Here is a 54701-nt window from a genome sequence, read left to right on the forward strand (position 1 = left end):
GTCGACCGCCCCCTTCGTCCGGTGCCCGGGCTCCCGGCCCACCGGCCTGTCCCCTCCGGCCCACCGACTCATCCGCTCCGGCCCGACGGCACGCCCCCGGGCCCATCCCCTCCGGCCCGCCCTCCCGGCCCGCCGGTCCACCCCTCCGGCACCACCGTCGCCACGATCCGCTCGACCAGGCCATCCGGCACGCTCACGTTGGGCAGTACGCCGTCCAGGACGTCCGGCAGGGTGAGGTGCTCCAGGAGCAGGCCGAGCATTGCGAGGTAGAGCACGGCGACGGTCTCGTCGCCGCCGGGGAGCCCGGCCTCGCGGTGGAACCGCATGCCGTACTCCAGGTCGCCGCGCACCGACTTGGTGAAGGACGCGCGCAGTTGGGGACGGCGGGTGGCTTCCAGGCGCATCTCCAGGAGGGCCAGATAGCCGGTGCGGTCACGGGTCGCGCGGGTCATCAGGTCGTGCATGAAGGCGGCGACCAGCAGGCGGTCCTTCGGTCGCGTCATCAGGTCGGCGAGTTTCCCGGGGTCGGGCGCGAGCCGCTCGTGCAACCGGACGTCGATCTGCCGCAGCAGGTCGTCGCGCCCGGTGAAGTAGTTGGAGGCCGTGCCCACCGGCACGCCGGCCTCCGTGTCCACCGCGCGGAACGTCAGCCCGCGCGCCCCCTCGCGTGCGAGCACCTCGACACCCGCGTCCACGAGCGCGGCCCGGCGCTCCGGGTTACTGGCCATACGGAATGCCCTCTCCCACTTGATCTCGTACGCGGAACCCGCTTGCAACCACTACAAGAGAAGTACTACAACTGAAGTACTTCAAATGAAGTGGTTCATGGCAGCCTACGAAAAGAGACCGGCTTGCGAAAGCTCACGTACTACATCGCCTGCTCCATCGACGGGTTCATCGGAGACCCGGGCGGCGACGCGACGACCATGTACCGCTTCGTGGACGAGGAGTTCGTCGAATTCGTCGGCGCCGAGTATCCGGAGACCGTCCCGACCCCCATCCGCCGGACCATCGGCATCGACGACCGTCCGAACCAGAAGTTCGACACGATCATCCAGGGCCGCGCCAGCTACGACATCGCGCTGAAGGACGGCCTCACCAGTCCGTACGCCCACCTGCGCGAGTACGTGGCCTCGCGCACCCTGAAGGAGTCGCCTGACCCGCACGTCGAGATCATCGCGGACGACCTGGTCGCCGAGATGCGCCGGCTCAAGGCGGAGAACGGCGGACTCGGCATCTACCTGTGCGGCGGCTCGGTGCTCGCGGGCGAACTGCTCGACGAGATCGACGAGCTGGTCATCAAGACGTACCCGGTCGTGCTGGGCGCCGGGATGCCGATGTTCGGGTCCGGCGTCACGGTCACCGACTTCGAGCTCGACGCGGTGCGCACCTTCAAGAACGGGGCGCTCGTGCGGACGTACAACAGGAAGCGCTGACGCCCCTCTCGCCCTACTCTGAGGGCATGGACAGCGACGCACATGCCTGTCCCGCCTGCGGACAGCCCGTCGATACAGTCGTCCGGCGCCACAAGACGCTGGGCGCGTGGGTTCCGGTATGGGTTCCCGGCCCGTGCCGCAACCCGAAGTGCGAGGCATACGTCGACAAGGCCACGGAAGCGGCCGACGAGAAGCACAGGTCCCGCAGCCCCGCCACGGACACCGTCATCACGAAGAAGCCCTGAGCCGAGCCGACCGGAGGAAGAAAAGCCGAGCCGAGTTGTCGAGAACCCCGGACCGGCTCCGACGTCCCCTGTGAGAGCCGCCCACGACGGGTGGCCCGAGGCGAAGACGCCGAAGACGTGAAGGAGTGGACTCATGAAGTACCTGGTCATGGTGCAGGGCACGCAGGCGGACTACGAGGCCATGAGCGGCAAGGGATCCCCCGACTCCCCGGCCTGGAACGCGCAGCAGCTCGAGGCGATGTACGCCTACATGGCTGCGATCAACGACGACCTCTCCGAGACCGGCGAGCTCGTCGACGGACAGGGCCTGGCCGAGCCCGCGCGGGCCCGCACGGTCACCCTCGGCGACGACGGCAAGGCCGTGATCACCGACGGCCCGTACAGCGAGACCAAGGAGCTGATGGCCGGCTACTGGGTTCTGGATTGCGCGAGCCTGGAGCGGGTCACGGAGATCGCCGACCGCGTCACCCGCTGCCCCCAGCCCGACGGGGCACCGAACTACCCGGTGGTGATCCGGCCCATCATGGACGGCGCCGGGGACCTCTGCTGACCCGGCCGTGCGAGCCGACCGCGAGACCGAGGACCTGCTGCGCCGCCACGCGCCGCAGGTCCTCGGCGCGCTGGTCCGGCGGTACGGCCATTTCGACGCCGCCGAGGACGCCGTACAGGAGGCGCTTCTCGCGGCGGCCGGGCAGTGGCCCGCGGAGGGAGTGCCGGACAACCCGCGCGGATGGCTCATCAAGGTGGCCTCGCGGCGGCTGACCGACGCCCTGCGGGCTGAGCAGGCGCGGCGGGCCCGGGAGGAGCGGGCGGCGGCGCTGGCCCCCCGTGACGCGTTCGTCACCGGGAACGGGGACCGGTCGCCCCGGGAGGACGACACCCTCTCCCTCCTCTTCCTGTGCTGCCACCCGGATCTGCCGCCGCCCGCGCAGATCGCGCTGACGCTGCGCGCGGTCGGCGGCCTCACGACGGCCGAGATCGCCCGCGCGTACCTGGTCCCGGAGGCCACCATGGCCCAGCGCATCAGCCGCGCCAAGATGAAGGTGCGAGGCGTGCGCTTCGGGCGGCCGGACAACTGGGCCGAGCGGCTGCCCGCGGTTCTGCAGACCCTCTATCTGATCTTCAACGAGGGTCATACGGCGACCTCCGGACCCGCCCTCCAGCGGCGCGACCTCGCCGCCGAGGCGATCCGCCTCACCCGCACGGTCCACCGCCTGCTCCCCGACGACGGCGAGACGGCCGGTCTGCTGGCCCTGATGCTGCTGACGGACGCCCGCCGCGACGCCCGCACCGGACCGCACGGCGAGCTGGTCCCCCTCGACGAACAGGACCGTGACCGCTGGGACAAGGCCGCGATCGAGGAGGGCGTCGTCCTGGTCACCCACGCGCTGAGCCGCGGCCCCGCCGGGCCCTACCGGGTCCGGGCCGCCATCGCCGCGGTGCACGACGAGGCGCCGACCGCTCAGGCGACCGACTGGCGGGAGATTCTGGGCCTCTACGACGTCCTTGTGCGCCTCGTCCCCGGTCCGGTCGAACGGCTGGGCCGCGCGATCGCTGTCGCCATGGTCCGGGGCCCGCATGCCGGGCTCTCCGAACTGGACGCCTTGGAGGACGAGTTGCGCACGGGCCATCGTCTGGACGCGGTCCGGGGCCACCTTCTCGAGCGCGCCGGCTCGTACGACGACGCCCGCGCCGCCTACGAGTCGGCCGCCGCCAAGACCCTGAGTCTGCCGGAGCGGCGCTATCTGCAGGCGCGGGCGGCCCGTCTGAGGCCGTAACGTCGTTCCATGACCACCTCGACGCCCATCCTTCACCTCACCGAGCGCTCCCTGTGGGAAGCGGCCCGCGCGCGGGGCACGTACGAGCTCTCGACCCGCGGCCGCACCCTCCAGGAGGAGGGCTTCATCCACTGCTCGACGCGTGCGCAACTCCCGCGGGTGGCCGCCTTTCTGTACGGCACCTACGACGGCCCCGACGACCTGGTGGTCCTCGTCGTCGACCCCGAGCGGCTCGACGCGGAGCTGAAGTACGAGGCACCGGAGCCCGGCGCCGAGGAGTTCCCGCACGTGTACGGGCCCATCCCGGTGGAGGCCGTGGTCGACGTGGAGGTGTGGCGCAACAGCTAGGGCCGCGCCGCCAGTCCGCCCGTCTCCGGATCGCGGCCCGTCAGGCAGTACGTGCCGCCCGCCGGGTCGCGCATGACCGTCCAGTGGCGGCCGCGGGAGACGGGTTTTGCCCCGAGCCGCTCGTGCTCGGCAGCCGTCGCCGCGATGTCCGCGCAGGCCAGGTCCAGGTGGGCGGTCAGGGGCCGCTCCTCGTCGAGGCGCTGGAGCAGGACGCGGACCGGCAGCCCGGGCGGCGGCTCGACCACGTGGAACTCGGGGAGCGAGCTGGCCAGGGACTGCCAGGCCGGCAGCAGCGCGCCCCAGAAGGCGACCTCGGCGTCGTACGCGGACGGCGGGACGTCGACACACACCTGGTCGAGCCGGCTGCCCCGCACCACCGGCGGCCGCACCGACTCGCCGTGCCACGCGACGGCACAGAACAGCTGCCCCGCGGGTGACCGCAGTACGGCCCATCCCTCGTGCCCGGCCGCCACGGCCGCCCCGCACCCCACCGCCGACTCCACGAACCCGGCCACGTCGTCCACGGCGAAGTCGAGATGTGCGCCGCCGGCGCCCTCCGCGACGCCCTGGATCTTCACGCAGGCATCGGCCCCGCCCGTCGGCACGAGCGTCGCGAACTCGCCCCGGTCACCCCGGGGTTCGGACAGGCGCGTGTCCGTGACGGCCGTCCAGAACTCCTGGGCCCGGTCGAGGCCCTGGGCGGGCCGGTCGATGAAGGCGTACGTCCAGCGGATGCTCATGCGGCGATCGTAGGCGGGGGAGACCCGGCGCCCGCCCGAATTTCGTTCGGGAAGACAACGTGGCGGCGGGATCCGTCAACTGGGCTTACGGTAGGGCGGGTTGAGGAGGAGCCCGTGCGCTCGTGTGCGCCTCTGCGTGGTTGTGACCACGGTCACCTCGCGTGTGATCGCAACCTGACGATGGATCAGTATGATCAAAACGTGGCAAAACCTCACAAAACAGAGCAAAGCCCTGTCAATTCGGGTGGGCTCGGAGTTGCCCGGCTGGGAGTCAGAGCCGTCCTGTGGGGCCTGGCCCTCGCCCTGGCGGCCGTGACCGCCTGGATCGTCCGGGTGGCGGTGATGTCGGGCGGCGGCCTCACCCTCGCGCTCTGCGTCCTGGCCTTCGCCGCCCCGTGGCCGCTGTTCCACCTCGCCGCCTCCCGGCGGACCCGGTCCTCACGCACCGGCCGCACCAAGGGCATTTCCTGAAACGGTTCGTCGTCAGCCCTCAACTGCCGTTTCCTGAGCGGCGGGTGGAGCTGCGCCCGCCGGGCGAAAGAAGACCGCACCCGGACCGTCAGGGACGCCGTTCTCGGCGGTCTGCGGACCGGGTGCGGACAGGAAGACCAGGCGATCGAAGAAACCGCAGGTCAGTCTGCATGATCGAAGATCAGGCCTTCTTGGTCTCCCAGAAGATCTTGTCGATCTGGGCGATGTAGTCCAGGGCCTTCTGGCCCGTCGCCGGGTCGGTGGAACCCTTGGCGGCCGAGAGGGCCTTCAGGGCGTCGTTGACCAGCTGGTGCAGCTCCGGGTACTTCTCGAAGTGCGGGGGCTTGAAGTAGTCGCTCCACAGCACGGAGACGTGGTGCTTCGCGAGCTCGGCTCGCTGCTCCTTGATGACGGTGGCGCGGGCCTGGAAGTGCGGGTCGTCGTTGCCGGCCATCTTTTCCTGGACAGCCTTGACCGACTCCGCCTCGATGCGGGCCTGGGCCGGGTCGTACACGCCGCAGGGCAGGTCGCAGTGGGCGCTGACCTTGACCTTGGGGGCAAACAGGCGGGAAAGCATGCGCATTCCTTCCTCGTGATCGTCTTCTCAGGTGCGACATTACTCCCCGAGAGAACCGATTTCGCGAGTGCCCCCATGGGCTTAGGACAAAAGTCCGGGGTCAGACTGAGACTGGTGGAGGAACGGACCGGGGAGGTGCCGGGGATGCCGGAGCTGTCGCAGGAGACCGAACGCGGGGGTGCCGTACTGCCGTTTGGGCTGGCCGAGGTGACCGGGCCGTCCATGGTGCCCACGCTCAGCCACGGGGATCAGCTCGTCGTCCAGTGGGGTGCCCGGATCAGGCCGGGCGACGTGGTCGTCCTGCGTCATCCGTTCCAGCAGGACCTGCTCGTCGTCAAGCGGGCCGCGCAGCGGCGTGAGGGGGGCTGGTGGGTGCTCGGGGACAACGCGTACGCCGGCGGCGACAGCACCGACTACGGGACCGTCCCCGACGAGCTGGTGCTCGGCAAGGTCCGTTTCCGCTACCGGCCGCGCAAGCCGGATCAGCGTTCGCCGTTCGCCGCGGTGCGCTGGGCGCTGTCGGCCGCGAGGCCCGTCTTCTCCGACCGGTCGGCCTCCAGGCGCTTGCGGGCGCGGTAGGCCGCCACGTTGGCGCGGGTCGCGCAGCGGTCGGAGCAGTAGCGCCGGGAACGGTTCGTGGACGTGTCGAGGTAGGCGTTGCGGCAGGGGGCCGCCTCGCACAGGCCGAGGCGGTCGACGCCGTACTCGGTGAGATGGAAGGCGAGGCCCATCGCGGCGATGGCCGCGTAGCCCGCGGTCGCGTTCGACGGGTGGTCCGCCAGGTGCATGTGCCACAGCGGGCGGCCCTCGTCGTCCCGGTAGTCGTGGCCGGAGATCTGCGGGCTCACCGGGAACTCCAGCAGCAGCGAGTTCAGCAGGTCCACCGCCAGGGTCTCGTTGCCCGTGTCCGCAGCCTCGAAGACCGCCCGGAGCCGTGCCCGTACTCCCCGGAAGCGGGTGACGTCCGCGTCCGTGGCGCGCCGGGCCACCCCTTCGTTGCCGCCGAAGAGGCCGTGGATTGCCTCGACCGAGGTCAGCGCGTCCTTGCCCCGGGCCGGTTCCTCGCTGTTGACGAGGCGCACGGCGTAATCCGAGTAATAGGCCAGTTCCACTTGTAGTCCTTACGGAGGCGTTCTATGGTCGTGGTGCGGTCGGGTAACAGCCGGTCGTGCATCCAGGGTATTACGTCACGTACGCGACGGAGGGGCTCGATGGCGGACACGGACACCACCACTGCCGGTACCGACTGGCAGGCCTGGCAGCAGAGCTGGGACCGACAGCAGGAGTGGTACATGCCCGACCGGGAGGAACGCTTCCGGATCATGCTCGACATGGTCGAGGCCCTGGTCGGCCCCGCCCCGCGCGTCCTGGACCTCGCGTGCGGCACGGGAAGTATCACGGCCAGGCTCCTCGCCCGGTTCCCCCAGGCCACCAGCACCGGCGTCGACCTCGACCCGGCGCTCCTCGCCATCGCCGAGGGCACCTTCGCGGACGACGAGCGGGTCACCTTCGTCACCGCCGACCTCAAGGACCCCGACTGGCCGGCCAGGCTGCCGTACGACGCGTACGACGCGGTCCTGACCGCCACGGCCCTGCACTGGCTGCACAGCGACCCCCTCGCGGCCCTCTACGGTCAGGTCGCGGAACTCGTCCGCGACGGCGGTGTCTTCATGAACGCGGACCACATGATCGACGACACGACGCCCCGGATCAACGCGGCCGAGCGCGCGCAGCGGCACACGGCCATGGAACAGGCCAGGACCGACGGCGCCCTCGACTGGTCCGAGTGGTGGCAGCTCGCCGCCAAGGACCCCGTCCTCGCCGGTCCCACCGCCCGGCGCTTCGAGATCTACGGCGACCACGCCGACGGCGACATGCCGTCCGCCGCGTGGCACGCGCGCGTGCTGCGCGAGAAGGGCTTCGGGGAGGCGCGTCCGGTGTGGTGCTCACCGTCGGACACGCTGCTGCTCGCGCTGAGGTAACGGACCCTGAGGTAGCACCGGAGCAGACGAAAAAGGGGCGGTACGGAGATCTCCGTACCGCCCCTTTTGGTTCCGACCGCTACAGCACCTTGGACAGGAACGACTGCGTCCGCTCGTGCTGCGGGTTCGCCAGGACGTCCCGCGGGTTGCCGGACTCGACCACCACCCCGTCGTCCATGAAGACCAGGCTGTCGCCGACCTCCCGGGCGAAGCCCATCTCGTGGGTGACGACGATCATCGTCATGCCGGACTCGGCGAGGTCGCGCATGACGTCGAGGACGTCACCGACCAGCTCCGGGTCCAGCGCCGAGGTCGGCTCGTCGAAGAGCATCAGCTTCGGGTCCATCGCCAGCGCGCGGGCGATCGCCACGCGCTGCTGCTGGCCGCCGGAGAGCTGCGAGGGGTAGGTGCCGGCCTTGTCGGCCAGGCCGACACGGTCCAGCAGCTGCTGCGCGCGCTCCCGGGCCTGGGCCCGGCTCACGCCCTTGACCTGGACCGGCGCCTCCATGACGTTCTCGACGGCCGTCATGTGCGGGAACAGGTTGAAGCGCTGGAAGACCATGCCGATGTCCCGGCGCTTGACCGCGACCTCGCTGTCCTTCAGCTCGTACAGCTTGTCGCCCTTCTGGCGGTACCCGACCAGGTCGCCGTCGACGTACAGGCGACCCGCGTTGATCTTCTCCAGGTGGTTGATGCACCTGAGGAAGGTCGACTTGCCGGAGCCGGAGGGGCCGATGAGGCAGAAGACCTCGCCGGACTTCACTTCCAGGTCGATGCCCTTGAGGACCTCGACCAGACCGAAGGACTTGTGGACGCCCTCGGCCTTCACCATGGCGGTCATGCGGTACCTCCCGCCGACTTCGAACGGCTCGACAGGGAGAGCAGGTTCGCCCTGATCTTCTGGAACGGCGTGGCCGGCAGGCTGCGGCTGGAACCGCGGGCGTAGTACCGCTCCAGGTAGTACTGGCCGACGCTGAAGATCGACGTCAGCACCAGGTACCAGGCCGCGGCGAGGAACAGCATCTCGGCCGGGGCGCCGGAGGTCTGGCCGATGTCCTGGGCGACGCGGAGCAGCTCCGAGTACTGGACCACGGACACCAGTGAGGTCGTCTTCAGCATGTTGATGACCTCGTTGCCCGTGGGCGGCACGATCACGCGCATCGCCTGCGGGACGACGATCCGGCGCAGCGTCTTGCCGTGGCTCATGCCCAGCGCGTGCGACGCCTCGGTCTGGCCCTCGTCGACCGAGAGCAGACCGGCACGGCAGATCTCCGCCATGTACGCCGCCTCGTTGAGGCCGAGGCCCAGCAGCGCCGTCAGGAACGGGGTCATGAAGTCCGACCACTCGTTCTTGTAGAACGGCCCGAGGTTGACGTACTCGAAGACCAGGCCCAGGTTGAACCAGACGATCAACTGGACCAGGACCGGGGTGCCGCGGAAGAACCAGATGTAGAACCACGCGATGGACGAGGTGACCGGGTTCTTCGACAGGCGCATCACCGCCAGCAGAATGCCGCCGACGACGCCGATCAGCATGCACAGCACCGTGAGCAAGAGCGTCTTGCCCACACCGCTGAGGATGCGGTCGTTGAAGAAGTAGTCCGGGATCGCCCCCCAGTTGATCCTGCCCTGGGAGAACGCGTAGACGATGCCCGCCAGCACGGCGAGGGCGACCACGGCGGACACGTACCGCCCGTAGTGCCGGACCGGGATGGCCTTGATGGCCTGCGGGCCGGCCGGCGGGGTGTCCGCCGGCCCGCCCGTCTTGTCGATGTCAACAGTCACGGGTGTTGCCTTTCAGTGGCCGCAGACCGCGCGGTCACTTGCCGCCGTTGATGGTGGCTTCCTTGACGGCGCCGTCGGCGACGCCCCACTTCGTGATGATCTTCTCGTACTCGCCGTTCGCGATGATCGCGTCCAGCGCGGCCTTCAGGGCGTCCCGCAGCTGGGTGTTGCCCTTGTCGACCGCGATGCCGTACGGGGCGGCCTCGACCTGCTCGCCGACCAGCTGGAAGTCGTTGCCGCCACCGGAGGTCTTCACGGCGTACGCGGCGACGGGGAAGTCGGAGGAACCGGCGTCCGCGCCGCCCGCGCGCAGGCGGGTCTGGGCCTGCTGGTCGTTGTCGAAGGCCTGGATGGAGATCGTCTTGCCGCCGGTGCACTTCTTCGCCTCGGACTTGGCGAGGTCCTCGGAGACCGTGCCGCGCTGCACCACGATCTTCTTGCCGCACAGGTCGGACCAGGTCTTGATGCCCTGGTCGTCGCCCTTCTTGGTGTAGATCGACACACCGGCCGTGAAGTAGTCCACGAAGTCGACGCCCTCGCCGACCTTCTTGCCGGTGTCCGAGTCGACACCCTCCTGGCGGTCCTTGGTGTCGGTCATCGCGGACATCGCGATGTCGTAGCGGTCGGAGCGCAGACCCGTGATCAGCGTGTCGAACGTGCCGTTCTCGAAGGCGAACGTCACGCCGAGCTGCTTGCCCATGGCGGCGGCCAGGTCGGGGTCGATGCCGACGGTCTTACCGGCGCTGTCCTTGAACTCGACCGGCGCGTAGGCGATGTCGGAACCGACCTTGATGACGCCCGCGTCACGGATCGCCTTCGGGAGCTTGTCGGCCAGCGGGGCCGCGCTCGCCGAGGTGGTGTCGGTGCTGTCCGAGCCGCTGTCCTCGGTCTGGTCACCGCAGCCGGTGAGCAGCAGAGCGCCTGCGACCGCGATCGCACCGACCGCTGCTAGCCGGGAGTGCGCGGCGGTCGTACGACGGGTGGAGCTTGCGGTCATTTTGGGTTCCTCCGGCGGATGGGTGGAGTTGCCGTTGGGGCGGACAACTGCTGATGGGTTCGGCAGATGCCATTGGTCCTGGGTCGACGAGAGCACACGTCTTCGAGTGTCGCGACCTCGTGTGATGACGGCATCTTGCCATTCGGACGGAGGCAATCAGGGGCACACCCATGTCAAAATCGGATAACGGGCGACCCCCGAATCACACCAGGTCAGTACATCCCGCCGCACCATCTACGGGAATGCACCCCTCCGGCCGCAGGATCTTTGGCACATCTCGGGATGCGGACATCGGTCCGATGCAGGTCGGCGGGGTTCGAGCGCCGTTCGAGCGCCCGTCAAGCCGATCTTGAGAGCTTGGGCCGGTATGTCCCATGATTCATGTCACCGGCAACGGGATGATCTCGTTCTGCCATGTGACCTTGCACGTATTGGACTCGTCGGCGGGCGGCCCGTCCGGTAAGAAGGTTCTTTACACCCCTCATCCGGGGCTCAGGGCGCGTGTGCGGCGCGCCCGTCGCGTATGGCCCGTACGTACCCCGTGCGGGCGCAGACCATCAGGGCCGTGCGCGGTGCCCGCCCACTTCTCAACCAGGAGTGGCCACCCTCAAACCATGAAGACCTAAGGGGTAAGACAAAGTGGCAGCGGAGATCGTCAATCCTCGCAGCGACAGCAGTGCGGACCAGGAGGGCGGGGCGGAGCCCTTCGATTCCTTCGATCCGGCGTTCGCGCTGCACCGCGGCGGCAAGATGGCCGTGCAGGCCACCGTGCCGGTCCGCGACAGGGACGACCTGTCCCTCGCGTACACGCCCGGCGTCGCGAAAGTGTGCAGCGCGATCGCCGAGCAGCCCGATCTCGTCCATGACTACACGTGGAAGTCGTCCGTCGTCGCCGTTGTGACGGACGGTACGGCGGTGCTCGGACTCGGTGACATCGGTCCCGAGGCCTCCCTCCCGGTGATGGAGGGCAAGGCGATCCTGTTCAAGCAGTTCGGCGGTGTGGACGCGGTGCCGATCGCTCTCAACTGCACGGCCGTGGACGAGATCGTCGAGACCGTGGTCCGGCTCTCGCCGTCGTTCGGCGGGATCAACCTGGAGGACATCTCGGCGCCGCGGTGCTTCGAGATCGAGCGCAAGCTCCAGGAGCAGCTGGACATCCCGGTGTTCCACGACGACCAGCACGGTACGGCGGTCGTGACGCTGGCGGCGCTCAGGAACGCGGCGAAGCTGACCGGTCGTGGGATCGGCGAGCTGCGGGCCGTCATCTCGGGGGCCGGCGCGGCCGGTGTCGCCATCGCGAAGATGCTGGTCGAGGCCGGTATCGGGGACGTGGCGGTCGCGGACCGCAAGGGGATCGTGTCGGGTGACCGTGACGATCTGACCTCGGTCAAGCGGGAGCTGGCCGGCTTCACGAACAAGGCGGGCCTCAGCGGGTCGCTGGAGGCCGCGCTGGAAGGCGCCGACGTCTTCATCGGGGTTTCCGGCGGTACGGTGCCGGAGCCGGCGGTGGCTTCCATGGCCGAGGGTGCTTTCGTCTTCGCCATGGCCAACCCGAACCCGGAGATCCACCCCGACGTCGCGCACAAGTACGCGGCCGTCGTGGCCACCGGGCGGTCGGACTTCCCGAACCAGATCAACAACGTGCTGGCGTTCCCCGGGATCTTCGCGGGGGCGCTGCAGGTGCGGGCGTCGCGGATCACCGAGGGGATGAAGATCGCGGCCGCTGAGGCGCTGGCCTCGGTGGTCGGTGACGACCTCGCCGCGGACTACGTGATCCCGTCGCCGTTCGACGAGCGGGTGGCGCCTGCGGTGACGGCTGCGGTGGCGGCGGCGGCGCGGGCGGAGGGTGTGGCTCGGCGCTGAGGCGTGTGATGGCCCCGCGCGTTTGGGCGGGGCCATTTTTTTACCTGGGCGCCCGGCCGTTCGGGTGGCTTCGGGGTGGCTTCGGGGTGGTGGTGTGGGGGTGCGGTGTGTGCTGTGCGCCTTGTGGTGGGTGGGTCGGGGCCGTGTCGGGGGGTGTCCGTCCTCGGAACGGCGCGGAATCGGTTGCTCATCGAGGTGCCGGTGTTGACGCGCCAACCGCTGCGGGCGGACACCCCCCGACACGGCCCCTTGCCGCCGTACGCGGGTGCCGGTGCGTACGTCCACCTCTCGACCGACCGAGACGGGTGGGGTGGGCATGGCCCGGGGGTCTGGGGGCGGAGTCCCCAGGGCGTTCGTAAGGGGGGCGGGGGTGTTGACAAGAGGGTGTGTGTCACAGAGCTGAACGGTTCCGTGTGACCGTCTCCGCACCTATCGTCAAGGTCATGTTCGCTGTCTACGCCGCCCGAATCGACCGCGACCAGCCGCTCTCCGGCCTGGAGTCGGGGGAGCGCCCGGCCCCGGACCCACGACCCGGCTGGAGCGTCGTCGACGTCAGGGCCGCCTCCCTCAACCATCACGACCTCTGGTCCCTGCGCGGCGTGGGCCTCGCGGAGGACAAGCTGCCGATGATCCTCGGCTGTGACGCCGCCGGTGTCGACCAGGACGGCAACGAGGTCGTCCTGCACTCCGTCATCGGCCAGACCGGCCACGGCGTCGGCCCGAAGGAGCCCCGCTCCATCCTCACCGAGCGCTACCAGGGCACCTTCGCCGAGCAGGTCGCCGTACCGACGTGGAACCTGCTGCCCAAGCCCAGGGATCTCTCCTTCGAGGAGGCCGCCTGTCTGCCCACGGCATGGCTGACGGCGTACCGGATGCTGTTCACGAACGCCGGTGTGCGTCCCGGTGACTCCGTCCTCGTGCAGGGTGCCGGGGGCGGTGTCGCCACGGCCGCGATCGTGCTCGGGAAGGCGGCGGGGCTGCGGGTCTTCGCGACCAGCCGGGACGAGGCGAAGCGGAAGCGGGCCGTCGAGCTGGGGGCCGTGGAGGCGGTGGAGCCGGGAGCGCGGCTGCCGCAGCGGGTCGACGCCGTGATCGAGACCGTCGGCGCGGCCACCTGGTCGCACTCGGTGAAGTCCCTGCGGCCCGGCGGAACGCTCGTGATCTCCGGTGCGACGAGCGGTGACAGTCCCTCGCGCGCCGAGCTGACCCGGATCTTCTTCCTGGAGCTCAAGGTCGTCGGCTCCACGATGGGCACCAAGGACGAACTGGAGGACCTGCTCTCCTTCTGCGCCGCCACCGGCGTGCGTCCCGTCATCGACGAGACGTTCCCGCTCGACCGGGCCCGCGAGGGCTTCGAGCGGCTGGCGTCCGGGGATCTGTTCGGAAAGATCGTCCTCACGAACGGTTAGCCGTTTTCGCGTCTTCCGACGGCCGGTCCGGGGTTTCGGGCCGGCCGTTCGCTGTGTCCATCTCGTCAACCGTGGTTGACGGGGAACGTGTGTCAACGTAAGTTGACGGCATGACCGAAGCAACGGATCTCGCCGAGCGCGCGGGCGACCGGGACCCACGGGTCGGCCTCAGGGCCGTCGCCGCGCTGCGCAGGCTTTTGGAGCAGCTGGAGGCCGTACAGGTCCGCAGCGCGCGCAATCAGGGCTGGTCGTGGCAGGAGATCGCCGCGGAACTCGGTGTGAGCAGGCAGGCCGTGCACAAGAAGTACGGGAGGCATTGATGTTCGAGCGGTTCACGAAGGACGCCCGGGACGTGGTGCGAGGGGCGGTCGAGCACGCGGAGGGGACGGGCGTGGGGTCCGTGGGGGCGGAGCACGTGCTGCTCGCGCTGCTGGACCGGGAGGCCTCCCGCGCCTCCTTCGGGCTCGCCGCACTCGGGCTCGCCGAGCGCAAGGAGTCCGTACGGCGGGCCCTGACCGAGGCGCGGCGGCGTGCGGGCCTCACCCAGGCAGAGACCGACGCCCTGGCGGGACTGGGCATCGACGTCTCGGAGATCGTCGCCCGGGTGGAGGAGGTGCACGGCGTCGGCGCGATGTCCGGCGACCGCAAGGACAAGGGCTGGTGGTCGGGGCGCCGGACCTTCGGGCGGGATGCCAAGGAGGTTCTTGAGAGGTCTCTCCGCATCGCCGTCGCCCGCCGGGACCGCCACGTCGGCGACGAGCACATCCTGCTGGCCCTGACCGCCCGCCCCGGAGTACCCGCGGAGGTCCTCGCCGATCACGGTGTGACGTACGAGGCGCTGACGCGGGTGCTGTATGGGGGCGGGGGCGGGGAGGAGGCGAAGGCGGGCTGAGGGGGCCGGTCGGGCAACGGCTGCCTCCGGACTGTGCAGGGCCCCGCTGTCACGCCCTCGGTGTCCGCAGCAGCGATCCGATGTGTGCCGCCGCCGTCGAGAGGTGGCGGCGGGCGTCACGGAGCTGGTCCGGTGTGACACCGTGGTCCCGGGCGGCGTCGCGGATGTCGTCCCGGAAGCGGTCGAGCAGGCGGTCCAGGTCGCGGGCCGGATCGCCGGTGGGGTCCTCGTGGGCCCACGCCGGTTCGTAGTCGGCCGGGAAGTCCTTCGGGGTGTGCGAGTACTCGGGGGCGGGCGCCGCCTTCTCCGCACTGCCGTTGCCCCGTCCGAAACCGAAGTCCTTGCCGTACTCCTTCCCGAACTCGCCGAACTCCTTGGCCAGTTCCGTCAGGCCCTCGCGTACTCCCGTCGGCCAGTCGCCGCGGGTGAAGTGGTCCTGCACCTGTTCCTGGACCCGGCGGGCGATGCGCTGCACCTCTTCCTGCGCCTGCTCCCGGGCCCGGTCCTGCGCCTCCTTGGCCTGGCGACGGGCGCGCTGGGCCTCCTCGCGGGCTCGCCGGCTCTCGTCCTTGGCGCGGCGGGCCTGCTCCTTCCACTCCTGCTTGACGCGGCGCATCTCCTCCTTGGCCGCGCGCCACGCCTCCTTGTCGGTGTACTCGCCGAAGTCCCCGGAGGAGCCTTCCTCTTCACCGCCGTCGGCTCCCGTGCCCCGGCGGGCCTCGGAGGCCGCCGCCCGCATCTCGCGCCGCAGGTCGCCCGCCGCACCGCGCACGTCGGCACGGATCTCGGCGGCGAGTTCCGCGACCGAATCGCGGATCTCCAGTTCCAGGTCGGCCAGTTCACCGCTGCGGTCGGCCAGCTCGGCGCGGCCCGCGTCGGTGATGGCGTACACCTTGCGGCCGCCCTCGGTGGTGTGGGTGACCAGGCCCTCGGTCTCCAGCTTGGCCAGACGCGGGTACACGGTGCCCGCGGAAGGCGCGTACAGCCCCTGGAAGCGCTCCTCCAGGAGACGGATCACCTCGTAGCCGTGGCGTGGGGCCTCGTCCAGCAGTTTGAGCAGGTAGAGACGGAGGCGGCCGTGGGCGAAGACGGGGGGCATGTCAGAGCACCTTCTTGTCGGTCGTACCGTCGGCCGGGGCGCTGGTCGAGCCGTCGCCCGGGCCGGAAACGGAATTGTCCCCCTGCTCGCTCCGAGGGCCGTCCCCCGGGTGGTCGGCACCCGGGTCCTTGACGTCGTCCCACGGCTCGTCCTCGCGGGGCGGCCTGCGCAGGAGCGCGATCGAGCCGGAGACGGTCGTGGCGCGCAACTTGCCGTTGCCCGGGCCGAGACGGCCGGTGATCTTGTGGGCGCCCCACTGGCCGTGCACCCGGAGGCCGTCGAAGGCGTTGGAGATCGTGCCGCTCGCCGTGTTGGCCTCGACCTCGGCGTCCGCGGGCTGGGGCAGCCGGATGGCGATCTCGCCCGAGACGCTGGTCAGCCGGACGTCGGTGGGGCCGTCCGGGTCGAGGTCGACGATCATGGAGCCGCTGACCGAGTCGGCCCGCACGGAGGAGCCCGAGCCGTCGACGACGGTGAGGTCGCCGGAGACGGAGTTGAACCGGAGGTCGCCGGTGACGGACTGGGCCTCCAGGTTCCCGGAGACCGTGTCCGCCCGGACCGGGCCCGAGAGCCCGACGAGTGTCGTGTCACCGGTGACGCCCTTGACCACGGACGGCCCGCGCATCCCTGAGACCACGGCCCCGGCGCTCACCACGCCCACCTCGACCTGCGTCCCGGCCGGCACGGCGAGGGAGACGACGGCACTGCGGCGCCACCCCTTGCGGTCGAGCCACTTGAGGAAGCCCTTCCAGGGCAGGTCGTCGTACGCCACCGTGAGCGTGCCGCCCTCATGGGTCACGGCCAGGGGTGGTCCCTCGATCTCGGAGACCTCCAGGCGGGCGGAACCTTCGTCGGTGCCCACCACGTTCACTGTTCCGTCGACGATGCGTACGCGGAGGGTGGTGACGGGATCGTCGAAGGTGAGTTTCGTCGGTTCTGTGAGGGACCACTCGGGCATCGGTGCAGACCTCCGCGTAGCAACGCGCCATATCGCGTCTCCTGTCATCACGATATATCGCGCAAACGGAAAGTCAAGACACATGTCCGGGGGCTGCCTGCTACGTCTGGCCGGCCGACGGCACCCCGGCGGGCGGGGACGAGGCCGGCCCTCGACCGTCTCACCGAACCGGCCTCCGCGACCGACGCACGCGCCCGCCTGTACGCCCCTGCGTGCCGTCCTCACGCGCGCGGGCGACGGCTGGAGCGTCCTCGTCCCCGAGGGCACTCTCTGGTGTGCAGGGCCGTGAACCCGTGGACCGTCCTCACCGGCTGGGCCACCGCCCTGGCGGTCGGCGCCTCCTGGCCCGTACTCGCCCTGTGGGCGGAGACGCGGCCATGGCCATGAACGCCTTCGCCGCCCTGTCTGGGCCTCGACCCGGTCCTCTATGTGCAGAGACCCTCGACCGTCTCACCGAACCGGCCTCCGCGACCGACGCACGCGCCCGCCTGTACGCCCCTGCGCGCCGTCCTCACGCGCGCGGGCGTGCGCGAGCCCGCCCACGCCCAGGCCGACGCCGTCCCGGTCGAGTGGCCCAGCCCGCGCGCCTCAGTCCGCCCGCAGAGCGACGCCGTGGCCCCTCCCCGCCTCGGCCCCTGGCCGCCCTGGTCGCGAGAACCCGGAGCCCGCCTGCCGGCCCTCACCTGATCGCGGCCGGCCTCCCGCTCACCCCGTGGGCGTACCGCGCCGCAGGGCGGGGGTGGATCACGGCTGGCGCCCTGCTCCTGGCGCACGGCGCCCTGAGCACGAAAAAGGGGCGCCACACGGGCGCCCCACCGAAGCGGTCCTACTCGTCGTCCTCGTCCTCGTCGTCCAGTCGCGCCAGCCACGTCGCCAGCCGCTCCACCGGCACCTCGAAGTCCGGGTTCAGATCGACGAACGTCCGCAGCTGCTCGGCGAGCCACTCGAAGGTGACCTCCTCCTCGCCCCGCCGTTTCTCCAGCTCTTCGATGCCACGGTCCGTGAAGTACATGCCTCAAGGATAAGTGGGCGGAAACGGCCGGGCCGCACCCCCGGAGTGGGGGTGCGGCCCGGTCACGTACGGCCTGCGAGAGCGGTTACGCCTCGAACACCTCACGCACCAGCTGCTCCTGCTCGGCCTGGTGCCGCTTCGCGGAACCCACCGCCGGCGAGGAGCCGTGCGGGCGGGAGATGCGGCGCAGGCGCTCCCCGTGGGGGACGTCCGCGCCGACCGCCAGGTCGAGGTGGTCGATGAGGTTGAGGGCGATGAACGGCCAAGCGCCCTGGTTGGCCGGCTCCTCCTGCGTCCAGAGGTACTTCTCGGCGTTCGGGTACTTGGCGATCTCGGCCTGGACCTCGGCACCCGGCAGCGGGTACAGACGCTCGAGGCGGATGATCGCCGTGTCCTTGACGCCGCGCTTCTGACGCTCGGCGTCGAGGTCGTAGTAGACCTTGCCGGCGCAGAAGACGACCTTCTTGACCGCGGCCGGGTCGACCGACGCGTCGCCGATGACCGGGCGGAACTGGCCCGTCGTGAACTCCTCCGCCTTCGAGGCCGCGGCCTTCAGGCGCAGCATCGACTTCGGGGTGAAGACGACCAGCGGCTTGTGGTGCGGGTTGTGCACCTGCCACCGCAGGAGGTGGAAGTAGTTCGACGGGAGCGTGGGCATCGCGACCGTCATGTTGTTCTGCGCGCACATCTGGAGGAAGCGCTCCGGGCGGGCGGACGAGTGGTCCGGGCCCTGGCCCTCGTAGCCGTGCGGGAGCAGCAGCGTGACGCCGGAGGTCTGGCCCCACTTCTGCTCCGCCGACGAGATGAACTCGTCCACGACCGTCTGCGCGCCGTTGACGAAGTCGCCGAACTGCGCCTCCCACAGCACGAGCGCGTCGGGGCGGGCCAGCGAGTAGCCGTACTCGAAGCCCATCGCCGCGTACTCGCTGAGCAGCGAGTTGTAGACGTTGTAACGCGCCTGGTCCTCGGCGAGGTACATCAGCGGCGTGAACTCGTCGCCCGTCGCACGGTCGATCAGCACCGCGTGGCGCTGGCCGAAGGTGCCGCGCTGCGAGTCCTGGCCGGCCAGGCGGACCGGGACGCCCTCGAGGAGGAGCGAGCCGACCGCCAGGGTCTCGCCCATGCCCCAGTCGATGGTGCCTTCCTCGACCATCGTCGCCCGGCGCTGCAGCTGCGGCAGCAGACGCGGGTGGACGGTGATGTGGTCGGGGACGCTGACCTGGGACTCGGCGATCCGCTTGACGACCTCCGTGGAGATCGCGGTGTTCACGGAGACCGGGAACTCCGCCTGCGGGTCGGAGGACTCGGCGGACAGCGGCTGCGAGGTGGCCTCACGGACCTCCGTGAAGACCTTCTCCAGCTGGCCCTGGTAGTCCTGCAGGGCCTGCTCGGCCTCTTCCAGGGTGATGTCGCCGCGACCGATCAGGGACTCGGTGTACAGCTTGCGCACCGAGCGCTTCTTGTCGATCAGGTCGTACATCAGCGGCTGGGTGAAGGCCGGGTTGTCCGACTCGTTGTGACCGCGGCGGCGGTAGCAGATCAGGTCGATCACGACGTCCTTGTTGAACGCCTGGCGGAACTCGAAGGCCAGACGGGCCACGCGGACCACGGCCTCCGGGTCGTCGCCGTTCACGTGGAAGATCGGCGCCTCGATCATGCGGGCCACGTCCGTGGCGTACATGGAGGAGCGGGCCGACTCCGGCGCGGCGGTGAAGCCGACCTGGTTGTTGATGACGATGTGGACCGTGCCGCCGGTGCGGTAACCGCGCAGCTGCGACATGTTCAGGGTCTCCGCGACCACGCCCTGGCCCGCGAAGGCCGCGTCGCCGTGGAGGGCCACCGGCAGGACCGTGAAGTCCGTGCCGCCCTTGTTGATGATGTCCTGCTTGGCGCGGGCGATGCCCTCCAGGACCGGGTCGACCGCCTCCAGGTGGGAGGGGTTGGCGGCCAGCGACACCTTGATCTGCTCGCCGTCGAGACCGGTGAAGGTGCCCTCGGCGCCCAGGTGGTACTTCACGTCGCCGGAGCCGTGCATCGACTTCGGGTCGAGGTTGCCCTCGAACTCGCGGAAGATCTGCGCGTACGACTTGCCGACGATGTTGGCGAGGACGTTCAGGCGGCCGCGGTGGGCCATGCCGATGACGACCTCGTCCAGGCGGGACTCGGCGGCCGAGTCCAGCACCGCGTCGAGCAGCGGGATGACGGACTCGCCGCCCTCCAGGGAGAAGCGCTTCTGGCCGACGTACTTCGTCTGCAGGAAGGTCTCGAAGGCCTCCGCCGCGTTCAGGCGGCGCAGGATGCGCAGCTGCTCCTCGCGCTCCGGCTTGCTGTGCGGGCGCTCGATGCGGTCCTGGATCCACTTGCGCTGCTTCGGGTCCTGGATGTGCATGAACTCGACGCCGGTGGTGCGGCAGTAAGAGTCACGCAGCACGCCCAGGATGTCGCGCAGCTTCATCATCGACTTGCCGGAGAAGCCGCCGACCGCGAACTCGCGCTCCAGGTCCCACAGGGTGAGCCCGTGCTCGGTGATGTCCAGGTCGGGGTGCTTGCGCTGGCGGTACTCCAGCGGGTCGGTGTCGGCCATGACGTGGCCGCGGACCCGGTAGGAGTGGATCAGCTCGAAGACGCGGGCGGCCTTGGTGACGTCGTCGTCGTGCGAGGCGTCGATGTCCTTGAGCCAGCGGACCGGCTCGTAGGGGATGCGCAGCGCCTCGAAGATCTCGTCGTAGAAGCCGTTCTCGCCGAGCAGGTAGTTCGCGACGACGCGCAGGAACTCGCCGGACGCGGCGCCCTGGATCACCCGGTGGTCGTAGGTCGACGTGAGCGTCATGACCTTCGCGATGCCGAGCTTGTTCAGGGTGTCCTGGGAGGTGCCCTGGAACTCCGCCGGGTAGTCCATCGAGCCGACGCCCATGATGACCGACTGGCCGGGCATCAGGCGCGGGACCGAGTGGACGGTGCCGAGGCCGCCGGGGTTGGTCAGGGAGACCGTGACACCGGTGAAGTCGTCCATCGTCAGCTTGCCGTCGCGGGCGCGGCGGACGATGTCCTCGTAGGCCTGCCAGAACTCGAAGAAGTTCAGGGTCTCGGCCTTCTTGATGCCGGCGACGACGAGCTGGCGGTCGCCGTTGGGCTTCACCAGGTCGATGGCCAGGCCGAAGTTGACGTGCGCGGGCTTGACGAGGGTGGGCTTCCCGTCCTTCTCCGCGAAGTGCCAGTTCATCGACGGCATGGCCTTGATGGCCTGCACCATCGCGAAGCCGATCAGGTGCGTGAAGGAGATCTTCCCGCCCCGGGCCCGCTTGAGGTGGTTGTTGATGACGATGCGGTTGTCGAACAGCAGCTTCACCGGGACGGCGCGCACGGACGTGGCCGTGGGCAGTTCCAGCGAGGCGTTCATGTTCTTGGCGACCGCGGCGGCGGGGCCGCGCAGCGTCACGAACTCCGGACCCTCCGCGGACGCGGCGGGAGCCGCGGCCTTCGGCGCGGCGGCAGCGGCGGGCTTCGCGGCCGGAGCCGGAGCCTTGGCCGGTGCGGCGGCCTGCGCGGGCGCCGGAGCGGCGGCCGCCGGCTTCGGGGCCGCGGGGGCCGGAGCGGCCGGAGCCGGAGCCTGCGCCGGTGGGGCGGCCTGCGCGGGTGGGGCCGTGGGGGTGGTCTCTGCGGCCCCCGCGGCCGCAGTACCCGCCGGAGCCGAGGCGGCGGCCGCACCCGGCTTGTAGTCGGCGAAGAAGTCCCACCAGGCGCGGTCTACCGAATTCGGGTCCTGGAGGTACTGCTGATAGATCTCGTCGACGAGCCACTCGTTCGGACCGAAGGCCGCTGCGGGGTTCTTCCCCGCTTGGTCTGCGTCGGTGGAGATGCTCGAGTTACTGGGGGACTGTGGCGACACGGCGGCAACCGCCCTCTTCCGCTTCACAAGGTGATGGACAGCGGGAATAAAGGCTACGCCCCCAAGACCGAGAAGGTCAGGCCGGGTCCGTCCATCGTCGTGTAAGTCACATCGAACAGCGTGTTTCAGGCGTGGAAATGGCGGGAAACAAGCGAGGTTTTGCTTCATCCGGGATGGGCTGAACCGGCCCAGGCGCGACAACGGCGCGGGCCTCTGCCTGATCACACGTGTCTGTCAGCACGGACGCCCGTGGATCTTGTGGCTCCGCTTCGAACTTTACGTCAACTTGGCAAAGATGGAAGTCCCGGAAGGGTGACAAGAATCCGGCAACCCCGCTCGGATTCGGCCACTCCGATCAGCCCGCCGTGCAGATCGACCGCCCAGCGGGCGATCGCCAGACCGAGGCCCGTGCCGCCGTCGCTGCCCGGACCGTGCGGACGGTTGACGCTGCCGCGGTTGAACCGCTCGAAGACCCGGTGCCACTCCGACCGCGGAATGCCGGGGCCCTCGTCGAGAACCTCCAGCTCAAGCGACTCGGGAGCAGCCCCGCGCCGCGCCTTGACCGTGACCCGGCCGTGCGGCGGGCTGTGCTTGACCGCGTTGTCGATGAGATTCGCCACCACCTGGTGGATCCGCTCCGGGTCCGCGTGCGCGGTCAGTTCCGGAGGCGACACGTCGAGGTGCAGATGGACGTCCGTACGCGTGTGGCTGCCGGACCCGGAAGCGATGCCCGCGCGCGCGGAGGCGACCATGTTGGCCTCCTTCAGCACGCCCGACAGGTACGGCCACACCTCGAACCGCCTCCTGCGCAGCGGTACGACCCCGTTGTCCAGCCGGGACAGGTCGAGGAGCGTCTCCACGAGACGGCCCAGCCGCTCGGTCTGCTTCAGCGCGGTCCGCATCGTCTCGGGGTCGGCCTCCGTGAAGCCGTCGACGATGTTCTCCAGAACGGCGCGCAGGCCCGCGATGGGCGTGCGCAGCTCGTGCGACACATTGGCCACGAGCTCCTTGCGCTGCCGCTCCTGGGCCTCCAGGTCGTCCGCCATGCGGTTGATCGTCTGGGCCAGATCACCCAGCTCGTCCCGTCGGTTCTCCCGCACCCGGCGGCTGTAGTCGCCGTGCGAGATCGAGCGGGCCACCGCGTTCATCTCGTCCAGCGGCGAGGTGAGCGAGTGCGCCACGAACTGCGTAATGAGGAGTGTGGCAATCATCGAGAAGACCGTGATGAAGCGCAGCTCCGTCTTGGTCTGCACCGCGATCATCAGCAGACCAGTGGTGATCAGCACCGAGATGACGACCAGTGCGCCCAGCTTGGTCTTGATCGAGAACGGGCGTACGCCGCCCCAGGACTCCCCGGGGCGTCTTGGTGCGGCCGGCCCGTCGCTCATGGCGTCGGCGTCTCCAGGGCGTAGCCCACGCCGTGCACCGTGCGGATCCGCTCGGCACCGATCTTCCGCCGCAGCGCCTTGATGTGGCTGTCGACGGTCCGGGTGCCGGAGGCGTCCGCCCAGTCCCAGACCTCCGCCAGCAGCTGCTCACGGGAGAGGACCGCGCGCGGGGTGTTGGCCAGGCAGACCAGGAGGTCGAACTCCGTGGGCGTCAGGTGGACGTCCTCGGAACGCACCCGCACCCGGCGCTGCGCGTGGTCGATCTCCAGTTCGCCGAGCCGCAGGATCCCGCTGCGCGGGGTCGACGCGGCGATCGCGGCCCGCTCCACGCGGCGCAGCAGGACGTGCACGCGCGCGGCCAGCTCCCGCATGGAGAACGGCTTGGTCATGTAGTCGTCGGCGCCGACGCCGAGTCCGACCAGCATGTCGGTCTCGTCGTCCCGCGCGGTGAGCATCATCACCGGCACCGGCCGGGAGGCCTGCACGCGACGGCAGACCTCCAGACCGTCGAAGCCGGGCAGCATGATGTCGAGGATCAGCAGGTCGGGCTGCCAGGCCTCGGCGGTGTCGACCGCGGACGGACCGTCGCCCGCCGTTTGCACGAGGAATCCCTCGGCGCGCAGGCGGGTAGCGATGGCGTCCACGATCGTCGGATCGTCTTCGACGACAAGCACCCGTCGCTGTGCGCCCGGGGTCGTCGCCGTGCCGTTGTGGGAGGTGTGTGTCTGCTCCATCGCCCGCCCCTGAGGTGTGCAATTCCGGAACCAGTGGGGTGATCCCTTGTCTGCGCATGACTGCGCTTGACGCTTGAATGATCGGCGTCAGGGAAGCAGAGTACGGGGAGTCACCTCGGCTTTGCTATCCAGGTCGGACGGCAAGGTGCACGACGTCCGGAACGCCCCGGGCAACCGGGATCTCTTCGGTACGCACCTGCCGGAACCCGGCATTCCGTAGGGTTCCTTCAAATTCCGGAGAGGGCTGCGCAGACCATACCGCCAGTACCCCTCCGGGCCTCAACGCCCTTGCGCAGCTTGCCAATCCGGCCGCGGAGTACAGCCCGTCGTTGCCCTCGGTGACCGTCCAGCCGGGCCCGTTGTCGATGTCCAGGCACAGCGCGTCGAACGTGTCGCATGTCTCATTGACGAAAGCGACAAGATCCGTTTCCACAATGTAGGTGCGCGGGTCGGCGAGGGCCTGTTCCGAGAGCGCGGAAAGCGGCCCGGCGCGGTGCCAGTCGATGACGGCGCGTTCCCGCTCGACCACGGTGATCCGGCCCCAGCGGGGATCGGCCGCGGCGTGTGCGAGCGAGAAGCCGACGCCGAGGCCGCCGATGAGCACGCTCGGCTCCGTGCACTCGCCTAAAGCGTCCAGCGCCGCGTCCACGAGCAGCCGCTCCGAGCGGCCGTCGGAAGTGTCCATCAGGAAGCAGCCGTTGGCGATGATCTGCAGCAACTCGCCCTGGCGTCGCAGCACGATCTCGCCGTGCGGACCCTCGCGCCGGTCCAGGACCTGGGGGATGTCGTACGAGGTGGGCATCGGCCCATCATGGCAGGTGGGAGAGGCCGGGTTGAGGGAATTTCCGCGGCGCGGGCCGCCTCGGGCGGTGACCTCGTGGACTGACGAAAATCCAGCAGGCGCAGGATCAACGACTCGATGGCGGCGGGCCGTTGCTCGTACGGCGTCCGCAGGCGCAGGACGGCCTCCAACTCAAGTGGGTTCTGGACCCCGCGGGATTCGACTTGGCCGGCCGCTTGGGTCAGTACGCCGACGGCTGTTGCGGTCCGTCACGACCGCCGGGACCGGGCTGCCCGTGGACGCCTGACGTTCCTTGAGAAGTGGCTGTGAATCGGCGTCGGGGTGGCGCCGGTCACAGACAGCGGCCCTGCGGGGCGCGGAACGTGGGGCGGGACGGAAGGAGCGCCTCGCCGTGGAACGGAAGACGACGGTGGGTACGACGGGTTCGTCGGCGCCCGCGGAGGCGTCTCCGCCTCCGCAAGCGCCCTCTCCTCCGCGCCACGACGCCTGCATGCCCGACCTGTCCGGCTTTCTGGACGGAATGCCGTGCCAGCGGGGGTCGTCGGCGAAGGTGCCGGACGCAGAGGACGCGCCGGACGCGGCGGATGCGCCGACTGTGCCGGTCGCGCCGGTCGAGGCCCCCGCTGCCGAGCCCTCGGAAAGCCGCCGCCGCCTCCGCCCGTGGCGCCTGCTGCCCACGCCCACGTGGACACCGTTCACCTTCGGCTATGCCGCGGTCCTCACCGTCACCTCACTCATCACGACGTACGCCGATCCCGCCCTCGTGCACGCCCTCCACCAGGGCTCCAGCACGGACGTGGCGCACCTGGTGCAGACGCCCGCCCTCGTCCTGACGGCCAGCGCGCTGTGGATCGCGGGCGGGATCCTCTCGCCGTACGCGGTCGGCTTCCTGGTCGTGCTCACCGCGCTGGAGCGCCGCACAGGCTGGGTGTGCACGGCCGGTGTCTTCCTCCTCGGGCACGTCCTGGCCACCCTCGCGACCGAGGTCCCGGTGGGCCTCGCGGTGCTCGCCGGCCACCTGCCCGACAGCTCGCTGCACCGCCTCGACTACGGCGTCAGCTTCGGAGTCGCCGCCGGGCTGGGCGCCCTGGCCGGACTCCTCGCCCCGTGGCTGCGCGGGCTCCTGCTCGCCCTGTTCGGCGGGGTACTGGTTCTGGACCTGCTCGCGTTCACCGACCCGCTGACCAACTGGGGCCACCTGATCGCACTGGCGACCGGCATCGCGACCTGGCCGGTGGTACGGGGCCGGCACCGGGCGCGGGCCGCGTAGGGCGGCGACCACGGCGGCACATGCGAGCACCGCACGTCGTTGCCGCCCTGCCTGGGTCGGCCCGGCCGCCCTTCGGTCGGCCCGCTTCCGCAGTTCCATGACTGTGGGTCAGCCGGCGGGCGGTGACCAGACGTACGGCGTAGTCGTGGTGACCGCGTGGAAGCCCAGGCGCCGGAGGATGGGCGCGCTGTCGTCAGAGGCGTCGACGTGCAGGTAGGTCACGCCCCGGGCGGCGGCGAGCCGGGCCCGCTCGGCCACCAGGGCGCGGTAGATGCCCTTCCTCCGCCAAGCGGCGAGCGTGGAGCCGCCCCACAGGCTCGCGAACCCCGTGCCCGCGCGGAAGGCGAGCCAGGCGGCGCAGACCACCTCCCCGTCGGCCTCGGCGACGTACACGGCGATCTCGTCCGGTGCGGCGGCGACCCGTCCGATCAGGTCCTCGGCGAGCCAGTTCCAGTCGTTGTCCCACACGGCCGACTCCATGGCGGCGATCCGCCGCATGTCCGCGTCCGCCGTGACCCGGCGCAGCGTGACACGCTCCGGGAGGGCCGGTGCGTGTCCGGCCATGTCGGCGGCGCGTCCGACGAGCACCGTCTCCCGCTCCTCGGGCACGAACCCGGCCGCCCGCAGCCGGTCGGTGAGGTCAGCCGGGATGTCGTGCGCCCGAGTCTTCCACTCCACGGCCTCGCCGCGCCCAGCGAAGAAGTCCCGCTGCCGTGCGATCAGCCGGTCCAGCGCGTCGCCGTCCACACCGAGGTCGCGCGGCCCGCTGACGAACCCGCGGAACTGCCCGACGATCCGCAGCAGCGGACCGTCCTGTTCGTACGTCACTCCCGCGGGCGGGGCCGGGGGAGCGCCTCGCATCTCGTCGTCGTAGGCGGCGAGGAGGGTGTGTGCGGCTGTCTCTGTCACCGGATGACGTTCGGGGTAGGGGGCGGGTGTCGGCAACCGGTTTTCCGGGGTGTCGTGGGCCGCGGCCGCCCGCGTCACTCGTCTCACCGCACCGCGCCGCACGCGCGCGTGCAGGTGCCAACCGGTGCCAGGAAGGCCGAGGGCGGGTCCGGTGTTGGAGGAGAGGTGGCCGACGGGGACCGCGGAGGCGTCGGAGCGATCGTCGGCTCGTCAGGACGTGCCTGGTCGGAGGCGGGTTGGCCAGTGATCGCTCACAGCGAACGCGTCCCAGGGAACAATCCGGGGCTCAGGTGCATTGAGTCGGCATAGCTCAACTTGACTGCCGAAGGGGAGATCATGGCTGCTGAGTCCACGGCGTTCACACCGCTCGCCCTGCCCGTGCTGCCGCTCGACGACGAGGTCGTGCTGCCCGGGATGGTGGTTCCGCTGGATCTGAACGACGCCGATGTGCGCGCCGCGGTGGAGGCCGCCCAGGCCGCCGCACGCTCGGAACCCGGTAAGCCCAGGGTTCTGCTGGTGCCACGGATCGACGGAACGTACGCGAGCACCGGAGTGCTCGGCACCGTCGAACAGGTCGGCCGGCTGGCCGACGGCGACCCGGGTGCGCTGATCCGCGGACGTGACCGCGTGAGGATCGGCGCCGGGACCACGGGGCCGGGTGCGGCGCTGTGGGTCGAGGGGACGAAGGTCGACGAAAGCGTGCCCGACCCGCTGCCCGGTCACGTCACCGAACTGGTCAAGGAGTACAAGGCCCTTGCCACGGCCTGGCTGCGCAAGCGCGCCGCCTGGCAGGTCGTCGACCGGGTGCAGGCCATCGACGACGTGTCCGCGCTCGCCGACAACTCCGGTTACTCGCCCTTCCTGACCACCGAACAGAAGGTGGAGCTTCTGGAGACGGCCGACCCGGTCGCCCGCCTGAAGCTCGCCACCCAGCACCTGCGTGACCACCTCGCAGAGCAGGACGTCGCCGAGACCATCGCCAAGGACGTCCAGGAGGGCGTCGACAAGCAGCAGCGCGAGTTCCTGCTGCGGCGCCAGCTGGAAGCCGTCCGCAAGGAACTGCGCGAACTCAACGGCGAGCAGGAGGGCGAGGAGTCCGACGACTACCGTGCCCGCGTCGAGGCCGCCGACCTGCCCGAGAAGGTCCGCGAGGCCGCCCTCAAGGAGGTCGACAAGCTGGAGCGCTCGAGCGACCAGTCGCCCGAGGGATCCTGGATCAGGACCTGGCTCGACACCGTCCTCGAACTGCCGTGGAACGAGCGGACCGAGGACCAGTACGACATCCAGGGCGCCAAGACGATCCTGGACGCCGAGCACGCCGGTCTGCAGGACGTGAAGGAGCGGATCACCGAGTACCTGGCGGTGCGCAAGCGCCGTACCGACCGGGGGCTGGGTGTGATCGGCGGGCGCCGTGGTGGCGCCGTGCTCGCGCTGGTCGGCCCGCCCGGTGTCGGCAAGACCTCGCTCGGCGAGTCCGTCGCGCACGCGATGGGACGGAAGTTCGTGCGGGTCGCCCTCGGTGGCGTCCGGGACGAGGCCGAGATCCGCGGTCACCGGCGTACGTACGTCGGCGCGCTGCCCGGCCGGATCGTCCGGGCCGTCAAGGAGGCCGGGTCGATGAACCCGGTGGTGCTCCTCGACGAGATCGACAAGGTGGGGTCCGACTTCCGGGGCGACCCGGCCGCCGCCCTGCTGGAGGTTCTCGACCCGGCGCAGAACCACACCTTCCGGGACCACTACCTGGAGGTGGAGCTGGACCTGTCGGACGTCGTCTTCCTGGCCACCGCGAACGTGCTGGAGGCCATCCCGGAGGCGCTGCTCGACCGTATGGAGCTGGTCCGCCTCGACGGCTACACCGAGGACGAGAAGGTCGTCATCGCGCGCGACCACCTGCTGCCGCGTCAGCTGGAGCGGGCGGGGCTGGAGAAGGCCGAGGTCACGCTCGACGAGAGCGCGCTGCGCAAGCTCGCCGGCGAGTACACGCGTGAGGCGGGCGTCCGCAACCTGGAGCGGTCCGTCGCACGGCTGCTGCGCAAGATCGCGGCCCAGCACGAACTGGGCGAGCGGAAGCTGCCGTTCACCGTCAGGGACGAGGATCTGCGCGCCCTGATCGGCCGGCCGCACCACGTGCCCGAGTCCGCGCAGGACCCGGCGGAGCGCCGCACCGCGGTGCCGGGCGTGGCGACGGGCCTCGCGGTCACGGGAGCGGGCGGTGACGTCCTGTTCGTCGAGGCGTCACTGGCCGACCCGGAGACCGGCGCGGCGGGGCTGACCCTGACCGGCCAGCTGGGTGACGTGATGAAGGAGTCGGCGCAGATCGCGCTGAGCTTCCTGCGCTCGCACGGCGCCGAGCTCGAACTGCCGGTGGCCGACCTGAAGGACCGGGGCGTGCACATCCACTTCCCGGCGGGCGCGGTGCCCAAGGACGGCCCGAGCGCGGGCGTCACGATGACGACGGCGCTGGCGTCGCTGCTGTCGGGCCGGCTGGTCCGTACGGACGTGGCGATGACCGGTGAGGTCTCGCTGACCGGCCGGGTCCTGCCGATCGGCGGCGTGAAGCAGAAGCTGCTCGCCGCGCACCGGGCAGGGGTGACCACCGTCATCATCCCGAAGCGCAACGAGCCCGACCTGGACGACGTCCCGGCCGAGGTGCTGGACAAGCTGGACGTCCACGCCGTCACGGACGTCCGCCAGGTCCTGGAGCTGGCGCTGTCCCCGGCGACACACGGGGCCGCGCCGGAGGTTCCGGTGGCGGCGTGACGGACGTCGCCGGATGAGGCAGGGCCCGGGTTCTCGTGAGGGAGGCCCGGGCCTTCGCCTGTCCGTTCCGGGGTGTCAGCCGTTGGCGAGAGCCAGGACCCGGTCCAGTGCGCCGTTGAACTTGTCGTGGTCGCCGACGGTCGGGCCGGAGGACGTGTACTGCCACATGGTGTAGCCGCTCCAGCCGGCCGGCAGCGTCCCCGCCGTCGGGGCATAGCGGGCGATCCACAGCGGATGGGCGGCGGCGAAGCCCGCGTGGTCGCCGGTGCACTGCGTCCACCAGCTGGTGGCGGTGTAGATCACGGCGTTCCGGCCCGTGCGCGCCTTGTACTGGTTCAGGAAGTCACGGATCCAGCCGACCATCGCGCTCTGCGTCTTGCCGTAACAGGCGTCGCCGTACGGGTTCCACTCGATGTCGAGCACGCCGGGCAGCGTCCTGCCGTCCTGCGACCAGCCGCCGCCGTGGTCGACGAAGTAGTCGGCCTGGGCCGCGCCGGCCGCGGTGTCCGGGGTGGCGAAGTGGTACGCGCCGCGGATCATGCCGACGTCGTACGAGCCGTTGTACTGCTGGGCGTGGTACGGGTTCGTGTAGTAGGTCCCCTCGGTCGCCTTCGCGTAGGCCCACCTGACCCCGCTGCCCCACAACGTCGGCCAGTCGACGTTGCCCTGGTGGCTGGAGACGTCGACGCCCTCGGTGTGGGCGGCGCGGGTGTCGGCGGGGACGCCGCTCTGGCCGTCGTGGGTGAGGACGCCCATGCCCATGCGGGCGGTGCCGCGGGCGGGGCTGGGGGCGGTCTCCGCGGAGGCCGGGGCGGTGAGGGCGAGTGGCAGGGCGGCGAGCAGGAGGCCGGCGAGGAAGTGGCGCCGGGGATGGAGGGGGCGGAGGGGGCGGAGGGCGCGGAGCACGTCGGGTCTGGGCACATGGTGTCTGAGCACGTACACAGCGTGCCTTCGATGGCTCGGTGGTGCTCGGTGGCAGGGGGAGGCGGGTGACAGGGCACGATCCGCCGTCATCCTGTTGCTGGCGTGGGCATGCCAGTCAGGCCCGGTGAAGCGGGTTGCGCACGCCGGAACACCGGGGCGGAAGGAGGTCCGGACGCTGCCGTTGGTCCAGCCCTGCGAAATACTGGCGGAGCTGCGGCGATGACGGCGTTCGGCGGCGAACTTTCAGGACCGGGAAAATCCGAGGCAGGGGCTGACGTGCACGACAACGGAAACGGCGACGGAGGCGGAGTCGCGTCCGGGGGTCCCCCCTCCGGGGGTGGGTCCGCGAGCGGTGTGGACCAGCCCGCGTTCCTGGCGCTGGAGCGCGAACTGACCGTCCTGCTGCGGCGTGCCCGGGCCAACCAGGGCGAGATGGCCCGCGAGGTCCACCCGGACCTGGAGTCGGCGGCGTACGGCCTCCTCATCCGCCTCGACGAGTGCGGCCGCCAGCGGGCCACGGAGCTCGCCGCGTACATCGGCGTCGGCAAGGCGACCATGTCCCGCCAACTGCGTGCCCTGGAGGAGCTCGGGCTGGTGGCCCGGGAACCCGATCCGGCCGACGGCCGGGCCTGGCTGGTCGCGCTCACCCAGGAGGGCCAGGGCCGGGTACGGCGGGTGCGCGAGGCCCGCCGGGCGCGGTACGCCGGGCGGCTCGCCGACTGGGATCCGCGCGAGGTCGGGGAACTGGCGCGTTTGCTGCAGCAGTTGAACCGGGGGATGGAGAAGTAGGAGCGGGGCCTCGACGGGGGAGTCCGCGTCACAGCTCCACGTACACCACGCTCGCGTCGTCATGCGTCTTGCCGCGGCCGAGGAACTCCCGGCTCTCCGCATCCCCGCGCTCCAGCTCGCGCACCCGCTCCACCAGATCCCCCGCCCCCTCCTTGCGTACGAACGTGAAGCAGTCCCCCCAGTCCCCCTCCCGGAACCGCTCCACCCACCGCGTCGCCCCGTCCGTCAGGGCGGCCAGCGCCCGCACCTCCGAGCGCCGGAGCACGCCCGTCACCGCCCGCTCCGCCACCGACGGATCCGCCGCCGCCGTGAAGAAGCCGCCCTCCTTGTTGCGGACCGTGGAGTCGACCAGGGCGTCCGTCGCGAGGGCGGAGCGAGGGAGGCGGGAGAGGCGGTCGTCCAGCTGAGCGGTCACCGTGCCGTCGGGGGACTCGATCAGCAGTGCCGAGTCCGACAGGACCAGGTACTCCACCGACTCCGGCGACCAGCGGGCCACAACCACCGTTGCCTGCGGGGTGCGTGGGTGAGAAAGATCACAAGTGGTGTGATGGGCCTCGGCTGTTCGAAGAATGGCCCGGGAAAGGACGTCCGGCAGCGTCACATCTCGGCAGGAAAGGGCCAGTTCGGTCAGCGCCCCGCCGAGGCGTGAGGTGAACCAGGGCACCGGATGCAGGCAGCCCGTCGCACCCAGCGGAGGTGTCACGCCGTCCAGGAGCACGAGCACACCGCCCAGCCCGGCAGCCGGTAGGGCGACGCCGGCGAAGTCCTCGTTGGGGCGGGCCGGATCGCCGGGCTCCGAAACAAGTTCCATGCGCATCCGGCCAGTCTGCACGAGCTCTTCACAAGGTGCGCAGAAGTCTGGCATCGGCCGCCGAATTGCCGCAGCCGCGCAGGTCAGGCGCCTGGTTTGGGGTGGAATGGTTCGCTCCGGGCAGACGTGGCGGCGAATCCTGCCACCGCCCGCCGCCGACGTCCAACCGGCCCACCGTGCAAGGGTGCCGCACGAGCCGGAGGAACTTGCCCGCCAACTCTCCTCCGAGGTTCACTCCTTCGGGTGGCGGGTCCAGCGATGCGCGGTCACCGCCCACCGGCACTGGGAGGGTCGGGGACCGTACCGGGCGTACGCAGAGTCGACACCCGGTGACGTTGCGTAACCCGGCCCATGGGTACTCACGAGTCAGGAATGCGAGCACCGGTGCAGAAGACGCGGCCTCGTCGTACAGGCAAGAAGGCGGCCTCCGAAAAAGGCGTGGAGAGCACGCCCGGCACCCCCGTCCCCGGTCCGTCCGGCACCCCCGGCGCCCCGAGCACCCCCGTCGGCAAGGGCCGGGCCACCCACGTCCGCACCCGGCTCATTCTCGCCGTCGCCGTGGTGGCCGCCGCCATCGCCGGGGCCGGCGCGCCCTCCCTGGTCACCGCCTCCGGGGAGCTCAGCGACTCCCAGGACCTGGTGGTCCTCGCCGAGCAGACCCAGGACGCCCTCGCGCTCGCCCACTCGCTCTCCGACGAGCGCGACGAGGTGACGCCGTACATCGCGGCCGGCCGCCCCAAGTCCAAGGCGCCCAGCGAGCAGCGCAGCGCCCGGGTCGACCGGCAGGTGGAGGAGCTGCACGCCGACACCGACCTGCCCGCCGGAGTACGCGGCGACCTCGACGGCATCGCGGCCGTCCGCCGGGCGGCGCTGAGCGGCAAGAGCAGTGCCCTCGAAGCCCACCAGGCGTACTCCGCCGCCATCACCGACCTGCACCGGCTCGCCGAGCACCTGGCCGAACAACTGCCGCCCCGCGCGGGCTCCGGCGGATACGCCCTCGCCGAGCTGGACTCCGCCGTCCAGCAGGCCGCCGCCACCCGCGGGCTGCTCCTGGCGGCCCTCGCCGTGCCGACGACGACGCAGACCGTGATCGACCCGGTCACCGGCCTGCCGTCCACCGAGACCACCTCCTCGAACGCCGACGCCAAGCAGCGCGACGCCCTCGCCGCCGCCGCCCAGCAGGCCCGCCTGCGCTCCGACGCCGCCCTCGCCGACTTCGCCGAGACCGCGCCCGCCGACGCCAAGGCGCGCTACGACGCCACGGTGACCGGCCCCGAGGTCAACTCCGCCGACAAGTACCTCGCCACCCTCACCGACCAGCCGGCCCTGTCCGACGGCGAGCTCGCCACCAGCGCCACCAAGGTCGACGCCGCCCTCTCCGCCCGCATCGACGCGATGCGCGGCGCGGAGGCCGCTCTCTACGACCGCCGGGTCAAGGACCTCGCCCAGCTGCGCGACGACGACGTCACCGCGCTGGAGATCCGCATCGCCGTCCTCGGCGCCCTGATGCTGCTGACCGTCGGCATCGCCACCGCCATGGCCCGCACGCTCACCCGGCCGCTGTCCGTGCTGCGCCGGGGCTCGGCCCGCCTCGCCGGAGCCGAGGACCCGACCGCTGAGGAACCGGTCGCCTTCACCGGCCGCAACGACGAGTTCGCCCAGGTCGTCCGCTCGGTCAACGCCCTGCACGCGCACGCGGCCGCCCTCGTCGAGCGGGTCTCCACCCTGGAGGCCGACCGCAAGCACCTGGTCGGCCAGCGGCAGAAGATGGCCGACGCCCGCGAGCAGCTCAAGGCCGAACTCGCCGAGTCCGCCGCCCAGATGGAGCGGCTGCGCACCAGCATCGGCGCCACCTTCGTCAGCCTCGCGCTGCGCACCCTGGGCCTCGTCGAGCGGCAACTCGCCGTCATCGAGGGCCTGGAGGAGCGCGAGCAGGACCCGGACCGGCTCGCCACGCTGTTCAAGCTCGACCACTTCGCCACGGTCATGCGCCGGCACAGCGAGAACCTCCTCGTCCTCGCCGGAACCGAACACGTCCAGCAGACCGCCGGCCCCGTCCCGCTCGTCGACGTCGTGCGCGCCGCGGTCAGCGAGATCGAGCGCTACGAGCGGGTCCGCATCGCCGCCCTGCCGCCGCACGCCCACATCGCCGGGTTCGCCGCGGACGACCTCTCCCACCTGCTGGCCGAACTCATGGAGAACGCCACCTCGTTCTCCCCGCCCGACCTGCCCGTCGAGGTCTCCGCCTGGCTCCTGGAGAGCGGCGAGGTCATGCTGTCCGTCCAGGACGAGGGCATCGGCATGACCGGCGACCGCCTGACCCAGCTCAACGCCCGCCTCGCCGACTTCGCCCCCGAGACGACGTACGACTCCTACGACCAGGGCGACGAGGAAGGCCTCGGTCTCGGCCTGTACGTCGTCGCCCGCCTCGCCCACCGGCACGGCGTCCGCGTGCGGTTGCGCGAGCAGAAGCAGGGCGGCATCGCGGCCGTCGTCGTCCTGCCGAAGACCCTGCTGGCGCCCGCGCCGACCGCCGCCGTCCCTTCCGCGTCCTCGCACACGGCCGGCGGCGGCACCCACGGCTTCTCCCTGCCGGGCGCGGACGCGGAGGTCAACTCCAACATCCTTTACGGCCGTTCGGAGCACGACGACCCGCTGGTCGCGCTCGCGGAGACGGCCGTACGGCAGCGGGAGGGGGAGGCGCCCGTCGAGACCACGATGGAGCTCCTGATCCCCGAACCCGCCGCGGCCGGCGACGACAGCGCCACGGCCGGTGCGGGCCGGGCCGAACCTCTCGACGGCGGGACCGAATCCCCCGACGCCGAGGACGGATCCCTCGGCAGCGAGGCCGGATCCCTCGGGGCCGAGGCCGAGACGGAACACGAGCGAGTCCCCGACGAACCGGAGGAGCTCGTCACAGACAAGGGTCTGCCCAAGCGCACCCCGAAGATCACCGCACCTGCCCCAGCGCAGCGGCAACGCGGTGGATCCGTGGACGCCGAAGCGCTCCGCCGCCGCCTGGGCGGCTTCCGCCGGGGGGCGGAGGCCGGCTACCGAGACGTAGAGACGGAGATCTCCGAACAGACGGGCCAACACAAGGCACCCGTCAGGGAATCCGCAGCATCCGAAGAAGCCACGGGGGGCACAGCCGAGGAGGCAAGCAGTTGACCGCGCCCAGTACCTTCGGACTGAGCCGTGAGGCCCGCAATCTTCATTTCCTGCTGACCAATCTCGTCGAGGAGGTGCCCGGCATCCGGTCGGTCGCCGTCGTCTCCTCCGACGGCCTGCTCCTGCTCTCCTCCGACCCCGGCCGCAACGCCGAGGCGCGAGAGACCCGAGCGGACAAGCCCACCGGCCCGCGCGGCTCCTCCGCCGACCTGGCCACCATCGTGTCCGGCGTCGGCAGCCTCACCATCGGCGCCGCCAGGCTGATGGACTCCGGCCCGGTGAAGCACACCATGGTCGCGATGGACGAGGGCAGCCTGTTCGTCATGTCGATCAGCGACGGTTCGCTGCTCGGTGTGCACGGTGCCGCCGACTGCGACATGAGTGTCGTGGCGTACCACATGGCGTTGTTCGTGGGCCGGGCCGGCCACGTCCTGACGCCCGAACTCCGCAGCGAGCTGCGGCAATCCCTGGAGCACGAGTCGACGCCGACGGGGAGTACCCGATGAGCAGTACGCCGAAGAGGCTCCCCGTGCGCGGTTCCGACCGCAAGCCGGCGCGGGTGCGCCCTTACTCGCTCACCGGCGGCCGTACCCGCTTCGGGCACGTTCTCCTCGTGGAGACGTTCGTGGCCACCACCGCCGCGATCGAGGCCGCCGAGGAGCGCAGGGAACTGACGAACGGTTCGCTCAACACCCGGGTCATGCCGGAGATGCGGGCCATCGTCGAACTGTGCCGCCGTATGCGCACGGTGGCGGAGATCGCCGCGCTGCTGAAGATGCCGCTCGGCGTGGTCCGGGTGCTCCTCAGCGACCTCGCGGACCAGGGAAGGATCCGGGTGTACGGAACAGGAACCGGTCACGGCACGGGGCGGCCGGACCGGGCTCTGCTGGAAAGGGTGCTGAGTGGACTCCGTCGTCTCTGACGCCGTTGGCGTCTCCCCGCTTCTCGAGGACGAGGGGCCCGTACAGCCCTGGCAGACGGACCGCACCCGCGCCCCGATAGCCACGAAGATAGTCGTGGCGGGCGGGTTCGGCGTCGGCAAGACCACGCTGGTCACCGCCGTGTCGGAGATCACGCCCCTGCAGACCGAGGCGCTGATGACCGAGGCGAGCGAGGAGCACGACGACCTCACCGCCACGCCCGGCAAGCTGACCACCACCGTGGCCATGGACTTCGGCCGCCTCACGCTCGACGACGACCTGGTGCTCTACCTGTTCGGCACGCCGGGCCAGCAGCGGTTCTGGTTCATGTGGGACGACCTGGTGCGCGGCGCGATCGGCGCCGTCGTCCTCGCGGACACGAGGCGCCTCAAGGACTGCTTCCCCGCGCTCGACTACTTCGAGAGCTGCGGGCTGCCGTACATCGTGGCGGTCAACCACTTCGACGGCAGCGAGCGGTTCGAGCCCGAGGACGTGCGGGAGGCATTGACGGTCCCCGCGCACATACCTGTAATGATCATGGATGCGCGCCGCCGGATTTCGGCCATCGAGACCCTCCTGGCTCTGGTGGGCCACGCGCTGGACGTCACACCCGAGTAGGAGAACAGTCCCGTATGCGGAAGATACTCGTCGTCGGAGCCGGTCAGTCCGGACTCCAGCTCGCCCTCGGCCTCCAGTCGCAGGGATACGAGGTCACCCTGATGTCCAACCGGACCGCGGACGAGATCCGTACCGGCCGGGTCATGTCGACGCAGTGCATGTTCCACACGGCACTCCAGCACGAGCGCGATCTCCAGCTGAACTTCTGGGAGTCCCAGGCCCCGAAGATCCAAGGACTCGGCGTCTCGGTCGCCGCCCCGGGCTCGTGGGAAGAGGGCCCCGCGGCCCGCGCGATCGACTGGGTGGGCACGCTCGACGGGTACGCGCAGTCGGTCGACCAGCGGGTGAAGATGGCCGGCTGGATGGAGACGTTCGCGCAGCGCGGCGGCCAGCTGGTCATCCACGGCGCGGCGGTCGGCGACCTCGACTACTTCTCCCGTACGTACGACCTGGTGCTGGTCTCGGCGGGCAAGGGCGAGCTGGTGTCGATGTTCGCCCGCGACCCCGAGCGGTCCCCCTACAGCGAGCCGCAGCGCGCCCTCGCCGTCGCCTACGTCCACGGTCTGGGCCCGCGCCCGGAGCACCCGGACATGGAGGAGGTCCGCTGCAACCTGGTCCCCGGTGTCGGCGAGATGTTCGTCATGCCGACCCTCACCACCTCCGGCCGCGCCGACATCCTCTTCTGGGAGGGCATACCCGGCGGCCCGCTGGACGTCTTCAACGGTGTGAAGGACCCGGCGGAGCACCTCTCCCTGACCCTGGAACTCATGGAGCGGTACCTCCCCTGGGAGTACGCGCGCGCCACGAAGGCCGAGCTCACCGACGCGGGCGGCACCCTGGCGGGCCGTTACGCCCCGACCGTCCGCAACCCCGTCGGCCGCCTCCCCGGCGGCGGCCTGGTCCTCGGCGTCGCCGACGTGGTCGTCGCCAACGACCCGATCACCGGTCAGGGCTCCAACTCGGCGTCCAAGTGCGCGGCGGCGTATCTCGCGTCGATCGTCGAGCGCGGGGACGAGGAGTTCGACGAGGAGTGGATGCGGGCGACGTTCGACCGGTACTGGGACACCGCGCAGCACGTCACCAAGTGGACGAACGCGATGCTCGCCCCGCCGCCGGAGCACGTGCTGAACCTGATCGGGGCGGCGGGGCAGCTGCCGCCGGTGGCTGATCGTTTCGCCAACGCCTTCGACGACCCGGCCGACTTCGAGAACTTCTTCTACGACCCGAGGAAGACCGAGGGCTACCTGATGGAGGTCTCGGGGGCCGCGGGCGCGTAACCCTCGTCCGACCCCTCCAGAGCGTCCTCGGGGAGCTCCGGCGGCGTGTACCGCAGCAGGGGCTCCCCGCCCGGATCGGGCCGCACCGCCCCGAGGACCGGGTTGGCCGCGATCGGCGACACCTTGACCTTCGCGCCCGGCCGCGGCGCCTGCACCACCATCCCGTCGCCGAGGTACATCGCCACGTGGGTGGCCTCGCGGAAGTACACGACGAGGTCCCCGGGCCGCAGCTCCTCCAGCGGGATCCGCTCCAGCTCGGCCCACTGCTCCTGGCTGGTCCGGGGGATGGGTGCCCCGGCCCGCCCCCAGGCCTCGGAGGTCAGCCCCGAGCAGTCGTACGACGCGGGCCCCTCCGCCCCCCACTCGTACGGCTTCCCCAGCTGGCGCACGGCGTACCGCACCGCCCGGTCGCCCTCCGCCGACGGCTTGCGTTCGCTGCTGAGGGCGCCGGACGCCATGAACGCGTCCTGGGCCTTCGCGATGCCGTTCTTCTCGAACTCGGCCATCGCCGCGAGCTCTTCCGCGCTGAGCGAGGCGAGCAGCTCCTCGACCTCCTTCAGCCGCTTCTCCACGGCGTCCCGCTCCTTCTTCTGCCGGACGGCCAGCGTGAGTTGGCCGTCCAGGGCCTTGCGGGCCGCGCGGGCCAGGCCGTCGGCCCTCTTCTCGCTGCCGGTCAGGCGGCCCACGGTCTCGGCGCGCTCGCGGGCCAGCCGGCCGATCACATGCCCCTGGCCGAGGGCGTGCTCGGGGTCGCGGGCGAGAAGCAGCCGGACGTACGGGGAGATGTCGGTGCTGTTCTGGTACTGGTGCCGGGCCAGCCGGCCGGCCGCCCTGCGGCTGTCGTGCAGCGAGAGCCGGGCGCGCGACAGCTCGGCGTCCAGGCGCCTCACCTCGGCGCGCCGCTGCTTCAGCTTCTCCTCGGTGGCGTTGTACGTCTCGGTGGCCCGCTCGGCCTCCTGGTACAGCCCCTGAAGGTCCGTCAGCAGCTCGGCGACGGAACGCCGAGCGGGTTCCGGGGGCTCGGGCACGGCCGCGGCGGGCAGGGGTGCGAGGACGGTTCCGGCCGCCATCGCCGCCGTACAGACGAGGCGGAGAAGCCTTCCTGACACGTCATCACCTCCGATGCGGGGCAGCACTTCCGCTCCGCACCGCGAGCATGGGACGTGGGTGGCGGGTCCGCGCGCCGAGTGTGCGCGGTTCGGCGCAACGGGGTCACCCGTCGGTGGCGTCCGGCTTGGACCAGGGCCACCTGCGCCGGCCGGCCTGTCCGGTGGGGTCGTACGCGTACTTCCATCCCTGGTGGAGTCCGAGACGCTTGCTGTGCGCGCGCGGGACCCGGCGGTAGACCAGCACGGTCGGCGGGCCGCCGGCGGCGTCGGGGACGGGGATGCGGTAGGTCTTGGGCGGGTGCCCGGTGGCGCCCAGCAGGACGGGCAGCACCCGGCCGTCCATGGGGCCGCCCTCGAAGGGGGTGTCTTCGCTCTTCACGGCACCAGTGTCGGCCATCCGCCGGCGGTCTCAGCCACCGGCGGCCAGGGTCTCCACCAGCGCCGAGGTCTGCTGATCGCGCCGCGCCGTCACCGACAGGACCGCCACGAACTGTTCCACGAGCCAGTCCCGCAGCTCGCCGGCGGGCGGCTGCTTGTCCTCGTCCAGCCAGATCAGGGAGGCGGCCTCGACGGCCGTGATCCACATGCGGACGGTCATCCGCAGCCGGGGACCGGGGTCGGTGACCTCCAGGTGCCGCATGATGTGCTCGGCTGCGGCCCGCCGTACGCCGTCCACCGTGGCCGTCGTGCGGGAGGTCTCGACCACGCTGCCGCCCTGGAGGAGGGCGCTGAAGCCGGCGTCGTGCTGGTCGACGAAGTCGAGGTAACGGTCCAGGGCGCGGGCGAGGCGGGGGAGCGGGGGCCCCTCGTGGGGCTCGTCGAAGCACTTCTGCAGTTCCTCGGCGGCGGACCGGAGGGCGGCCTCGTACAGCTGCTGCTTGCCGCCCGGGAAGTACCGGTACACGAGCGGGCGCGACACCCCGGCAGCTTCCGCCACGTCGTCGAGCGACACGTCCTCGGGGAGCCGGTGCGCGAAGAGCGACAGCGCGGCGTCGAGCAGTTGGCTGCGTCGCTCCTCGACGCTGAGGCGGCGGTAGGCGGGGGTGGGGGCGGAGGACGTCATGACGGGCAGCGTAACCGGCGCGCCTCCGCCGGTAACCGGGCGAACCGGCCGGTAACGGTCGACCGTGAACCGGCCGGTACCGGCCGACCTCGACCGGTACCGGTCCTCAGGCCGACGCTAGGCCAGCAGGCCGGAGGACCGCCACAGCCGTCGTCCCACCCCGCGCAGCACCCCGATGTCGTCGAGGAAGTCGGTCAGGCGCTTCGCGCCGGTCTGCATGACTTCCCGCCGGTGCCCGCTCGCCTTCACCTGTGCCAGGGCCTCGTGCCGGTCCAGTCCCACGTTCGTGTAGACCTCGGGGTTCACGAACGCCACCGAGAACACCCGCGCGAACTCGCCGGAGGTGACCCGGGTGAACTCCTGCGACCACCTGGGCGCCGTCACCATCTGGCGCCGCAGCTCCTCGCGGGCGTACCGCACATGGCGGGCCTCCTCGACCACGTGGATCCGGGTCACCCCGCGGATCAGGGTCTGCACCCGCTCGTCCGGGAAGGTCAGCCGCTGCATCCAGTCGAGGACCTCCTCGCCGAGCAGGGTGGCGGTGAAGGAACCCGGGGTGGTGGAGATGGTCTTGAACAGGCGCCCGAGGTGCTGGTGTGCCCGGCTCACCGGGTACCAGGGCGTGTCGCCGTGCGAGATCAGCCGGGCGAACATCCTGGAGTGCCGGCACTCGTCCTCGATCTCGGTGAGGGCGTACCGCACGTGTGCGCTCGTCGCCGCCTTGTCGTAGACGTGCCGCACGAGCAGCTGCATCAGGATGAGCTCGAACCAGATCCCGAGCGAGGCGAGCGCGGCGGCCTCGTGCCGCGAGAGCAGGATCCGCTGCTCCTCGCTCATCCGCTTCCACATCGGGGTGTCGTAGAGCGAGACCAGCTCCGGCGGCCAGAACCACTTGCCCTCCTCGAAGGGCGCGTCCCAGTCGAGCTCCTTGTCCGGGTCGAAGGAGTGCTTCGCGGAGGAGGCGAGCAGCCGCTCGGCCACCTGCTCCCGGTCCTTGAGCAGCCCGAGCGCGTCACGCAGCCCGTCGAGCGCGTCGGCTTCGGTCAGGGTCGTCATGGCTGATCCACCTCGTCGTCGACCTCGTCGTCTGTTACCGGCGGTTCACTCCCGCGCGTCTTATGAGACTGCCTGTCAGCAAGCTCGTCAATCCCCCTCGCGCGACTTGTTGACGCGGCGCCTGTGTCCCCGCGAGTGCAGTAACGTTCTGACGTGTCCACACCCACCCCGCCGCAGAGCCCGTATCCACCGCAGAACCCGTACGGCGGGCCGCCGCCGCAGGGCCCCTACGGCGCCCCGTACCCGCAGCAGCAGCCCTACGGCCATCAGCCTGCCCCGCCCTACGGCGCCCCGTACCCGCAGCAGTCCGGCGGCTGGGTCCCGCCGGCCCCGAAGAAGACCAGGACCGGGCTCGTTCTCGGCATCGTGGGCGGGGTCGTCGCCGTGATCGCGGTGGGCATCGGCGTGCGGGTCGGCGGCGGATACCCGGCGTCCGAGTACGCCCTGACGCTGCCCGGGACGCTGCTGGACGGCCGTTACCGGATGACCGAGGACCTCTCCGACGTCGAGGGTCAGTCGGTCGAGGACGAGATGGACGGCGCCTGGGACGCCAAGGTCGTCGACGCCAAGGTCGGCACCTACGGCGCGGGCGGCGACGAGACCAAAGGCGCCTTGATGGTCTCGGGCATGTACGGCCAGTTCAAGAACCCCGACGGCGACCGCGACAGCATGCTGGAGGGCGCCGCCGAGGCCGAGAGCGCGAGCCTCGCCGCCCCGCCGCGGGACTTCCGTCCGGCCGGCTCGGACATCACCATCTCCTGCCAGGTCGTCACCCAGCAGCGGCTCGGTACGAAGATGACCTACCCGGTCTGCGCCTGGGCGGACGGCAACACGGCGGCCGTCGTCGCGGAGGTGGCCGCGGACACCTACACGCAGGCCCCCTCCGAGATCGACCTGGACGCGGCCGCCGAGACCACCCTCCGGATCCGCTCCGAGATGCGGAAGCCGGTCGACTGACCCGGGCAGGCCCTACACCGAGCACCCCAGACCTTCGGGAACCTCCCCGGCCACCGGCTCCGCCGTCCCCGGCGGGAACGACGTCCGCAGGGTGAAGGCGTACGGCGTCGGGCCGTTCGCCCGCAGGTGCAGCAGACGGGCCTCCGCCTCGGCGATGGTCGGGCGGTGGCCCGTCGGCACCCACCACAGGGTCGTCATCGCCTCAGTCGGGCGCTCGAACCACTCATTGCGCCGGGCGAGCATCTCGCGGTGGTCTCCCTGGTACATGAACGCCGTCAGCGCGTTCGAGTCCCGCCACACCGTCAGGTTGATGATCAGCCAGTCGTCGTCGAAGACACGGAAGTCCGTCGCGTCGCCGCCCTCGCTCTGCAGTCGCCAGACGTAACCGTCGGCGGCCTCGGCGTCCGCGTTGACGGAGTCGAGGGCGTCCACGAAGTCCTTCAACTGCGGTGAGTCCAAAGGGGCCTTGAGTCGGGAGATGTTCACCTGGGCGAGTTCGTGCGGGGCGGCTGTCGTCATGGACCGAACGATAGGTCGGGAGTCCGCGAGCGGCCTAGACCCTGTCTCATCAGATGGGCATTGTCCGTCTTTCACAACCCGGCCACCGCCCGAGTGAGTACCTGTGCACCGTCGGCTTACGCTCCAGAAACCGCCTTCTGACCCGCCCGCCCGTAGCCTCACGGGGCATGACGGGGAACGTATCGACCACCCATCGCCCGAACCGCCCGAGGCCGTCCACCCTGCCGGGCTGGAACTCCATCCGCGGACGCATGGCCATCGTGCTGGCCGTCCCGACCTGCCTGCTGCTCGCCCTCATCGGACTCGGCGCCGCCGGCCGCGCCGCCGACTGGTCCGACGCCCGGGCGACCGAGTCGCACGTCGGCGTCCTGCTGCGCGTGCAGGACCTCGTCCACGAAGTACAGCGCGAACGCGGCCTCACCAGCGGGCTGTTGGGCGGTGCCCAGGAGTACCGCGACGACGTGCGCACACAGCGGGACCGTACTGAGAAGGCCCGCGAGGAACTGCGGACGGTGCTCGACGACGAGCGCGGGGAACTGCCCGGCACCACCGTCGCCGCCCTCGACGCCGCCGAGGGGCCCCTCGCGGCACTCACCTCGACCCGCGCCGACGTCGACGCCGGCGACGCCGGCCGAACCGCCACCCTGACCGCCTACACCAAGGCCGTCACCGCCCTGATCGACGCCGAGTCGGCCGGCGCGCCCGACGGCGACCGCCACATCGCCCAGGGGGTGCAGGCCCTCCAGGCGCTGGCCCGCGCCACCGAGGCCGTCGCCCTCGAACGCGGCTCCCTCAACGGCGTGTTCGCCGCCGGACGCTTCCGCTCCGGCGAGTACCTGGACTTCACCGAGATCCGCGCCGCCCGGCTCGCCGCGCTCGGCCAGTTCCGTGAACTCGCCACCTCCGGGCAGGAGTCCGGCCTCGACGACGCCTTCGCGACCGCCGCCGCCCGCCGGGTCACCGGCTACGAGCAGCAGGCCGAGGGCGGTGCCGACGGCTCCGCCCTCTCGGTCGCGCCCGCCCGCTGGTGGGCCGACATGACCACCCTCGTCGACGATCTGCACGGCGTGCAGAAGCAGACCGGCGACGACGTACGGGGCCGCGCCGAGGACACCGGGGACGCGGCCACGCGGCAGCTCGTCGGCTTCCTCGCCCTCGGCGCACTGATCCTCGCCGTGGCCACCGCGCTGGCCCTCTTCTCGGCCCGCTCCATCACCCGCCCCCTGGGCGCCCTCGCCGACGAGGCGGACGCCGTCGCCGGAGCCGGACTGCCCGCCGCCGTGCGGCGCATCCAGGAGGCCGACCCCGACGCCCCGCTCCCGCCCGAGCCCGGGAAGCCCGAACTCCCGGGCGGCGCACGGGAGATCACCCGCCTGGCCGCCGCCCTGCGCAACGTCGAACGGACCGCAGTCGACCTCGCCGCCGAACAGGCCGTCCTGCGCCGCAACAGCACCGAGTCCCTGACCAGCCTCGGGCGCCGCAACCAGGCGCTGCTCAACCGTCAGCTCGGTCTGATCACCACCCTGGAGAGCCAGGAGCTCGACCCGGAGGCGTTGGCCGAGCTCTTCGAACTCGACCACCTGGCCACCCGCATGCGGCGCAACGCCGAGTCGCTGCTCGTGCTGGCCGGCGCGGAGTCCCCGGGCCGGGTCTGGCGGGGCACGGTCGCCGTCCACGAGGTCGTGCAGTCGGCCGTGGCCGAGGTGGAGCAGTACCAGCGCGTCGCCGTCACCGACGTGCAGCCCTGCCGGGTGCGCGGCCACTGCGTCGCCGAACTCTCCCACCTGCTGGCCGAGCTGGTGGAGAACGCCCTGATGTTCAGCCCGCCCAACCAGCCCGTCGAGGTCTACGGCTGGCGGGACGGCGCCGAGTACTGCCTCGCCGTCGTCGACCGGGGCATCGGCATGACCGCCGCCCGCATGGCCGAGGCCAACGCCGTGCTCTTGGGCCGCGATGCCTTCCTCAAGGCCCCCACCCGCTTCCTCGGCCACCACGTCGTCGGCGCGCTCGCCGCCCGCCTCGGCGCCCACGCCGAACTCCGGCCGACCCAGGGCTCGGGCGTGACGGCGTACGTGGCCCTGCCCAGCGCCCTGGTCCAGGAGGTGTCCACGGCGGCGGCCGCGCGCTGAGCGCGGGAGGCCTCAGCCCCCGCCGCGCCCCGAGTCCAGCACCGCCTTCATCACCGCCCGCGCGATCGGCGCCGCGTCCCCGCCCCCGCTGATCTCCCCCCGGTCCGCCTCCGCGTCCTCCACCACCACCGCGACCGCCACCTTCGCCTCCATGTCACGGTCGTCCTGCGCCCAGGAGACGAACCAGGCGTACGGCGTGCCGGAGTTGCCGATGCCGTGCTGGGCGGTGCCGGTCTTGCCGCCGACGGTGGCGCCGGGGATGGCCGCGTTGGTGCCGGTGCCCTTGGTGACCACCTCCGTCATCAGCTCCTTCAGCAGGGCGGCGGTCGCCGGGGTCATCGCCTGCCGGGCGGGGCGCGGCCCGGCCGTCGTCACCGTGGCGCCGCTCGGCCGGGTGACCCGCTCCACCAGGTACGGCAGCCGCACCTGCCCGTCGTTGGCCACCGCCGCCGAGACCATCGCCATCTGCAGGGGCGTGGCCCGCGTGTTGTACTGCCCGATCGACGACAGCGCCAGCTGCGCCCGGTCCACCGAGGTGTCGAAGGTGCTCTGCGCCACCGAGAAGGGGATCCTGAGCGCCGTGTCGTTGAAGCCGAAGGCCTGCGCGGTGGCCGTCATGTCGCTGACGCCCACCCGCACACCGAGCTTCGCGAACACCGTGTTGCACGACCACTTGAACGCCTCCCGCACCGAGAGGTCCTCGCAGCCGTCCGACTCGTTCGTCAGGCGCGTCGTCGTCCCGGGCAGCCGGTAGGGGGCCGGCGAGTCGGTCCGCGCGTCGACGTCGGTGACCACGCCCGCGTCCAGCGCCGCCGCCGCGGTCACCACCTTGAAGGTGGAGCCCGGCGGATACGTCTGCCGGACCGCCCGGTTCAGCATCGGCTTGTCCGCGTCGCCGTTCAGCCGCGCCCACGACCGGCCCACCGTCGCGTCGTTGCCGGAGAGTGCCGCCGGGTCGTACGACGGCGTCGACACCAGCGCCAGGATCCGCCCGCTCGACGGCTCGATCGCGGCCACCGCACCCTTGCGCCCGCGCAGTCCGGCGTACGCCGCCTGCTGCGCGGCCCGGTCGAGGGTGGTCACGACGTCGCCGCCGGAGGGCTCGGAGCGCGTGAAGTCGTTCCACAGCCGGATGCCCGACAGCATCGGGTCGGTGCCGGACAGGATGCCGTCCTCGGAGTGCTCCAGCAGGGTCGTCCCGTACTCCTGGGAGGCGAACCCGGTGACGGGCGCGTACAACGGCCCGTCCTCGTAGGTCCGTTCGTAGCGGAGCTGTTCGCCGGTGTCGCGGGAGCCGGTCACCGGTACCCCGCCGACGAGGATGTCGCCGCGCGGCTGGCCGTAACGGGCGATGCTGTGACGGCGGTTGGCCGGGTTGTCCTCGTAGGAGAGGGCCTGGAAGACCTGGATGCGGGCGGCGTTGACGAGGAGCGCCACGAGCAGCAGGACGCAGAAGCACGCGGAGCGCCGCATGTAGCGGGTCACGGCCCCACCTGCCCGTCGTACTGGCTGCGGGCCGAGTCGCTCACCCGGATCAGCAGCGCCACGATCGCCCAGTTGGTGACGACCGAGGAGCCGCCCTGGGCGAGGAACGGCATCGCCATGCCGGTCAGCGGGATCAGACCGGTCACCCCGCCCGCGATCACGAACACCTGGAGCGCCACGATCGAGGCGAGGCCGACCGCGAGCAGCCGTCCGAAGGGGTCACGCAGGGCGAGGCCCGCCCGGTAACCGCGCTCCACCAGGAGGGCGTAGAGGAGGAAGAGCGCCGCCAGGCCCGCCAGGCCCAGCTCCTCGCCCGCCGTGGCGAGGATGAAGTCCGACTTGGCGGCGAAGCCGATGAGGACGGAGTGGCCGAGGCCGAGGCCGGTGCCGAGGATGCCGCCGGCGGCGAAGGAGAACAGCGACTGGGCGAGCTGGTTCGGCCCCTGGCCCGCCTCGATCGACGCGAAGGGGTGCAGCCAGTCCTCGACCCTGCTGTGCACGTGCGGCTCCAGCCAGCCCACCGCGACCGCGCCCAGCGCGGCCAGCAGCAGGCCGACGGCGATCCAGCCGGTGCGGCCGGTGGCGACGTACAGCAGGACGACGAACAGGCCGAAGAACAGCAGCGAGGTCCCCAGGTCGCGTTCCAGGATCAGCACGCCCACGCTCAGCAGCCAGACGGCGACGATCGGGCCGAGGACGCGGCCGGTGGGCAGCTGGAGCCGCCACACGCGGCGGCCGGTGTACGCCAGCGCGTTGCGGTTGGCCGCCAGATACGCGGCGAAGAACACCGCGAGCAGTACCTTCGCGAACTCGCCCGGCTGGATGGAGAACCCGGCGACCCGGATCCAGATCCGGGCACCGTTCACCGCGGGGAAGAAGATCGGCAGGATGAGCAGGGCCATCGCGGCGGCCACACAGACGTACGCGTAGCGCGTCAGGACACGGTGGTCGCGCAACAGCAGGACGACCACGATGAACAGGGCGATCCCGAGCGTGGACCACACGAGCTGGGTGGGCGCCGCCCGGTCGCCGGGGGTCTCCAGGTCGAGCCGGTAGATCAGGACCAGGCCGACCCCGTTGAGCAGGACGCCGATCGGCAGCAGCAGCGGGTCGGCGTACGGGGCGCGCAGGCGCACCGCGATGTGCGCGAGCAGCGCGAGCACACCGAGCCCGGCGCCGTACCCCGCGGCGCCGGGCGGGACGGTGCCGTTCTTGGCGAGGCCGACGCCGCAGTAGCCGTACACGGACAGCAGGACGGCGAGGACGATGAGGGCCAGTTCGATGCCACGGCGCCGGGGGAGGCGTACGACGGCAGCGGGGGTCTTCGCCTGTACGACGGTGGTTCCGGCCTTGATCATGTCCGGAACCTACCCAAATGGGGCATCTTGTTCCCGTCCGGCATCAGCACCAACGGGGGGTGGGCCCGATGGTGTCGATGTAGCGGGCCGCGCCCCAGGCCCAGATGCCGTCCGCGATCTGGTACCAGAGGGGGTCGCCCTGGATGTTCTGGCCGCGGGTCTGGCAGAAGATCGAGAGGATCTCGCCCCTCTCCGCGTACCGGATCACCTGGGAGCCGCGGGTCGGCGCGCTGCGCAGGGCGAGCGAGCTCGCGGTGACGACGCCCCGGTGGAAGCGCTGGTTGTCGTGGTGGCCCCAGTCGCCGTTCTGCGTCTGTCCCAGCTCGCTGTTCTGGTTCTGTCCCTGATCGCCGTTCTGGTTCTGCTGCCAGTTGTCGCTCTGGCTCTGTCCCGAGCCGTTGCTCTGTCCCTGACCCCAGTCGTCGTTCGCGAAGGCGGGGGCGGCGGTGGCCGCGGTGGCGAGGAGAGCGCCGACGGTGACGGCTATGGCGCAGCGGGAACGCAGGGTCATGGCGGTACCTCCATGAAGGGGGCGAAGTTGACTAATCGCCACATTAGGAGTGCCGACTCACGCTCGCCCGTCACGCTGGTCCATAGGAGGGCGCCCCGAAGGGGTCCGAGCGCCCTAACCCAACGTCAGCGTGGCCACCGCCCCGCCGTCCGCAGCGTTCGCGAACACCAACCGCGCCCCCAGCACCTCCGCCTGACCCACCGCGATGGTCAGTCCCAGCCCGTGCCCCTTGGAAACCCCCTCCGTACGGAACCGCTGCGGCCCGTGCTCGACCAGGTAGGCCGGAAACCCGTCCCCGTGGTCCCGCACCGTCACCACCGGACCGTCCACCGTCAGCACCACCGGGACCCGCCCGTGCCGGTGCGCGTTCACCACGAGATTCCCGAGCACCCGCTCCAGCCGCCGCCGGTCCGTCTCCACCGCCACGTCCCGAGCGACCACGACCTCCGTGTCCGTCCCCGACGCCCGCACCACCCGCTCGGCCAGCGCTGCCAGCGGCTCCCGGTCCAGCTCCAGCCGCTCCCGGCCGGTGTCGAGGCGGGAGATCTCCAGCAGGTCCTCGGTGAGCGTGCGCAGTGCCGCCACCCGGTCCCGGACCAGCTCGGTCGGCCGGCCCGCCGGCAGCAGTTCGGCCGCCGCGTGCAGCCCGGTCAGCGGTGTGCGCAACTCGTGCGCCACGTCCGCGGTGAACCGCTGTTCGGCGAGCAGCTTGCCCTGCAGGGACGCGGCCATGGAGTCCAGTGCGGCGGAGACCGCGGCGACCTCGTCCTGGGGCCGCGTCGGATCCTTCGTACGGGGGTCGTCGACGCGGGCGTCCAGGTCGCCCGCGGTGATCCGCCGGGCCACCCGCGCGGTGGTGTGCAGCCGCCGGGTCACCCGGGTCACCGCGAACGCGCCCACCAGCAGCGTCGCCCCGATCGCCAGCCCCGACGACCACACGATCGCCCGGTCGAGTCCGTCGATCGTCCGCCGGCCCTGCGAGTAGTCGACCTCCACGGCCAGCGTCCGCCCGCCGTCGACCGGCCCCGCCGCCCACATCGTGGGGCGCCCGCGATGCTCGCCGACCATCGTGCCGCGCTCCCCGGCCGCCGCCAGTTCCCGCAGCGGCCCGGGCAGGTCCGGGGGATCGACGCCGGCCCCCCGGGCCGGCGAGTCTCCGGCCTCGAAGGCCGCCGTCGCCTCCGTCAGCCGGTCCAGGGCGAGGTCCCGGGTCTGGCCGACGGTCTGGTTCGTCACCGACACGTGCACGAGAACGCCGAGCAGGGCGGCCAGCGCGCAGCACATCACGGTGATGAAGGCGGCGGCCTTCGCCGCGAGCGTCCCGGCCCGGCGGGGGAGCGCGAGCCTCATCGGCCACTCGCGGACGAGGAGACGGCAGGCGAGGCGGAGTACAACGATGACGGGGGCGGGGACGAGGACGGGGACGCCGACGGCCGCTTCGAGGCCGAGCCCTTCGTGCCGCCCGTACGCAGCAGCTCGTCGTGGGTCAGCAGCATCACGCGCTGGTCGGGGTCCCAGGTCCACTGGAAGCGGTACTCGTAGCCCGCGATGTCGGACGGCGAACGGATGATCACGGAACGACCGGCCAGCTCCACCCCGGCCACCGCGTCGTCGTTGGACATGACCCGCACCAGCCGGCCCGACGCGAAAGTGTAGACGCGGACGGCCGTCTGGTTGCCGGGCAGCAGCCGGAAGCCCAGCGTCAGGTCGTCGCGGCCGTCGCCGGTGAGGTCGCGGTAGTACGGCTTCAGGACGGGACACCGGCCCTTCGCCGCGCCCTCGTCGCAGTCGGCCATCCGGCGGGTGGTCTCGTAGTACGGCGCCTTGGTGGCCGTGTAGGAGTCCGGGTGCTGGGCGATCTCCGCGCGGACGACGGCCACCGGGTCCAGCTCGTGGATGTCGTCGCCCGGAGCCGTGAGCCCCCGTACGGTCTCGGCCTCGCCGTCGTCGTAGTCCCAGGCGGGGCTGGCCGCAGGGGTCAGATCCGGCCACAGCCGGTCCGGGCTCATCGCGGTCGCCGTGGGTCCGGCGCCCCGCAGCCCGCCCGTGTCACCACAGGCCGCCGCGCTCGACAGCAGCAGGGCGACACCGAGGAGGGTACGGGCGGGTGTCAGGGGCACGCCGTACACCCTATTCTTCGGGAAGTCCGTTTTTGCGCTCCTCTCGGTCGCGCCCGCGCACGGCCGAGAAGAAACGATTATTCGGCCAGCTCCTCAAGGAGCCTGGCCGTCGGCAGCCCGGCTTGCAGGTACTCGACGAAGAGCTCGTTGTGCAGGGCCCAGGGCGAGCGGCGGGACCGGATCAGCCGTATCGCCTCGTCCGCCGAGTGCCCCTGGCGGACCAGGGCGTGCGCGACGACCAGCCCCGAGCGGTTGTAGCCGTGGTAGCAGCGGACGAGGACCGTGCGGCCCGCGGCCAGCGCGTCGCACGCCGCCCGTGCCAGCCGTATCACGCCCGCGAGCTGGGTGCCGTCCAGCGGTCCGTCGGGAATCGGCCACACATGGTGCTCGACCCCCTCGTCGGGCCCGTGCCCCGGCAGCCTCAGCAGCGTCTGCACGACATCGAACTCGTCCCGTACGACGGCGAACCCGACCTGCCCGGACTGCCGCCTGAACTCGTGCCCGCCCATCCACAGCCCCGGCACGACCTCGTTCCACGCATGCTCCGGAGCGGGTACGTCGGCCTGCTTCCCACGCGTCCGCAACGGCGCCTCCCCAAGACCCCACCAACTCACCCATAGGTACCCGGGTCAACTCCCCTTCAAAGGTGACCGGCAAAGACAACCGGCTTCTTGCCCCTGGCGCACCGAGCCTGTTCCCATGGTCGTGGGGTGATGGTGCATGAGCGGACTGCGCGTCGTACCGACCTGGCGCCACGGTCGGGAACGGCTGTACGTCTGCCTCACGGACGGCAGGAACATCGCCTGGTACGACCGTGAGGCATCCCGGGTCAACCTGCTGAGCGAGGACCGCAGACAGGACGTCCTCGACGCCCTCGGACCCTTTCTGACCGGAGCGGTGGAGATCGGCCCGCCCCCGGTGCCGACCCCCGCGGAACTGGCTCGGCTGTCCCTCCACCCGGACGACGACCTGGCGCCCAACCGCCCCGGCGAGGCGCTCCAGATCGCCCTGGACCGGGACCCCGGCCCCGCCCACCGGCTCCGCCCCGACCCCCGCCGCCGCGCCCTCACGGCCGAACAGGCGGTGGGGGAGGCCCTGGACCGGCTCGACGGCGCCGGCTGGCACGCCCTGCACTCGGTCCCGCTGCCCGGCGGCGACCGCGTCCACCACCTGGTGATCGGCCCCGGCGGGCTCTTCGCGGTCCACACGCTGTACGCCCGCAGGCAGCGGGTCACGGTCGCCGACCCCATGGTCGCGCTGGGCCGCCGCGAACCCCGCCCGGTGCTGCGCCGCGTCCGCGCCGACGCCGCCCGCGCCTCCTACGCCCTGACCGCCGAGGTCCACCCGGTGCTGGCCCTTGTCCAACCCGCCGACGTGACGGTCACCGCACCGCTGCGCGAGGCCCGCATCGTCACCGACACGGACGTCGAGGGCCTGGCCCGGCTCGGTGGCGTCCTCAAACCTGCGGACGTGGAGGCGCTGCACGCGATGGCCCGGGACCGGCAGACGTGGGTGCGGGTGTGACCCTTCAGACGCGGGGGGCGGCGACCCCTCGGGCCTCGTGAAGTGATCCGCGGCAGGGTCGCTCAGGGCAGCGATCCCGCCGCGTCCGCGTCGAGGAGCGGGGCCAGCAGATCGCCGTGGTCCCGCACGCGCGGGGCGAGGTCCGGTGCCTCGAACGCCAGCTGCTCGGGCGCCCCGCACTCCTCGACCTCGCCCCACGTCACCGGCGCCGACACCAACGGCCGCGCCCGCGCCCGCAGCGTGTACGGCGTGGCCGTCGTCTTGCGGGCGGCGTTCTGGCTCCAGTCGACGAACACCTTCCCGGGCCGCAGGCTCCGCGTCATGCGGTGGACGACCAGGCGGGGCATCGCCTTCTCCGCCTCGACGGCGAGCCGCTTGGCGTACTCGGTGGCGGCGTCGGAGGAGACCGGGCGCAGGGCGGCCAGCAGATGCAGCCCCTTGGACCCGGCGGTCTTCGCGTACGCCTCGATGCCGTCCGCCGCGAGCCGCTCACGCAGCCACAGGGCGACCTCGCAGCACTCGACGATGCCCGCCGGCGCCCCCGGGTCGAGGTCGAAGACCAGCCGGTCGGCCTCGCCGGGCGCGTCGAGGACCCACTGGTGGGTGTGGAACTCGGTGACCAGGTTCGCCGCCCACACCAGGCTCGCCAGGTCCTGCACCAGCACCATCCGGGCCGGCCCCTCCGACCGGGGCACCACGGCGGTGGTGACCCAGTCGGGCGTACCGGGCGGCACGTTCTTGGCGAAGAACACCTGCCCGTCGGGCCCGTCCGGATAGCGCAGGAAGGACACGGGCCGATCCCGCAGATGGGGCAGCATGACCTCGGCGGTGGTCGCGTAGTAGTGCAGCACCTCGCCCTTGGTGAACCCGGTCGCGGGATACAGCACCTTCTCCAGATTGCTGAGCGCGAGCCTTCGCCCCTCCACCTCTGTGATCGGCGTCATACGATGAGAATCCCAGAGATTTCGTCGTAAGTGTCGTCAATACTGACAAGACCCCGTAAACCGATCGAAAGGGTGCTGCACGTGCGATCCATATGGAACGGCGCCATCTCGTTCGGCCTGGTGAGCATCCCCATCAAGCTGGTGAACGCCACCGAGAGCCACTCGATCTCCTTCCGCCAGATCCACCTGGACGACGGCGGCCGCATCCGCTACCGCAAGGTGTGCGAGCTGGAGGACCGCGAGGTGACCACGTCGGAGATCGGCAAGGGCTACGAGGACGCGGACGGCACGATCATCCCGATCACGGACGACGACCTGGCCCACCTGCCGCTCCCCACGGCCAAGACGATCGAGATCGTGGCGTTCGTCCCCGCCGACCGGATCGACCCGCTCCAGATGGACGCGGCGTACTACCTCGCCGCGGGCGGCGCCCCGGCCGCCAAGCCGTACACCCTGCTGCGCGAGGCCCTCAAGCGCAGCCAGAAGGTCGCCATCGCCAAGTTCGCGCTGCGGGGCCGCGAGCGCCTCGGCATGCTCCGGGTGGTGGGCGACGCCATCGCCCTGCACGGCCTGCTCTGGCCGGACGAGGTCCGCGCCCCCGAGGGCCTGGCCCCCGACACCGACGTCACGGTCAACGACAAGGAACTCGACCTCGCGGACGCCCTGATGGACACCCTCGGCGAGATCGAGCTGGAGGACCTGCACGACGAGTACCGCGAGGCCCTGGAGGAGGTCGTCGCCGCGAAGGCGGCCGGCGAGGCCCCGCCCGAGTCCCCCGAACCGGCCAAGGGCGGCAAGGTCCTCGACCTGATGGCGGCGCTGGAGAACAGCGTGCGGGCGGCGAAGGAGTCCCGGGGCGAGGAGGAGGCCGGCGAGCACGCGGAGGTCACACCGATGCCGGCCCGGAAGTCGGCGCGGGCCACCCCCAAGCAGGCGGGCGGCAAGAAGTCGACGTCCACGGCGAAGAAGACGACGGCCGGGAAGAAGACGACGGCGGCGAAGAGGACGACGGCCAAGTCGGCGCAGGGCACGAAGAAGACCGCGGCGGCCAAGAAGACGCCCGCGAAGAAGACGGCGGCGAAGAAGGCGACGGGCCGCAAGAGGTCCGCGTGACCTGCGTACCGCGTGGGCCGGTGCGCCCCGCAGCCGCAGGTCCCGGCAGACCGTCGGCTCTCGTCAGCCGAGAACCTTGGCGCCCTCGATGAGGACCGTCTGGGTCGGCACGTCGCCGTGTCCGCGGCTGCTGCCGGTGCGGACCCCCTTGATCTGGTCGACGACGTCCTGGCCCTCGGCGACCCGGCCGAAGACGGTGTAGCCCCAGCCGTTCGGGGTCTTCGCCGTGTAGTTGAGGAAGTCGTTGTCCGACACGTTCACGAAGAACTGGGCGGTCGCGGAGTGCGGGTCGCTGGTACGCGCCATCGCGACCGTGTAGGCCGTGTTCTTCAGGCCGTTGTCGGCCTCGTTCGGGACCGGGGCCAGGGTCGGCTTCTGAACCATGTCCGCGGTGAAACCACCGCCCTGGACCATGAAGCCGTCGATGACGCGGTGGAAGATGGTGCCGTCGTAGTGCCCGTTGCGGACGTACGTGAGGAAGTTCTCGACGGTCTTGGGGGCCTCGGCGTCGTGCAGTTCGAGAACGACTCGGCCGAAGTTCGTGGTCAGCTCGACCCTGGACATGGAAATCGTCCCTTTCTGGTGGGGCATGGCCGCAGCATCTTGCCACACGCCCCTGCCACGGCCCGGTGGCCGGGCCGACGGCCGCCCCGGCGTCAGGCGGCTTCCTCCAGGGCGTCGTCCGCCGTCCTGTTCCGCTCAACGCCCGTCCGCCACCCGGAGAGCACCACCAGCGCGAGGCCCAGGCCGAGCCCCGCCGCGGGCCCGGCCGGGAACCGTCCGTCGTGGGCGAACCCCTGCGCGGCGAACCGGCTCAGCACGGCCACGCAGGCGGCGAGCCCGAGCCACAGCGCCCAGGCCGCTCGTGGCCGCCCCTGCGGCCGGACCCGCTCGTACACCGCCCCCAACCCCCGCTCCAGCGGCCGCAGCGCGAACACGACCCCGGCGAGCACGCCCGCCAG

General features: G+C 71.2%; 55 protein-coding genes (1 of these 55 running past the window's edge). 24 read left to right on the top strand and 31 right to left on the bottom strand.

The annotated features are described in order from the left end of the window. Nucleotides 1-68: 68 nt before the first annotated feature. Nucleotides 69-728, bottom strand: a complete 660-nt coding sequence (locus tag ACZ5XS_RS02870) for a TetR/AcrR family transcriptional regulator (RefSeq protein WP_468647402.1) — start codon at nucleotides 726-728, stop codon at nucleotides 69-71. Nucleotides 729-851: 123 nt separating this feature from the next. Between ACZ5XS_RS02870 and ACZ5XS_RS02875 the strand changes: the two genes are divergently transcribed. The 5 genes from ACZ5XS_RS02875 to ACZ5XS_RS02895 all read left to right on the top strand — a co-directional run bounded on the left by ACZ5XS_RS02875 (nucleotide 852) and on the right by ACZ5XS_RS02895 (nucleotide 3807). Continuing rightward, entirely contained in the window at nucleotides 852-1436 is a 585-nt protein-coding gene (locus ACZ5XS_RS02875; RefSeq protein WP_468647403.1) for a dihydrofolate reductase family protein, read from the top strand. Between the two features lie 26 nt (nucleotides 1437-1462). After that, complete coding sequence (locus ACZ5XS_RS02880; protein ID WP_468647404.1) at nucleotides 1463-1681, top strand: hypothetical protein; 219 nt, start codon at nucleotides 1463-1465, stop codon at nucleotides 1679-1681. A gap of 133 nt (nucleotides 1682-1814) precedes the next feature. Next, nucleotides 1815-2231 (top strand): YciI family protein, encoded by a 417-nt coding sequence (locus ACZ5XS_RS02885; RefSeq protein WP_468647405.1) that lies wholly within the window; start codon nucleotides 1815-1817, stop codon nucleotides 2229-2231. Nucleotides 2232-2238: 7 nt separating this feature from the next. Beyond that, nucleotides 2239-3459 (top strand): RNA polymerase sigma factor, encoded by a 1221-nt coding sequence (locus ACZ5XS_RS02890; protein WP_468647406.1) that lies wholly within the window; start codon nucleotides 2239-2241, stop codon nucleotides 3457-3459. Nucleotides 3460-3468: 9 nt separating this feature from the next. Further along, nucleotides 3469-3807 (top strand): DUF952 domain-containing protein, encoded by a 339-nt coding sequence (locus tag ACZ5XS_RS02895; RefSeq protein ID WP_468647407.1) that lies wholly within the window; start codon nucleotides 3469-3471, stop codon nucleotides 3805-3807. Here the strand turns inward: ACZ5XS_RS02895 and ACZ5XS_RS02900 are convergent. Then, a complete protein-coding gene (locus ACZ5XS_RS02900; RefSeq protein WP_468647408.1) occupies nucleotides 3804-4547 on the bottom strand; it encodes a VOC family protein in 744 nt (247 codons plus the stop codon). The genes ACZ5XS_RS02895 and ACZ5XS_RS02900 overlap by 4 nt on opposite strands. Before the next feature lie 201 nt (nucleotides 4548-4748). Between ACZ5XS_RS02900 and ACZ5XS_RS02905 the strand changes: the two genes are divergently transcribed. Further along, nucleotides 4749-5018 (top strand): hypothetical protein, encoded by a 270-nt coding sequence (locus tag ACZ5XS_RS02905; protein WP_468647409.1) that lies wholly within the window; start codon nucleotides 4749-4751, stop codon nucleotides 5016-5018. Between the two features lie 181 nt (nucleotides 5019-5199). Here ACZ5XS_RS02905 and sodN read toward each other — a convergent pair whose 3' ends face one another. Then, nucleotides 5200-5595 carry a superoxide dismutase, Ni gene (gene sodN, locus ACZ5XS_RS02910; RefSeq protein ID WP_030928916.1) on the bottom strand — a complete coding sequence of 132 codons (396 nt, stop codon included), beginning with the start codon at nucleotides 5593-5595 and terminating at the stop codon, nucleotides 5200-5202. Nucleotides 5596-5739: 144 nt separating this feature from the next. Here sodN and sodX point away from each other — a divergent pair, with 144 nt between their 5' ends. Continuing rightward, a complete protein-coding gene (gene sodX / locus ACZ5XS_RS02915) occupies nucleotides 5740-6174 on the top strand; it encodes a nickel-type superoxide dismutase maturation protease (RefSeq protein ID WP_217239513.1) in 435 nt (144 codons plus the stop codon). Here the strand turns inward: sodX and ACZ5XS_RS02920 are convergent. Continuing rightward, nucleotides 6078-6707, bottom strand: coding sequence for a CGNR zinc finger domain-containing protein (locus tag ACZ5XS_RS02920; RefSeq protein ID WP_468647410.1), 630 nt, complete (start codon nucleotides 6705-6707; stop codon nucleotides 6078-6080). The two genes, sodX and ACZ5XS_RS02920, sit on opposite strands and share 97 nt — an antisense overlap. 99 nt (nucleotides 6708-6806) lie before the next feature. On the opposite strand from ACZ5XS_RS02920, the gene ACZ5XS_RS02925 reads away from it, so the two are divergent. Then, nucleotides 6807-7577, top strand: a complete 771-nt coding sequence (locus tag ACZ5XS_RS02925; RefSeq protein ID WP_217239415.1) for a class I SAM-dependent methyltransferase — start codon at nucleotides 6807-6809, stop codon at nucleotides 7575-7577. A 79-nt stretch (nucleotides 7578-7656) separates the two neighbouring features. Here the strand turns inward: ACZ5XS_RS02925 and ACZ5XS_RS02930 are convergent, their stop codons facing one another. The 3 genes from ACZ5XS_RS02930 to ACZ5XS_RS02940 are packed head-to-tail and all read right to left on the bottom strand — an operon-like array spanning nucleotide 7657 to nucleotide 10359. After that, complete coding sequence (locus ACZ5XS_RS02930) at nucleotides 7657-8418, bottom strand: amino acid ABC transporter ATP-binding protein (RefSeq protein WP_468647411.1); 762 nt, start codon at nucleotides 8416-8418, stop codon at nucleotides 7657-7659. After that, nucleotides 8415-9362 carry an amino acid ABC transporter permease gene (locus ACZ5XS_RS02935; RefSeq protein WP_468647412.1) on the bottom strand — a complete coding sequence of 316 codons (948 nt, stop codon included), beginning with the start codon at nucleotides 9360-9362 and terminating at the stop codon, nucleotides 8415-8417. Before ACZ5XS_RS02935 ends, ACZ5XS_RS02930 begins: the two co-directional genes overlap by 4 nt. A 34-nt stretch (nucleotides 9363-9396) precedes the next feature. After that, complete coding sequence (locus ACZ5XS_RS02940; RefSeq protein ID WP_468647413.1) at nucleotides 9397-10359, bottom strand: ABC transporter substrate-binding protein; 963 nt, start codon at nucleotides 10357-10359, stop codon at nucleotides 9397-9399. A gap of 639 nt (nucleotides 10360-10998) precedes the next feature. Here ACZ5XS_RS02940 and ACZ5XS_RS02945 point away from each other — a divergent pair. From ACZ5XS_RS02945 to ACZ5XS_RS02960, 4 genes are all read left to right on the top strand, one after another. Continuing rightward, nucleotides 10999-12222, top strand: coding sequence for an NAD(P)-dependent malic enzyme (locus tag ACZ5XS_RS02945; protein WP_468647414.1), 1224 nt, complete (start codon nucleotides 10999-11001; stop codon nucleotides 12220-12222). A 443-nt stretch (nucleotides 12223-12665) separates the two neighbouring features. Beyond that, entirely contained in the window at nucleotides 12666-13631 is a 966-nt protein-coding gene (locus ACZ5XS_RS02950) for a zinc-binding dehydrogenase (protein WP_468647415.1), read from the top strand. Nucleotides 13632-13741: 110 nt separating this feature from the next. Next, entirely contained in the window at nucleotides 13742-13951 is a 210-nt protein-coding gene (locus ACZ5XS_RS02955; protein WP_016437953.1) for a helix-turn-helix domain-containing protein, read from the top strand. Next, entirely contained in the window at nucleotides 13951-14523 is a 573-nt protein-coding gene (locus ACZ5XS_RS02960) for a Clp protease N-terminal domain-containing protein (RefSeq protein ID WP_468647416.1), read from the top strand. Before ACZ5XS_RS02955 ends, ACZ5XS_RS02960 begins: the two co-directional genes overlap by 1 nt. A gap of 49 nt (nucleotides 14524-14572) precedes the next feature. On the opposite strand, the gene ACZ5XS_RS02965 is transcribed toward ACZ5XS_RS02960, so the two are convergent. From ACZ5XS_RS02965 to ACZ5XS_RS02995, 7 genes are all read right to left on the bottom strand, one after another. Further along, the gene (locus ACZ5XS_RS02965; protein WP_468647417.1) at nucleotides 14573-15622 is read right to left on the bottom strand and encodes a PadR family transcriptional regulator; all 1050 of its coding nucleotides are present in this window, start codon (nucleotides 15620-15622) and stop codon (nucleotides 14573-14575) included. A 1-nt stretch (nucleotide 15623) separates the two neighbouring features. Further along, entirely contained in the window at nucleotides 15624-16580 is a 957-nt protein-coding gene (locus ACZ5XS_RS02970; RefSeq protein ID WP_468647418.1) for a DUF4097 family beta strand repeat-containing protein, read from the bottom strand. An 826-nt stretch (nucleotides 16581-17406) separates the two neighbouring features. Continuing rightward, complete coding sequence (locus ACZ5XS_RS02975) at nucleotides 17407-17592, bottom strand: DUF6104 family protein (protein WP_007266501.1); 186 nt, start codon at nucleotides 17590-17592, stop codon at nucleotides 17407-17409. An 85-nt stretch (nucleotides 17593-17677) separates the two neighbouring features. Next, on the bottom strand, nucleotides 17678-21481 hold the full coding sequence (locus ACZ5XS_RS02980; protein WP_468647419.1) for a multifunctional oxoglutarate decarboxylase/oxoglutarate dehydrogenase thiamine pyrophosphate-binding subunit/dihydrolipoyllysine-residue succinyltransferase subunit: 3804 nt from the start codon (nucleotides 21479-21481) through the stop codon (nucleotides 17678-17680). A gap of 281 nt (nucleotides 21482-21762) precedes the next feature. Then, nucleotides 21763-22869, bottom strand: coding sequence for a HAMP domain-containing sensor histidine kinase (locus ACZ5XS_RS02985; protein WP_217239406.1), 1107 nt, complete (start codon nucleotides 22867-22869; stop codon nucleotides 21763-21765). After that, the gene (locus tag ACZ5XS_RS02990; RefSeq protein ID WP_217239405.1) at nucleotides 22866-23603 is read right to left on the bottom strand and encodes a response regulator transcription factor; all 738 of its coding nucleotides are present in this window, start codon (nucleotides 23601-23603) and stop codon (nucleotides 22866-22868) included. The genes ACZ5XS_RS02985 and ACZ5XS_RS02990 overlap by 4 nt, the downstream gene beginning before the upstream one ends. Nucleotides 23604-23727: 124 nt before the next feature. After that, on the bottom strand, nucleotides 23728-24405 hold the full coding sequence (locus tag ACZ5XS_RS02995; protein WP_468647420.1) for a spermine/spermidine synthase domain-containing protein: 678 nt from the start codon (nucleotides 24403-24405) through the stop codon (nucleotides 23728-23730). Nucleotides 24406-24895: 490 nt separating this feature from the next. Here ACZ5XS_RS02995 and ACZ5XS_RS03000 point away from each other — a divergent pair, with 490 nt between their 5' ends. After that, nucleotides 24896-25675 carry a rhomboid-like protein gene (locus ACZ5XS_RS03000; protein WP_468647421.1) on the top strand — a complete coding sequence of 260 codons (780 nt, stop codon included), beginning with the start codon at nucleotides 24896-24898 and terminating at the stop codon, nucleotides 25673-25675. 108 nt (nucleotides 25676-25783) lie between these two features. On the opposite strand, the gene ACZ5XS_RS03005 is transcribed toward ACZ5XS_RS03000, so the two are convergent. After that, entirely contained in the window at nucleotides 25784-26536 is a 753-nt protein-coding gene (locus ACZ5XS_RS03005) for a GNAT family N-acetyltransferase (RefSeq protein ID WP_468647516.1), read from the bottom strand. Between the two features lie 384 nt (nucleotides 26537-26920). Here ACZ5XS_RS03005 and lon point away from each other — a divergent pair, with 384 nt between their 5' ends. Beyond that, nucleotides 26921-29344: an endopeptidase La gene (gene lon, locus ACZ5XS_RS03010; RefSeq protein WP_468647422.1), complete on the top strand. Its 2424-nt coding sequence runs from the start codon at nucleotides 26921-26923 to the stop codon at nucleotides 29342-29344. 75 nt (nucleotides 29345-29419) lie between these two features. Here the strand turns inward: lon and ACZ5XS_RS03015 are convergent, their stop codons facing one another. After that, complete coding sequence (locus ACZ5XS_RS03015) at nucleotides 29420-30250, bottom strand: lysozyme (RefSeq protein WP_468647517.1); 831 nt, start codon at nucleotides 30248-30250, stop codon at nucleotides 29420-29422. Between the two features lie 294 nt (nucleotides 30251-30544). On the opposite strand from ACZ5XS_RS03015, the gene ACZ5XS_RS03020 reads away from it, so the two are divergent. Next, nucleotides 30545-31057, top strand: a complete 513-nt coding sequence (locus ACZ5XS_RS03020) for a MarR family winged helix-turn-helix transcriptional regulator (RefSeq protein WP_468647423.1) — start codon at nucleotides 30545-30547, stop codon at nucleotides 31055-31057. Nucleotides 31058-31085: 28 nt separating this feature from the next. Here the strand turns inward: ACZ5XS_RS03020 and ACZ5XS_RS03025 are convergent, their stop codons facing one another. Beyond that, nucleotides 31086-31874 carry a hypothetical protein gene (locus ACZ5XS_RS03025; RefSeq protein ID WP_468647424.1) on the bottom strand — a complete coding sequence of 263 codons (789 nt, stop codon included), beginning with the start codon at nucleotides 31872-31874 and terminating at the stop codon, nucleotides 31086-31088. Between the two features lie 378 nt (nucleotides 31875-32252). Here ACZ5XS_RS03025 and ACZ5XS_RS03030 point away from each other — a divergent pair, with 378 nt between their 5' ends. Genes ACZ5XS_RS03030 through ACZ5XS_RS03050 form a run of 5 tightly spaced genes read left to right on the top strand, consistent with a single transcriptional unit; the run spans nucleotide 32253 to nucleotide 37851 of the window. Then, complete coding sequence (locus ACZ5XS_RS03030; protein WP_468647425.1) at nucleotides 32253-35036, top strand: sensor histidine kinase; 2784 nt, start codon at nucleotides 32253-32255, stop codon at nucleotides 35034-35036. Then, a complete protein-coding gene (locus ACZ5XS_RS03035; protein ID WP_468647426.1) occupies nucleotides 35033-35542 on the top strand; it encodes a roadblock/LC7 domain-containing protein in 510 nt (169 codons plus the stop codon). Before ACZ5XS_RS03030 ends, ACZ5XS_RS03035 begins: the two co-directional genes overlap by 4 nt. Further along, nucleotides 35539-35958, top strand: coding sequence for a DUF742 domain-containing protein (locus ACZ5XS_RS03040; protein ID WP_468647427.1), 420 nt, complete (start codon nucleotides 35539-35541; stop codon nucleotides 35956-35958). Before ACZ5XS_RS03035 ends, ACZ5XS_RS03040 begins: the two co-directional genes overlap by 4 nt. Continuing rightward, nucleotides 35939-36574, top strand: a complete 636-nt coding sequence (locus ACZ5XS_RS03045; RefSeq protein ID WP_468647428.1) for a GTP-binding protein — start codon at nucleotides 35939-35941, stop codon at nucleotides 36572-36574. The genes ACZ5XS_RS03040 and ACZ5XS_RS03045 overlap by 20 nt, the downstream gene beginning before the upstream one ends. Before the next feature lie 14 nt (nucleotides 36575-36588). Then, complete coding sequence (locus tag ACZ5XS_RS03050; protein WP_468647429.1) at nucleotides 36589-37851, top strand: styrene monooxygenase/indole monooxygenase family protein; 1263 nt, start codon at nucleotides 36589-36591, stop codon at nucleotides 37849-37851. Here ACZ5XS_RS03050 and ACZ5XS_RS03055 read toward each other — a convergent pair. The 4 genes from ACZ5XS_RS03055 to ACZ5XS_RS03070 form a co-directional block, all read right to left on the bottom strand. Beyond that, on the bottom strand, nucleotides 37815-38960 hold the full coding sequence (locus ACZ5XS_RS03055) for a C40 family peptidase (protein WP_468647430.1): 1146 nt from the start codon (nucleotides 38958-38960) through the stop codon (nucleotides 37815-37817). The two genes, ACZ5XS_RS03050 and ACZ5XS_RS03055, sit on opposite strands and share 37 nt — an antisense overlap. A 103-nt stretch (nucleotides 38961-39063) precedes the next feature. Further along, nucleotides 39064-39357 carry a hypothetical protein gene (locus ACZ5XS_RS03060; protein ID WP_468647431.1) on the bottom strand — a complete coding sequence of 98 codons (294 nt, stop codon included), beginning with the start codon at nucleotides 39355-39357 and terminating at the stop codon, nucleotides 39064-39066. Nucleotides 39358-39369: 12 nt separating this feature from the next. After that, the gene (locus tag ACZ5XS_RS03065) at nucleotides 39370-40023 is read right to left on the bottom strand and encodes a TetR/AcrR family transcriptional regulator (RefSeq protein WP_468647432.1); all 654 of its coding nucleotides are present in this window, start codon (nucleotides 40021-40023) and stop codon (nucleotides 39370-39372) included. A 117-nt stretch (nucleotides 40024-40140) separates the two neighbouring features. Next, nucleotides 40141-41079, bottom strand: a complete 939-nt coding sequence (locus ACZ5XS_RS03070; RefSeq protein ID WP_217239391.1) for an AurF N-oxygenase family protein — start codon at nucleotides 41077-41079, stop codon at nucleotides 40141-40143. Nucleotides 41080-41232: 153 nt separating this feature from the next. Here ACZ5XS_RS03070 and ACZ5XS_RS03075 point away from each other — a divergent pair, with 153 nt between their 5' ends. After that, the gene (locus tag ACZ5XS_RS03075; RefSeq protein WP_468647433.1) at nucleotides 41233-42036 is read left to right on the top strand and encodes a hypothetical protein; all 804 of its coding nucleotides are present in this window, start codon (nucleotides 41233-41235) and stop codon (nucleotides 42034-42036) included. 12 nt (nucleotides 42037-42048) lie between these two features. On the opposite strand, the gene ACZ5XS_RS03080 is transcribed toward ACZ5XS_RS03075, so the two are convergent. After that, nucleotides 42049-42555 (bottom strand): DUF3291 domain-containing protein, encoded by a 507-nt coding sequence (locus tag ACZ5XS_RS03080; RefSeq protein ID WP_468647434.1) that lies wholly within the window; start codon nucleotides 42553-42555, stop codon nucleotides 42049-42051. Between the two features lie 167 nt (nucleotides 42556-42722). On the opposite strand from ACZ5XS_RS03080, the gene ACZ5XS_RS03085 reads away from it, so the two are divergent. Beyond that, on the top strand, nucleotides 42723-44684 hold the full coding sequence (locus ACZ5XS_RS03085) for a sensor histidine kinase (protein ID WP_468647435.1): 1962 nt from the start codon (nucleotides 42723-42725) through the stop codon (nucleotides 44682-44684). Between the two features lie 12 nt (nucleotides 44685-44696). On the opposite strand, the gene ACZ5XS_RS03090 is transcribed toward ACZ5XS_RS03085, so the two are convergent. The 6 genes from ACZ5XS_RS03090 to ACZ5XS_RS03115 all read right to left on the bottom strand — a co-directional run bounded on the left by ACZ5XS_RS03090 (nucleotide 44697) and on the right by ACZ5XS_RS03115 (nucleotide 50742). Further along, nucleotides 44697-46157 (bottom strand): peptidoglycan D,D-transpeptidase FtsI family protein, encoded by a 1461-nt coding sequence (locus ACZ5XS_RS03090; protein ID WP_468647518.1) that lies wholly within the window; start codon nucleotides 46155-46157, stop codon nucleotides 44697-44699. An 8-nt stretch (nucleotides 46158-46165) separates the two neighbouring features. Beyond that, nucleotides 46166-47527, bottom strand: a complete 1362-nt coding sequence (locus tag ACZ5XS_RS03095) for an FtsW/RodA/SpoVE family cell cycle protein (protein ID WP_468647436.1) — start codon at nucleotides 47525-47527, stop codon at nucleotides 46166-46168. Between the two features lie 43 nt (nucleotides 47528-47570). Next, entirely contained in the window at nucleotides 47571-48038 is a 468-nt protein-coding gene (locus tag ACZ5XS_RS03100; protein ID WP_468647437.1) for an SH3 domain-containing protein, read from the bottom strand. 114 nt (nucleotides 48039-48152) lie between these two features. Further along, the gene (locus tag ACZ5XS_RS03105) at nucleotides 48153-49388 is read right to left on the bottom strand and encodes an ATP-binding protein (RefSeq protein ID WP_468647438.1); all 1236 of its coding nucleotides are present in this window, start codon (nucleotides 49386-49388) and stop codon (nucleotides 48153-48155) included. Then, nucleotides 49385-50158 (bottom strand): hypothetical protein, encoded by a 774-nt coding sequence (locus ACZ5XS_RS03110; protein WP_468647439.1) that lies wholly within the window; start codon nucleotides 50156-50158, stop codon nucleotides 49385-49387. Before ACZ5XS_RS03110 ends, ACZ5XS_RS03105 begins: the two co-directional genes overlap by 4 nt. Before the next feature lie 77 nt (nucleotides 50159-50235). Next, nucleotides 50236-50742, bottom strand: coding sequence for a protein-tyrosine phosphatase family protein (locus ACZ5XS_RS03115; protein ID WP_468647440.1), 507 nt, complete (start codon nucleotides 50740-50742; stop codon nucleotides 50236-50238). A gap of 136 nt (nucleotides 50743-50878) precedes the next feature. On the opposite strand from ACZ5XS_RS03115, the gene ACZ5XS_RS03120 reads away from it, so the two are divergent. Then, nucleotides 50879-51682 (top strand): nuclease-related domain-containing protein, encoded by an 804-nt coding sequence (locus ACZ5XS_RS03120; protein WP_468647441.1) that lies wholly within the window; start codon nucleotides 50879-50881, stop codon nucleotides 51680-51682. 62 nt (nucleotides 51683-51744) lie between these two features. Here the strand turns inward: ACZ5XS_RS03120 and ligD are convergent, their stop codons facing one another. After that, on the bottom strand, nucleotides 51745-52626 hold the full coding sequence (gene ligD / locus ACZ5XS_RS03125; RefSeq protein ID WP_468647442.1) for a non-homologous end-joining DNA ligase: 882 nt from the start codon (nucleotides 52624-52626) through the stop codon (nucleotides 51745-51747). Nucleotides 52627-52707: 81 nt separating this feature from the next. On the opposite strand from ligD, the gene ku reads away from it, so the two are divergent. Beyond that, nucleotides 52708-53739, top strand: a complete 1032-nt coding sequence (ku, locus tag ACZ5XS_RS03130) for a non-homologous end joining protein Ku (RefSeq protein ID WP_468647443.1) — start codon at nucleotides 52708-52710, stop codon at nucleotides 53737-53739. Nucleotides 53740-53802: 63 nt separating this feature from the next. Here ku and ACZ5XS_RS03135 read toward each other — a convergent pair whose 3' ends face one another. Next, the gene (locus tag ACZ5XS_RS03135; RefSeq protein WP_468647444.1) at nucleotides 53803-54303 is read right to left on the bottom strand and encodes a peptidylprolyl isomerase; all 501 of its coding nucleotides are present in this window, start codon (nucleotides 54301-54303) and stop codon (nucleotides 53803-53805) included. Nucleotides 54304-54395: 92 nt separating this feature from the next. Continuing rightward, on the bottom strand, nucleotides 54396-54701 hold the end of the coding sequence (locus ACZ5XS_RS03140) for an acyltransferase family protein (protein WP_468647445.1). Its footprint extends 993 nt past the window's final position; the window shows 306 of its 1299 coding nt (coding positions 994-1299); the start codon falls outside the window, past its right edge; its stop codon occupies nucleotides 54396-54398.

It is taken from the genome of Streptomyces sp. NPDC033131 (genome assembly GCF_055578365.1).

What these genes read in the sequence shown, in the direction of transcription:
- ACZ5XS_RS02885 (WP_468647405.1), top strand. Translation starts at nt 1,815, where the DNA reads ATGAAGTACCTGGTCATGGTGCAGGGCACGCAGGCGGACTACGAGGCC.
- ACZ5XS_RS03065 (WP_468647432.1), bottom strand. Translation starts at nt 40,023, where the DNA reads ATGACGTCCTCCGCCCCCACCCCCGCCTACCGCCGCCTCAGCGTCGAG.
- sodX (WP_217239513.1), top strand. Translation starts at nt 5,740, where the DNA reads ATGCCGGAGCTGTCGCAGGAGACCGAACGCGGGGGTGCCGTACTGCCG.
- ACZ5XS_RS02880 (WP_468647404.1), top strand. Translation starts at nt 1,463, where the DNA reads ATGGACAGCGACGCACATGCCTGTCCCGCCTGCGGACAGCCCGTCGAT.
- ACZ5XS_RS03095 (WP_468647436.1), bottom strand. Translation starts at nt 47,527, where the DNA reads ATGATCAAGGCCGGAACCACCGTCGTACAGGCGAAGACCCCCGCTGCC.
- ACZ5XS_RS02870 (WP_468647402.1), bottom strand. Translation starts at nt 728, where the DNA reads ATGGCCAGTAACCCGGAGCGCCGGGCCGCGCTCGTGGACGCGGGTGTC.
- ACZ5XS_RS02950 (WP_468647415.1), top strand. Translation starts at nt 12,666, where the DNA reads ATGTTCGCTGTCTACGCCGCCCGAATCGACCGCGACCAGCCGCTCTCC.
- lon (WP_468647422.1), top strand. Translation starts at nt 26,921, where the DNA reads ATGGCTGCTGAGTCCACGGCGTTCACACCGCTCGCCCTGCCCGTGCTG.
- ACZ5XS_RS03120 (WP_468647441.1), top strand. Translation starts at nt 50,879, where the DNA reads ATGAGCGGACTGCGCGTCGTACCGACCTGGCGCCACGGTCGGGAACGG.
- ACZ5XS_RS02955 (WP_016437953.1), top strand. Translation starts at nt 13,742, where the DNA reads ATGACCGAAGCAACGGATCTCGCCGAGCGCGCGGGCGACCGGGACCCA.
- ACZ5XS_RS03085 (WP_468647435.1), top strand. Translation starts at nt 42,723, where the DNA reads ATGACGGGGAACGTATCGACCACCCATCGCCCGAACCGCCCGAGGCCG.
- ACZ5XS_RS03025 (WP_468647424.1), bottom strand. Translation starts at nt 31,874, where the DNA reads ATGCGCATGGAACTTGTTTCGGAGCCCGGCGATCCGGCCCGCCCCAAC.
- ACZ5XS_RS02930 (WP_468647411.1), bottom strand. Translation starts at nt 8,418, where the DNA reads ATGACCGCCATGGTGAAGGCCGAGGGCGTCCACAAGTCCTTCGGTCTG.
- ACZ5XS_RS02940 (WP_468647413.1), bottom strand. Translation starts at nt 10,359, where the DNA reads ATGACCGCAAGCTCCACCCGTCGTACGACCGCCGCGCACTCCCGGCTA.
- ACZ5XS_RS02925 (WP_217239415.1), top strand. Translation starts at nt 6,807, where the DNA reads ATGGCGGACACGGACACCACCACTGCCGGTACCGACTGGCAGGCCTGG.
- ACZ5XS_RS02985 (WP_217239406.1), bottom strand. Translation starts at nt 22,869, where the DNA reads ATGAGCGACGGGCCGGCCGCACCAAGACGCCCCGGGGAGTCCTGGGGC.
- ACZ5XS_RS03040 (WP_468647427.1), top strand. Translation starts at nt 35,539, where the DNA reads ATGAGCAGTACGCCGAAGAGGCTCCCCGTGCGCGGTTCCGACCGCAAG.
- ACZ5XS_RS02990 (WP_217239405.1), bottom strand. Translation starts at nt 23,603, where the DNA reads ATGGAGCAGACACACACCTCCCACAACGGCACGGCGACGACCCCGGGC.
- ACZ5XS_RS03005 (WP_468647516.1), bottom strand. Translation starts at nt 26,536, where the DNA reads ATGCGAGGCGCTCCCCCGGCCCCGCCCGCGGGAGTGACGTACGAACAG.
- ACZ5XS_RS02960 (WP_468647416.1), top strand. Translation starts at nt 13,951, where the DNA reads ATGTTCGAGCGGTTCACGAAGGACGCCCGGGACGTGGTGCGAGGGGCG.
- ACZ5XS_RS03100 (WP_468647437.1), bottom strand. Translation starts at nt 48,038, where the DNA reads ATGACCCTGCGTTCCCGCTGCGCCATAGCCGTCACCGTCGGCGCTCTC.
- ACZ5XS_RS03060 (WP_468647431.1), bottom strand. Translation starts at nt 39,357, where the DNA reads ATGGCCGACACTGGTGCCGTGAAGAGCGAAGACACCCCCTTCGAGGGC.
- ACZ5XS_RS03000 (WP_468647421.1), top strand. Translation starts at nt 24,896, where the DNA reads ATGCCCGACCTGTCCGGCTTTCTGGACGGAATGCCGTGCCAGCGGGGG.
- ACZ5XS_RS03080 (WP_468647434.1), bottom strand. Translation starts at nt 42,555, where the DNA reads ATGACGACAGCCGCCCCGCACGAACTCGCCCAGGTGAACATCTCCCGA.
- ACZ5XS_RS02995 (WP_468647420.1), bottom strand. Translation starts at nt 24,405, where the DNA reads ATGCCCACCTCGTACGACATCCCCCAGGTCCTGGACCGGCGCGAGGGT.
- ACZ5XS_RS03135 (WP_468647444.1), bottom strand. Translation starts at nt 54,303, where the DNA reads ATGTCCAGGGTCGAGCTGACCACGAACTTCGGCCGAGTCGTTCTCGAA.
- ACZ5XS_RS02900 (WP_468647408.1), bottom strand. Translation starts at nt 4,547, where the DNA reads ATGAGCATCCGCTGGACGTACGCCTTCATCGACCGGCCCGCCCAGGGC.
- ligD (WP_468647442.1), bottom strand. Translation starts at nt 52,626, where the DNA reads ATGACGCCGATCACAGAGGTGGAGGGGCGAAGGCTCGCGCTCAGCAAT.
- ACZ5XS_RS03070 (WP_217239391.1), bottom strand. Translation starts at nt 41,079, where the DNA reads ATGACGACCCTGACCGAAGCCGACGCGCTCGACGGGCTGCGTGACGCG.
- ACZ5XS_RS02970 (WP_468647418.1), bottom strand. Translation starts at nt 16,580, where the DNA reads ATGCCCGAGTGGTCCCTCACAGAACCGACGAAACTCACCTTCGACGAT.
- ACZ5XS_RS02965 (WP_468647417.1), bottom strand. Translation starts at nt 15,622, where the DNA reads ATGCCCCCCGTCTTCGCCCACGGCCGCCTCCGTCTCTACCTGCTCAAA.
- sodN (WP_030928916.1), bottom strand. Translation starts at nt 5,595, where the DNA reads ATGCTTTCCCGCCTGTTTGCCCCCAAGGTCAAGGTCAGCGCCCACTGC.
- ACZ5XS_RS03090 (WP_468647518.1), bottom strand. Translation starts at nt 46,157, where the DNA reads ATGCGGCGCTCCGCGTGCTTCTGCGTCCTGCTGCTCGTGGCGCTCCTC.
- ACZ5XS_RS02895 (WP_468647407.1), top strand. Translation starts at nt 3,469, where the DNA reads ATGACCACCTCGACGCCCATCCTTCACCTCACCGAGCGCTCCCTGTGG.
- ACZ5XS_RS03050 (WP_468647429.1), top strand. Translation starts at nt 36,589, where the DNA reads ATGCGGAAGATACTCGTCGTCGGAGCCGGTCAGTCCGGACTCCAGCTC.
- ACZ5XS_RS03105 (WP_468647438.1), bottom strand. Translation starts at nt 49,388, where the DNA reads ATGAGGCTCGCGCTCCCCCGCCGGGCCGGGACGCTCGCGGCGAAGGCC.
- ACZ5XS_RS02975 (WP_007266501.1), bottom strand. Translation starts at nt 17,592, where the DNA reads ATGTACTTCACGGACCGTGGCATCGAAGAGCTGGAGAAACGGCGGGGC.